53 protein-coding genes and 3 tRNA genes (1 of these 56 running past the window's edge) are annotated in these 56,588 nt (G+C 62.2%); 36 read left to right on the top strand and 20 right to left on the bottom strand.

Features of this window, described 5'->3' with window-relative positions; genetic code table 11:
- From G365_RS0114520 to G365_RS0114510, 3 genes are all read left to right on the top strand, one after another.
- On the top strand, positions 1–1,224 hold the 3' portion of the coding sequence (locus tag G365_RS0114520) for an ABCB family ABC transporter ATP-binding protein/permease (protein ID WP_019646255.1). Its footprint begins 654 nt before the window's first position; 1,224 of the gene's 1,878 nt are visible here — the last part of the coding sequence; its start codon lies beyond the left edge, outside the window; its stop codon occupies positions 1,222–1,224.
- Between the two features lie 174 nt (positions 1,225–1,398).
- Positions 1,399–1,797: a hypothetical protein gene (locus G365_RS21735; protein ID WP_019646254.1), complete on the top strand. Its 399-nt coding sequence runs from the start codon at positions 1,399–1,401 to the stop codon at positions 1,795–1,797.
- A 264-nt stretch (positions 1,798–2,061) separates the two neighbouring features.
- Complete coding sequence (locus G365_RS0114510; RefSeq protein ID WP_019646253.1) at positions 2,062–2,901, top strand: protein phosphatase CheZ; 840 nt, start codon at positions 2,062–2,064, stop codon at positions 2,899–2,901.
- Between the two features lie 69 nt (positions 2,902–2,970).
- On the opposite strand, the gene G365_RS21730 is transcribed toward G365_RS0114510, so the two are convergent.
- Positions 2,971–4,737 (bottom strand): stimulus-sensing domain-containing protein, encoded by a 1,767-nt coding sequence (locus G365_RS21730; protein WP_019646252.1) that lies wholly within the window; start codon positions 4,735–4,737, stop codon positions 2,971–2,973.
- Between the two features lie 25 nt (positions 4,738–4,762).
- Positions 4,763–5,470: a response regulator transcription factor gene (locus G365_RS0114500; protein ID WP_019646251.1), complete on the bottom strand. Its 708-nt coding sequence runs from the start codon at positions 5,468–5,470 to the stop codon at positions 4,763–4,765.
- 273 nt (positions 5,471–5,743) lie between these two features.
- On the opposite strand from G365_RS0114500, the gene G365_RS0114495 reads away from it, so the two are divergent.
- From G365_RS0114495 to G365_RS0114460, 8 genes are all read left to right on the top strand, one after another.
- Positions 5,744–6,256 (top strand): hypothetical protein, encoded by a 513-nt coding sequence (locus G365_RS0114495; protein WP_019646250.1) that lies wholly within the window; start codon positions 5,744–5,746, stop codon positions 6,254–6,256.
- Positions 6,257–6,419: 163 nt separating this feature from the next.
- Positions 6,420–7,076, top strand: coding sequence for a DsbA family protein (locus tag G365_RS0114490; RefSeq protein ID WP_245554763.1), 657 nt, complete (start codon positions 6,420–6,422; stop codon positions 7,074–7,076).
- 24 nt (positions 7,077–7,100) lie between these two features.
- Positions 7,101–10,598 (top strand): chromosome segregation protein SMC, encoded by a 3,498-nt coding sequence (gene smc / locus G365_RS0114485; protein ID WP_019646248.1) that lies wholly within the window; start codon positions 7,101–7,103, stop codon positions 10,596–10,598.
- Between the two features lie 205 nt (positions 10,599–10,803).
- The gene (locus G365_RS0114480; protein WP_019646247.1) at positions 10,804–11,181 is read left to right on the top strand and encodes an AtpZ/AtpI family protein; all 378 of its coding nucleotides are present in this window, start codon (positions 10,804–10,806) and stop codon (positions 11,179–11,181) included.
- Positions 11,182–11,388: 207 nt separating this feature from the next.
- Positions 11,389–12,123 (top strand): F0F1 ATP synthase subunit A, encoded by a 735-nt coding sequence (locus tag G365_RS0114475; RefSeq protein ID WP_019646246.1) that lies wholly within the window; start codon positions 11,389–11,391, stop codon positions 12,121–12,123.
- An 85-nt stretch (positions 12,124–12,208) separates the two neighbouring features.
- Positions 12,209–12,436: an ATP synthase subunit C family protein gene (locus tag G365_RS0114470; RefSeq protein WP_019646245.1), complete on the top strand. Its 228-nt coding sequence runs from the start codon at positions 12,209–12,211 to the stop codon at positions 12,434–12,436.
- A gap of 253 nt (positions 12,437–12,689) precedes the next feature.
- Positions 12,690–13,181, top strand: coding sequence for a F0F1 ATP synthase subunit B family protein (locus tag G365_RS0114465; protein ID WP_019646244.1), 492 nt, complete (start codon positions 12,690–12,692; stop codon positions 13,179–13,181).
- On the top strand, positions 13,181–13,714 hold the full coding sequence (locus tag G365_RS0114460) for a F0F1 ATP synthase subunit B family protein (protein WP_019646243.1): 534 nt from the start codon (positions 13,181–13,183) through the stop codon (positions 13,712–13,714). Before G365_RS0114465 ends, G365_RS0114460 begins: the two co-directional genes overlap by 1 nt.
- 110 nt (positions 13,715–13,824) lie before the next feature.
- Here G365_RS0114460 and G365_RS0114455 read toward each other — a convergent pair whose 3' ends face one another.
- A complete protein-coding gene (locus G365_RS0114455; protein ID WP_245554762.1) occupies positions 13,825–14,280 on the bottom strand; it encodes a methylglyoxal synthase in 456 nt (151 codons plus the stop codon).
- A 381-nt stretch (positions 14,281–14,661) separates the two neighbouring features.
- On the opposite strand from G365_RS0114455, the gene G365_RS0114450 reads away from it, so the two are divergent.
- The gene (locus tag G365_RS0114450; RefSeq protein WP_019646241.1) at positions 14,662–16,344 is read left to right on the top strand and encodes a methyl-accepting chemotaxis protein; all 1,683 of its coding nucleotides are present in this window, start codon (positions 14,662–14,664) and stop codon (positions 16,342–16,344) included.
- A 34-nt stretch (positions 16,345–16,378) separates the two neighbouring features.
- On the opposite strand, the gene G365_RS0114445 is transcribed toward G365_RS0114450, so the two are convergent.
- Together G365_RS0114445 and G365_RS0114440 are read right to left on the bottom strand one after the other, a co-directional pair.
- A complete protein-coding gene (locus G365_RS0114445; protein ID WP_019646240.1) occupies positions 16,379–17,572 on the bottom strand; it encodes a DUF418 domain-containing protein in 1,194 nt (397 codons plus the stop codon).
- Positions 17,573–17,705: 133 nt separating this feature from the next.
- Complete coding sequence (locus tag G365_RS0114440; RefSeq protein ID WP_155976298.1) at positions 17,706–18,569, bottom strand: hypothetical protein; 864 nt, start codon at positions 18,567–18,569, stop codon at positions 17,706–17,708.
- A gap of 207 nt (positions 18,570–18,776) precedes the next feature.
- Between G365_RS0114440 and G365_RS21725 the strand changes: the two genes are divergently transcribed.
- The gene (locus G365_RS21725) at positions 18,777–19,856 is read left to right on the top strand and encodes an aspartate-semialdehyde dehydrogenase (protein ID WP_019646238.1); all 1,080 of its coding nucleotides are present in this window, start codon (positions 18,777–18,779) and stop codon (positions 19,854–19,856) included.
- A gap of 445 nt (positions 19,857–20,301) precedes the next feature.
- Here the strand turns inward: G365_RS21725 and G365_RS0114430 are convergent, their stop codons facing one another.
- From G365_RS0114430 to G365_RS0114415, 4 genes are all read right to left on the bottom strand, one after another.
- A complete protein-coding gene (locus G365_RS0114430) occupies positions 20,302–20,652 on the bottom strand; it encodes a tRNA-binding protein (protein WP_019646237.1) in 351 nt (116 codons plus the stop codon).
- Between the two features lie 242 nt (positions 20,653–20,894).
- Positions 20,895–21,416 (bottom strand): phasin family protein, encoded by a 522-nt coding sequence (locus tag G365_RS21720; protein WP_019646236.1) that lies wholly within the window; start codon positions 21,414–21,416, stop codon positions 20,895–20,897.
- 352 nt (positions 21,417–21,768) lie between these two features.
- A complete protein-coding gene (locus G365_RS0114420; protein WP_019646235.1) occupies positions 21,769–23,058 on the bottom strand; it encodes an RsmB/NOP family class I SAM-dependent RNA methyltransferase in 1,290 nt (429 codons plus the stop codon).
- A gap of 58 nt (positions 23,059–23,116) precedes the next feature.
- Positions 23,117–23,407 (bottom strand): hypothetical protein, encoded by a 291-nt coding sequence (locus tag G365_RS0114415; protein ID WP_019646234.1) that lies wholly within the window; start codon positions 23,405–23,407, stop codon positions 23,117–23,119.
- A gap of 395 nt (positions 23,408–23,802) precedes the next feature.
- Here G365_RS0114415 and murJ point away from each other — a divergent pair, with 395 nt between their 5' ends.
- The 7 genes from murJ to G365_RS21715 all read left to right on the top strand — a co-directional run bounded on the left by murJ (position 23,803) and on the right by G365_RS21715 (position 31,213).
- Positions 23,803–25,401, top strand: a complete 1,599-nt coding sequence (gene murJ / locus G365_RS0114410) for a murein biosynthesis integral membrane protein MurJ (protein ID WP_019646233.1) — start codon at positions 23,803–23,805, stop codon at positions 25,399–25,401.
- Positions 25,402–25,539: 138 nt separating this feature from the next.
- Positions 25,540–26,541: a tryptophan--tRNA ligase gene (gene trpS, locus G365_RS0114405; protein ID WP_019646232.1), complete on the top strand. Its 1,002-nt coding sequence runs from the start codon at positions 25,540–25,542 to the stop codon at positions 26,539–26,541.
- Positions 26,542–26,674: 133 nt separating this feature from the next.
- The gene (locus tag G365_RS0114400) at positions 26,675–27,598 is read left to right on the top strand and encodes a sulfite exporter TauE/SafE family protein (protein ID WP_019646231.1); all 924 of its coding nucleotides are present in this window, start codon (positions 26,675–26,677) and stop codon (positions 27,596–27,598) included.
- The gene (locus G365_RS0114395) at positions 27,598–28,383 is read left to right on the top strand and encodes a TIGR02186 family protein (protein ID WP_019646230.1); all 786 of its coding nucleotides are present in this window, start codon (positions 27,598–27,600) and stop codon (positions 28,381–28,383) included. The genes G365_RS0114400 and G365_RS0114395 overlap by 1 nt, the downstream gene beginning before the upstream one ends.
- A 35-nt stretch (positions 28,384–28,418) precedes the next feature.
- Positions 28,419–28,913, top strand: a complete 495-nt coding sequence (locus G365_RS0114390; protein ID WP_019646229.1) for a universal stress protein — start codon at positions 28,419–28,421, stop codon at positions 28,911–28,913.
- A gap of 103 nt (positions 28,914–29,016) precedes the next feature.
- Positions 29,017–29,565: a NifU family protein gene (locus tag G365_RS0114385; protein ID WP_019646228.1), complete on the top strand. Its 549-nt coding sequence runs from the start codon at positions 29,017–29,019 to the stop codon at positions 29,563–29,565.
- Between the two features lie 544 nt (positions 29,566–30,109).
- Positions 30,110–31,213 (top strand): glucosaminidase domain-containing protein, encoded by a 1,104-nt coding sequence (locus G365_RS21715; protein WP_019646227.1) that lies wholly within the window; start codon positions 30,110–30,112, stop codon positions 31,211–31,213.
- 63 nt (positions 31,214–31,276) lie between these two features.
- Here G365_RS21715 and G365_RS0114375 read toward each other — a convergent pair whose 3' ends face one another.
- Complete coding sequence (locus tag G365_RS0114375; RefSeq protein ID WP_456091270.1) at positions 31,277–31,606, bottom strand: YbjQ family protein; 330 nt, start codon at positions 31,604–31,606, stop codon at positions 31,277–31,279.
- 171 nt (positions 31,607–31,777) lie between these two features.
- Between G365_RS0114375 and G365_RS0114370 the strand changes: the two genes are divergently transcribed.
- Positions 31,778–32,626 carry a DMT family transporter gene (locus G365_RS0114370; protein ID WP_019646225.1) on the top strand — a complete coding sequence of 283 codons (849 nt, stop codon included), beginning with the start codon at positions 31,778–31,780 and terminating at the stop codon, positions 32,624–32,626.
- 15 nt (positions 32,627–32,641) lie between these two features.
- On the opposite strand, the gene nth is transcribed toward G365_RS0114370, so the two are convergent.
- Positions 32,642–33,319 (bottom strand): endonuclease III, encoded by a 678-nt coding sequence (gene nth, locus G365_RS0114365; RefSeq protein WP_019646224.1) that lies wholly within the window; start codon positions 33,317–33,319, stop codon positions 32,642–32,644.
- 141 nt (positions 33,320–33,460) lie between these two features.
- On the opposite strand from nth, the gene G365_RS0114360 reads away from it, so the two are divergent.
- Positions 33,461–34,351 (top strand): methylated-DNA--[protein]-cysteine S-methyltransferase, encoded by an 891-nt coding sequence (locus tag G365_RS0114360; protein WP_051089904.1) that lies wholly within the window; start codon positions 33,461–33,463, stop codon positions 34,349–34,351.
- 65 nt (positions 34,352–34,416) lie between these two features.
- Positions 34,417–35,766 (top strand): adenylate/guanylate cyclase domain-containing protein, encoded by a 1,350-nt coding sequence (locus G365_RS0114355; RefSeq protein WP_019646222.1) that lies wholly within the window; start codon positions 34,417–34,419, stop codon positions 35,764–35,766.
- A 5-nt stretch (positions 35,767–35,771) separates the two neighbouring features.
- Here G365_RS0114355 and dapB read toward each other — a convergent pair whose 3' ends face one another.
- Both dapB and G365_RS0114345 read right to left on the bottom strand, forming a co-directional pair.
- Positions 35,772–36,572: a 4-hydroxy-tetrahydrodipicolinate reductase gene (dapB, locus tag G365_RS0114350; RefSeq protein WP_019646221.1), complete on the bottom strand. Its 801-nt coding sequence runs from the start codon at positions 36,570–36,572 to the stop codon at positions 35,772–35,774.
- Positions 36,573–36,680: 108 nt separating this feature from the next.
- On the bottom strand, positions 36,681–37,700 hold the full coding sequence (locus tag G365_RS0114345) for a complex I NDUFA9 subunit family protein (RefSeq protein WP_019646220.1): 1,020 nt from the start codon (positions 37,698–37,700) through the stop codon (positions 36,681–36,683).
- Between the two features lie 414 nt (positions 37,701–38,114).
- Here G365_RS0114345 and G365_RS0114340 point away from each other — a divergent pair.
- From G365_RS0114340 to G365_RS0114295, 10 genes are all read left to right on the top strand, one after another.
- Positions 38,115–38,201 (top strand) — tRNA-Leu (locus G365_RS0114340).
- 65 nt (positions 38,202–38,266) lie between these two features.
- Positions 38,267–38,353, top strand: a tRNA-Leu gene (locus G365_RS0114335).
- A 250-nt stretch (positions 38,354–38,603) separates the two neighbouring features.
- Positions 38,604–39,221: a ribonuclease D gene (locus G365_RS0114330; protein WP_019646219.1), complete on the top strand. Its 618-nt coding sequence runs from the start codon at positions 38,604–38,606 to the stop codon at positions 39,219–39,221.
- Between the two features lie 131 nt (positions 39,222–39,352).
- Entirely contained in the window at positions 39,353–40,357 is a 1,005-nt protein-coding gene (locus tag G365_RS0114325) for a KpsF/GutQ family sugar-phosphate isomerase (RefSeq protein ID WP_051089903.1), read from the top strand.
- A complete protein-coding gene (gene lptC, locus G365_RS21710) occupies positions 40,354–41,022 on the top strand; it encodes an LPS export ABC transporter periplasmic protein LptC (protein WP_019646217.1) in 669 nt (222 codons plus the stop codon). Before G365_RS0114325 ends, lptC begins: the two co-directional genes overlap by 4 nt.
- Positions 41,023–41,075: 53 nt before the next feature.
- Entirely contained in the window at positions 41,076–41,924 is an 849-nt protein-coding gene (locus G365_RS21705) for an LptA/OstA family protein (RefSeq protein ID WP_019646216.1), read from the top strand.
- Between the two features lie 129 nt (positions 41,925–42,053).
- Positions 42,054–42,809, top strand: coding sequence for an LPS export ABC transporter ATP-binding protein (gene lptB / locus G365_RS0114310; protein ID WP_019646215.1), 756 nt, complete (start codon positions 42,054–42,056; stop codon positions 42,807–42,809).
- A gap of 46 nt (positions 42,810–42,855) precedes the next feature.
- Positions 42,856–44,391, top strand: a complete 1,536-nt coding sequence (gene rpoN / locus G365_RS0114305; RefSeq protein WP_026345373.1) for an RNA polymerase factor sigma-54 — start codon at positions 42,856–42,858, stop codon at positions 44,389–44,391.
- Between the two features lie 254 nt (positions 44,392–44,645).
- Complete coding sequence (gene ptsN / locus G365_RS0114300; protein WP_019646213.1) at positions 44,646–45,107, top strand: PTS IIA-like nitrogen regulatory protein PtsN; 462 nt, start codon at positions 44,646–44,648, stop codon at positions 45,105–45,107.
- 172 nt (positions 45,108–45,279) lie between these two features.
- Complete coding sequence (locus G365_RS0114295) at positions 45,280–45,732, top strand: PaaI family thioesterase (protein ID WP_019646212.1); 453 nt, start codon at positions 45,280–45,282, stop codon at positions 45,730–45,732.
- A gap of 78 nt (positions 45,733–45,810) precedes the next feature.
- On the opposite strand, the gene G365_RS23095 is transcribed toward G365_RS0114295, so the two are convergent.
- On the bottom strand, positions 45,811–48,195 hold the full coding sequence (locus G365_RS23095; RefSeq protein ID WP_019646211.1) for a methyl-accepting chemotaxis protein: 2,385 nt from the start codon (positions 48,193–48,195) through the stop codon (positions 45,811–45,813).
- 311 nt (positions 48,196–48,506) lie between these two features.
- Complete coding sequence (locus G365_RS0114285; RefSeq protein ID WP_019646210.1) at positions 48,507–49,448, bottom strand: DMT family transporter; 942 nt, start codon at positions 49,446–49,448, stop codon at positions 48,507–48,509.
- Between the two features lie 151 nt (positions 49,449–49,599).
- Here G365_RS0114285 and gcvA point away from each other — a divergent pair, with 151 nt between their 5' ends.
- A complete protein-coding gene (gene gcvA / locus G365_RS0114280) occupies positions 49,600–50,496 on the top strand; it encodes a transcriptional regulator GcvA (protein WP_019646209.1) in 897 nt (298 codons plus the stop codon).
- Positions 50,497–50,531: 35 nt separating this feature from the next.
- On the opposite strand, the gene G365_RS21695 is transcribed toward gcvA, so the two are convergent.
- The 5 genes from G365_RS21695 to aroA all read right to left on the bottom strand — a co-directional run bounded on the left by G365_RS21695 (position 50,532) and on the right by aroA (position 55,645).
- Positions 50,532–50,921: a lipopolysaccharide assembly protein LapA domain-containing protein gene (locus G365_RS21695; RefSeq protein ID WP_019646208.1), complete on the bottom strand. Its 390-nt coding sequence runs from the start codon at positions 50,919–50,921 to the stop codon at positions 50,532–50,534.
- A gap of 9 nt (positions 50,922–50,930) precedes the next feature.
- Complete coding sequence (ihfB, locus tag G365_RS0114270; protein ID WP_019646207.1) at positions 50,931–51,218, bottom strand: integration host factor subunit beta; 288 nt, start codon at positions 51,216–51,218, stop codon at positions 50,931–50,933.
- A gap of 546 nt (positions 51,219–51,764) precedes the next feature.
- Positions 51,765–53,456 carry a 30S ribosomal protein S1 gene (rpsA, locus tag G365_RS0114265; protein WP_019646206.1) on the bottom strand — a complete coding sequence of 564 codons (1,692 nt, stop codon included), beginning with the start codon at positions 53,454–53,456 and terminating at the stop codon, positions 51,765–51,767.
- 167 nt (positions 53,457–53,623) lie between these two features.
- Positions 53,624–54,286 carry a (d)CMP kinase gene (gene cmk / locus G365_RS0114260; protein ID WP_019646205.1) on the bottom strand — a complete coding sequence of 221 codons (663 nt, stop codon included), beginning with the start codon at positions 54,284–54,286 and terminating at the stop codon, positions 53,624–53,626.
- Between the two features lie 3 nt (positions 54,287–54,289).
- The gene (gene aroA / locus G365_RS0114255) at positions 54,290–55,645 is read right to left on the bottom strand and encodes a 3-phosphoshikimate 1-carboxyvinyltransferase (RefSeq protein WP_019646204.1); all 1,356 of its coding nucleotides are present in this window, start codon (positions 55,643–55,645) and stop codon (positions 54,290–54,292) included.
- A 246-nt stretch (positions 55,646–55,891) separates the two neighbouring features.
- Here aroA and G365_RS0114250 point away from each other — a divergent pair, with 246 nt between their 5' ends.
- Complete coding sequence (locus G365_RS0114250) at positions 55,892–56,227, top strand: TIGR02300 family protein (protein ID WP_019646203.1); 336 nt, start codon at positions 55,892–55,894, stop codon at positions 56,225–56,227.
- Positions 56,228–56,494: 267 nt separating this feature from the next.
- Positions 56,495–56,570 (top strand) — tRNA-Ala (locus G365_RS0114245).
- Positions 56,571–56,588: the final 18 nt, after the last annotated feature.

Raw genomic sequence — 56,588 nt, 5'->3', positions numbered from 1 at the left:
ACGGATGCCGAGGCCAGCACTAAGGCAATCGACAGTCTGCTGAATTATGAGACCGTTAAGTATTTTGGCAATGAAGGGCATGAGGCCCGCCGCTACGACACTGCCCTGCAGGGGTACGAACAGGCTGCCCTGCGGTCAAAAGCCTCGCTGGTGTTCCTGAATCTCGGTCAGGGGGCGATTATCGCTCTGGGGCTGGTGATCATTATGGCGCTGGCGGCGGTCGAGGTGCGTGATGGTGCCATGACGGTCGGCGATTTTGTCATGGTTAACGGCTATCTGATCCAGCTGGCGGCTCCGCTGGGGTTCCTTGGGGTGGTGTACCGCGAGATCAAGCAGGCGGTTACTGATATGCAGGCGATGTTTGCCCTGCTGGATCAGGCGCCGGAAGTCTCTGACCGCCCGGAGGCCCGACCGCTGGCGGTGTCTGGGGGATCCATCCGATTCGAGGGCGTGGGATTCTTTTACGCGCCGGACCGTCCGATTCTGACGGATATCAGTTTCGAGGTTCCGGCCGGAACCCGGACCGCGATTGTCGGGGCATCCGGGGCCGGGAAGTCAACCCTGACCCGGCTGCTGTTCCGGTTTTACGATGTGACCGCAGGGCGGATCCTGATTGACGGTCAGGATATCCGGGATGTGACGCAGGACAGCCTGCGGGCAGCGATTGGGGTGGTGCCTCAGGATACGGTGCTGTTCAATGACACGATCGCCTACAACATTGCCTATGGCCGCCCCGGTGCAACCCGGGATGAGGTGGAGCACGCAGCCCGTCTGGCGGCATTGCACGCCTTTGTGACGGCGCTGCCACAGGGATATGATACGGTGGTCGGCGAACGGGGGCTTAAGCTCTCGGGGGGAGAAAAACAGCGTGTTGCCATTGCCCGGACCCTGCTGAAGGCCCCGCCGCTGCTGATTCTGGATGAGGCGACCAGTGCGCTGGACACCCGGACCGAGCAGGGAATTCAGGGCGCATTGATGCAGGTGGCCCAGAACCGGACGACGTTGGTGATCGCGCACCGTCTTTCAACCGTGGTGGATGCCGACTCCATTCTGGTCCTTGATCAGGGGCGGATCGCCGAGCGGGGACGCCATGCTGATCTTTTGGCCGCGGGCGGACTGTATGCCGCCATGTGGCAGCGGCAGCATGAAGGGAGTGCTGCGCCTGACGCAGAAATTGACGGCGGGGGAGAACACTCTTCGGTGGTGCGTTCTGCCGTTCCGTAATAAAACCGCTGTGAAAGTGGCTGATGTTAACGTCCTTTCAATTCCCTGTGATACACTCTTTCTCAGTTGCAGGAGGAGGGGAACGGTCGCAATCATAGGGCAGAAGACCTATGGGGCGCAGGGCCTGTTGAGGCTGGCTTTTCCTTTTGTTATGAGGAGTTAAGATCCGTGGGTATGCTCAAAGACGCATTCGGGCGGCTTTTCGGGGCGTCTGCGGATACCGACGGAGAGAAGGCCGCCGCAGGACGGGGGAAGGCTACAACCGCAGCAAAAAAGGCTCCGGTGCCCAGCCCGAAGAAAAAGAAAGCGGCGAAGGTGAGTAAGGCCGGGGCACAGACCGGGGCGGTTCCTTCTGCGGGATCTGCCGCCCGGGATAAAGCGCTGGCGCAGGTCAGGGCTGCCCAGGGGACGGTGGTGACAGCGGACCGGGCTGAACTGATCCGGCAGGCGATGCAGATCCGCAAGGCCAAGCAGCAGATTTTGGCCGATCTGTCAGATGATCAGCGGGCAAAGCTCGCGGCACTGGCGATACGTGGTCTTTTGAATGAAGGACGGGACGAACCGAGAAATTGATCCCATGCCACTCCCGGGGTCGGGATGGCGCAGACCGACGGTCTGGGGTGAGGTGCCTGTCTGGTCGTAAAGTTTTCTGGGGCATGTCCGGATCTTAGGATGCGGGACCGGCATGTTGGTTATGGCAGGATTACGTCAGTCAGCCCACAGGGCCGGACGTCACGGAGGCCCGTGACACACTGGTCAGGCTTTCTTCCGGGGGGGAGAAGGCCGGGCTGACGCAGGTGAAAAGGCTGGCCCTGGTCAGCCGGGTGAATGGGAAAGATGGGCAAGACACCGCAGACTGAAGTCTATCTGCTGAAGCAGGAACTGTTCGGGCTGTTCCAGCATATTCAGCGTATGCGTGCGGAAATCGCTTCGATCCGTCGTCCGGGGGTTATGGGCGAAGAAGATCATTTCACGCAGATGAGTGATGAGTTGGATGCCATTGTGCATGCAACGGAAGAGGCGACCGACACCATCATGTCCTCGGTTGAGGAAATGGAAGGGATGCTGTCCGAGGTGCGGTCAATGGTTGCCGATCATCCGGAAGCGGTGGCGGTGATTGACCGGGTCCCGGGCCTGACCGGCGCGATTTTCGAGGCCTGTTCCTTTCAGGACATTACCGGCCAGCGTATTAACAAGGTTGTGAAATCTCTGCAGTTCATTGAGCAGCGCGTTAATTCTCTGATCAATATGTGGGGCCCGGAAACACTGGCGGAAACCCAGCCTCTGGGCCGGAACTCCAAGGATGAGTATCAGAAGTACCTGAATGGTCCGCAGCTGGCCGGGCGGGGTGTGTCCCAGTCTGACGTTGATGCCATTCTGGGGACCGGTGGTGGATCTGACGGTGGACAGGCTGCGATTGACGCCCTGTTTGACAGTCCGGCCCCGATGCCAGCCCCTGCGGCTCCGGCTCCGGCTCCGGCTCCGGCTCCTAAACCTGCGGCGCCTGCGGCTGCCTCGGCTCCTGCTCCTGCTAAACCTGCTGCGCCGAAGCCTCCGGCTGCGGCAAAACCGGCTCCGGCCCCTGCTCCGAAGCCTGCCCCGAAACCGGCAGCTGCCCCCCCCGCAGAAGATGCACCGGGACTTGGGCAGGACGACATCGACAAGCTGTTTGGCTGAGAGAGCAGTTCTGACGGATCAGCAACAGGGGATGGGAAACCGTCCCCTGTTGCATTTTCTGCACGGTGATTATCCGGCCACGCGGCCGGTCGCTTTCCCGGGGGCTGTCAGGCGGGCGGCAGGCAGGGTAACCGTAAAGCAGGCCCCGAGAACGATCCCGTCAGGGGTGCAGCGGTTCCGGGCGCTGATGGTGCCGCCATGGTTTTCGATGATCTGGCGGGAGATCGAGAGACCCAGTCCGGAGTGGGACCCAAATTTTTCGGTGCTGGGCCGCTCGCTGTAGAACCGCTCGAAGATCGCCTCTTCCTTGCCGGGGGGCAGACCGGGGCCGCAATCCTCGACACTTAGGATAACCGACTCGGCACTCTTACGGGCTTTCACCGTAATCGAACCCGGCTCGGGACTGAAGGAGATGGCATTCCCGATCAGATTTCGCAGCACCTGCACCAGACGGTCGGGCATCCCCCGGACCTGCAGGGAGGTTGCCGCGTCTGGCAGGTCCAGCACCAGCGGCCCCTGTGGGGGTGTGGTCTGGCTTTCGCCATCGTGGGCCTGTTCCGGTGCGGCAGAGGTATAAATATCAGCAAGGGTTTCCAGCAGGGGGCGCAGATCAATGTCGGCTGCTTCAGACCGCGACAGCTCGGCATCCAGACGCGAGGCGTCGGAAATATCAGAGATCAGGCGATCGAGGCGCCCGACGTCATCCTGTACAATTGCCAGCAGGCGCTGCTGTTTTTCCGGGTCTTTCAGGCGGGCAACCGTTTCCACCGCGCTGCGAATCGACGTCAGCGGATTTTTGATCTCATGGGCGACATCGGCGGCAAAGCGTTCAATCGCATCCATCCGTTGCCACAGGGCCTGTGTCATATCGCGCAGACTGGTGGACAGGGCACCGATTTCATCATTGCGGTAGGACAGATCGGGGATGGCTGTCTGTTGGCCCTGCCGCTGCCGGACCCGGATGGCAGCCAGTGCCAGCAGGCTGACCGGACGGGCGATTGCGCGGGCAAGATAAATCGACAGCAGGGTTGTGACGGCCAGCGTGCCGATGAACAGCCGCACGATGGTCATCCGCACTTCGAACAGGCTTTCAGCGACGCTTTCGTCGGTGCGGGATACCATGATGGCCCCGACAACCTGCTTATAGAAGCTGACGGGTACCGCCGCCGTCAGGATGCGCAGATCGCCGTTCAGGCGGCGCAGCGCCGTGGCGGGAAGGCCGACGTCAAGGGCCAGTGCGACCTCTTCATAATCCCCGGCAGCCTGATCCAGCCGTTCATGATACTGCGGCAGGGGGATATGGTGCAGCCGTCGGGCGGCCCAGACATAGGCCTCACGCAGGTCGTGCATCATCGACGGGGTGCTGGGTGGGGCCAGATCCTCGACCTGCACCGCACCGCCGGGGCCGGTCAGGCGGCGGCTGTCGGCAACCAGAAGGCCGTTGGTGTCAAACAGCCGAACCCGGATTCCGGCCAGTTCTGACAGGCGGCGGACCATGCTCTGGGCCGGTTCTGCCTTCAGGGTATGATGGGGGATCGGCAGATTGGAATTCTGCAGTTCTGCCAGATCTGCCGAGACCGCGCCTTCCCCGACGGCGGCGGCGATCAGTTCCCCCTGTACCCGCAGGGCTTCGGTCTCTGTCGACAGCAGGGCCTGTTCGTATTCATCCAGATACAGCAGGCCCACCAGCAGCAGCAGCGGCGCAATCAGGTTGACGGCCAGAATGCGGCGGGTCAGCGGTGACAGCAGCGGCTGCCTGCCGGGGCGCCGTGCCTGTCGCCGGGCACTGGCCACAGTCTGTGGCCCATCGGTGCCGGAGTTGTGTGCGGATCCCATTCCCCTGTTCCCCGGTCAGTCGCTCTCAGGCGTCCTTGTAGCGGTATCCCAGACCGTAGAGGGTTTCGATGGCATTGAATTCGGAGTCGGTGTCGCGCAGCTTCTTCCGCAGGCGCTTGATGTGGCTGTCGATGGTGCGGTCATCGACATAAATGTGTTCCCCGTATGCGATATCGATCAGCTGGTCGCGGCTTTTGACATGACCGGGGCGCTGGGCCAGCCCCTGCAAGATCAGAAATTCGGTGACGGTCAGGTCAACGGTGCGGCCTTTCCACTGCACATGATGGCGGGCGGGGTCGAGGACCAGATCCCCGCGCACCAGTGCGGTGTCAGACAGGGCCGAGGGCGGGGTGGTGTCGGCCTTGCGGGCTTCCAGCCGCCGCAGCAGGGTCCGGATCCGTTCCAGCAGCAGACGTTGCGAGAATGGCTTGCGGATGTAGTCGTCCGCACCCATCCGCAGCCCCAGCACTTCATCGACCTCATCATCTTTAGAGGTCAGGAAGATCACCGGCAAATCAGAGGTTTTCCGCAGGTGCTGCAGCAGCTCCATGCCATCCATTCGCGGCATCTTGATATCAAGGATCGCCATGTCCGGCGGTTCCTGCGTCAGGCCGCGCAGGGCCTCTGACCCGTCATGGTAACAGCGTACGGAATAGCCTTCGCTTTCCAGCAGCAGGGACACCGAAGCGATGATGTTGCGGTCGTCGTCGACCAACGCAATGGTATGACTCACCGGAAAGCTCCAGAAGACAGGGTACGGGAAAAACGGTTCACGGTGCTGGCAGCAGGGATAAAAGGCCCTGTAGGAAGAGAGTTTACCTTAGACTAACCTTCTTTGTGGCAAAAGTGGGGTGCAGTCAGTCTGGCTTCGGCCAGTTTTCTCAAGCCCCTGTCACCCGCGGCGGGAACAGCCCCGGTCAAAGCGTGCGCCACAGGCGACAAAAGCGGTTTACCGGTGTGGATGCGGCGGGCACAATGGGGCGTATCGCGTTGTTGGGGGACAGCCTTGCCTGAGAGTTTTGAAACCTACGTCCGGCGGTTCACGGATTTTTACGTGTCGCTGACCGAGGTTTATCCCGATGAGTTTGCTCCGGGGGCCCGCCAGCGGATCGGATCCACCTTCAAGGTTCCCGGTGCGGGGGGGCTGGACGCGCAGACGTTCTACATGCGTCATGTTCTGGAGCTGATCTTCCCCGATCCGGCGGTGATCGGAGACCTGATCACGCTGGCGCGCTATGCCTTCCGGGGTAAGCCTGCCCCAGCGGATGCCATTGAACGGGTGAAAGCCGCCAATGTGCGGGAAACGCTGTATGCCGCCACCGAGGCGGCCAGCACCCTGACCGGCGGGATCGGATACTGGGATGACGGCACCGATCTGTTCGCCAATATCCTGACCAATACGGATTGTGCCCTGCAGATGGCAGGTCTTTATGACCACGCCCGCCTGCGTGGCGAACGGGGGGCCGCTAAGACAGCGACCACCATGGATCAGTCGTCGATCGACGCCCTGTTCGGATAACCGTCATCGCTTCGGCCTTGCCCGCAGTGGCGGCGGCGGGGTATGTAGCGCTTTGGACTGCCCGTATTCAGCCGATATTCAGTCGGTACACGGTAAGGGCGGAGAGGGCCGTCGCCCGCAGGGGCGGGGGGCGGCGAGCGCAATTACAGGAGACTGTCGCGTGTTGACTCTGCGTCGTTTGATTGCCGGTATTGCTTTGTCGGCAGCCGCCACCGTTGTGACCGCCGGTGTTGCGGTTGGCACTGTCAGCCTTGCGGCTGCTCCGGCCCTTGCGGCTGAAAAAGACATTACCCTGCCGTCGGGTTATCCGGAGCGGGTGCTGGGCAAGGCTGATGCCCCGGTGACGATCTATGAATATTCGTCCCTGACCTGCCCGCACTGCGCCGCTTTCCATAAGGAAGTGCTGCCGAAGATCAAGGAAACCTACATCGACACCGGTAAGGTCAAGCTGGTGATGCGTGATTTTCCGCTTGATCAGGTGGCCCTTGGCGGGGCGCTGATGGCCCGCTGTGCGCCGGAGCCGATGTATTTCCGTCTGCTGGAAGTGCTGTTCAGCAATCAGCAGACCTGGGCACGGGCTAGCAACCCGCTGGAGTCGCTGAAGCAGTATGGCCGTCTGGCCGGAATGTCGGACCAGACCCTGACGGCCTGCTTCCAGAACGAAAACCTGTTCAAGCAGATTCAGGATGTGCAGGCCTCTGCCCAGCAGACCTTCAAGATCCAGTCCACCCCCTCTTTCGTGGTGGATGGGCAGCTGTATGCCGGAAGCCGGGATTTCGCGGCTTTCTCGAAGATCATTGACGGCCTGCTGCCGAAGTAAGCCGGTACCGGACCGCGCCGCCCCGTGATTCACTTTGCTAAACTGCGTCTTGCCGGGTTCAAGAGCTTTGTCGATCCGGCAGAGCTGTTGATTGAACCCGGCATGACCGGCGTGGTCGGGCCGAACGGGTGTGGCAAGTCCAATCTGGTCGAAGCCCTGCGCTGGGCGATGGGGGAAACCTCCGCCAAGCAGATGCGCGGCGGGGAAATGGATGACGTCATCTTTGGCGGCACTTCGCACCGTCCGCCCCGCAATATGGCAGAAGTGACCATCTGCCTTGATAACAGTGCCCGGCAGGCGCCGGGCCTGTTTAACATTGCCGATGAACTGGAAATTACCCGCCGGATCGAACGGGGGGATGGCTCCGCCTATCGCCTGAACGGTAAGGAGGTACGGGCCCGCGACGTGCAGGTGCTGTTTGCCGATCTCGCCACCGGGGCCCGGTCGACGGCGATGGTATCGCAGGGGCGGGTTGGCACCCTGATCAATTCCAAGCCGTCACAGCGCCGTTCGCTTCTGGAAGAGGCCGCCGGGATCGGTGGTCTGTATACGCGTCGCCATGAAGCGGAAAACCGTCTGAAGGCGGCAGAAGCGAATCTGCAGCGCCTTGAGGATGTTCTGGCTGCGTTGGACAGCCAGCTGACTTCTCTGCGGCGGCAGGTCCGGCAGGCGCAGCGCTACCGCCTGTTGTCCGAGGGGATTCGCCGGGCTGAGGCCGCGCTGCTGTATCGCCGTTGGGCGCGGGCGGTGCAGGCCCTGCAGGATGCTGACAGCGACAGCCGTCGGGTTCTGGTCGATGTGGCGGCTCTGGAAGAGCGGGCCAGCGCGGCACAGCGGCAGGCTGAGGAGCTGGCGGAAACGCTGCCGCCGCTGCGCGAGGCCGCCGCCGCCGCCGGGGCCCGGCTGCAGCGCCTGCGTCTGGCTCATGAACAGCTGGGGGCGGAAGAGCGCCGTCTGCAGGATGCCCGGGGTCAGCTTGATCAGCGTCTCCGCCAGTTGAAAGAAGACCGTCTGCGGGAACAGGCACGGGCGGATGACACGGCGGCGACGGTAGAGCGTCTGCGGGCCGAACTGGATGATTTGCTTCTGGCGGCTGAGGGCGAGGGCGAAATTGAGGCCGCTGCGGCTGAACGGGTTGCTCTGCTGGCGGAAACCGTTGAGGACCTGGATGCCGAAGTGTCATCGCTGACCGCACAGGTTGCTTCGCGGGAAGCGGAGCGGGCCGCGCTGTCCCGGCAGATCGACGACGGACGGGTGCGGCTGGAGCGCCTGCGCCTGCGCCTTCAGGATCTGGAAGACGCCGAAGCAGCCCTCCTGAGGGATGATACCGAGACCGAGGCTTTGGCTGAAGCCGAGATGCGGCAGGAACAGGCCGCTGAAGCGGTCGAGCGGACGCGGGAGGATCTCGAGCAGGCAGAAGCGGCGCAGGAAAACGCCCGGCATGCCCTGACGCAGGCGCGTGACCGTCACCAGCAGGTCAGCGCCCGCCATGCCCGTCTGCAGGCTGAGGTGCAGGGGCTGATGGCCGTGCTCAGCGGCCCGGCCGGGAAAGGGCAAAGCCTGCCGCCGGTTCTCGATTCGATGCAGGTTGAGGCCGGGTATGAACAGGCGCTGGGGGCAGCGCTGGGCGAAGACCTGAGCGCCCCGGTCGAGGGTCCGGCGCCCCGGCAGTGGCTGGATGCCGGGCGGGTGGTGACCGGTCTGCCGGATCTGCCGGAAGAGGCGGAGCCGTTGAGCGACTATGTGCAGGCGCCGGAAGAGCTGCGTCGCCGTCTCAGTCAGATCGGGGTGGTGTTTTCATCCGAGCGTGGGCAGGCCCTGCTTCCCGGTCTGAAGCCGGGTCAACGTCTGGTCTCGCCGGATGGGGATCTGTGGCGCTGGGATGGCTTTGTCCAGCGGGCCGGGGCACCGTCTGCGGCGGCGCTGCGCCTTCAGCACCGGAACCGGCTGCAGGAGCTGGAAGGGGAGCTGGCACTGGAGGCCTCTGATCTGGCCGGGGCTGAGCAGGCGGTGGCGGAGAGGCAGGACCGTGCGGCCGAAGCCGACACCCGTTTGCAGCGGGCGCGCGGGGCGGTGCGTGATGCCGACGCCGCCCTGACTGCGGCGCGGAAGCTTCACGCCGAACAGGTCCGCAGGGCCGCCGCTCTGGCCTCCCGCCGGGAGGCCCTGCACGGCCAGCGGCAGACGGCAGAGGCGGATCTTCAGGCCGCCCGGTCGGACCATGATGCTGTCCTGTTGGCGCTGGAATCTCTGGATGACCCCGCAGAGCTGCGGATTCGGGCGGAGGACGCCCGGGTGCGGTTGAGCGAGCAGCGGCAGTGGCTGGCCGAAGCGCAGGCGACGCTTGACCGGGCTCGGCGCGATGCGGCGGACCGTCAGCGCCGTACCGATGCGATTCGCCGTGATCTTGCCGACTGGGACCGCCGTGCCGTTGAGAGTGCAGCCCTGATGGCAGACTTTGACCGCCGTCAGAGCATATTGGACGAAGAGCGGCAGGATCTCGATGAGCAGCCGCTGATTCTTGAGGAACAGCGCTTTACCCTGATCGCGCAGGAGGAAGAGGCGGCAGAGGCGGCTCAGGACGCATCTGACCGTCTGGCTGAGGCAGAGCTGGCCGCCAGAGACAGCGACCGCGCAGCGCGGGAGGCGGCGACGGCAGCCACAACGGCCCGCGAGTCCCGGATTCGGGCGGAAGCCCTGCTGGAGCAGGGGCAGCAGCAGGTTGAGCAGGCCGCTGCGGCTTTGACAGAGCGACTCGGGGTCACACCGGCAGAGGCTCACGCACTTGCACAGGCTGCTCCGTCAGAAGGCGCTGAGGCCACCCCGCTGCCGGATACCCTGCCGGAGCTGGAAGCCCTGCTGGCCCGGTTGACCCGGGACCGTGAGGCGATGGGGCCGGTCAACCTGCGGGCGGAACAGGAAACCGCTGAGCTGGACACGCAGATGGCGTCTCTGGTGACTGAACGGGACGACCTGACCGCAGCGATTGCCCGGCTGCGACAGGGGATCAATGAACTCAACCGTGAAGGTCGGCAGCGGTTGCTGACGTCGTTTGAGCAGGTTGATGTGCATTTCCGTCGCCTGTTCACCCGCCTGTTCGGCGGTGGCCGCGCCCATCTTGCCCTGACGGAAAGTGATGATCCGCTGGAGGCCGGTCTGGAAATTTATGCGTCGCCGCCGGGGAAGCGCCTTCAGATTCTGTCGTTGCTGTCGGGCGGTGAGCAGGCAATGACCGCACTGGCGCTGCTGTTTGCAGTCTTTCTGGTCAATCCGGCACCGATCTGCGTCCTTGATGAAGTCGATGCCCCGCTGGATGATGCCAACGTTGACCGATTCTGTACGATGCTGGACGAACTGACCCGCAGCAATGTGTCGGGTACCCGTTTTCTGGTGGTGACTCACCACCGGATGACAATGGCGCGGATGGACCGTCTGTACGGTGTCACCATGCAGGAACGTGGTGTTTCTAAACTGGTTTCTGTCAACCTGCGTGAGGCCGAAGCCCTGCGTGAGGTAGGGTAAACTGCCCGAGCGGGTAGGTATTTCTTTGTCTGTCGATGCGTCTCTGGTTGTCTAGTTTATTGAAAAATAAAGGAAATATGTTGCTCGCGAGGTTGCGGGGACGGGCTTTTCGCGCTTGACAGTCAGGTGAGCAAAACGTATGGTGCGCCCGATTTTTCAGCGAGCCCGCTGAAGTCTGGCAGGGGATGAAAACGGCGTTTTTTCCATGGATAACGACCGCAAAAACTCCTCTGACCTCTCGGAGATCGATGCCCGCCTGCGCGCTGCCCGCAGTGCCGCGGGGATGGATCAGCCCGAAGTGGCACGCAACCGGCCGGAAAATATCTCCGGCCTGGGTCTGGCGACGCGCATCGGGATTGAGATGGTGACCACCACGCTGGTGGGGACTGCGTTGGGCTGGGCTGCCGATGATTGGTTGGGGACCCGTCCCTGGCTGATGATTGTGATGATGATTTTAGGCGCTGCGGCAGGGGTGATGAACGTCTACCGCGTGGTCAAGGGACTGGACGACAGTGTCGGACTCGGTCAGGCCGTTGAGCGCAAGCGTCGCCGGGAGCAAGGCTCCGGAGACGCAAAAGAATAACGCCGCACCGTACCGGGGAAACCGGGCAGGAAGGCGGGTCAAAACGGTCCGTCCGTGCCGCAGGAGACATCCTGACGATGCGGGCGGTCCTTGGTTAAGTGGTATGCCCTTCGGGGTGTGCCCGGAAGGGGCTCCGCAGCAGGCGGCGCCTGTGGCGGATGCCGCAGGCAAAGATCAGCGGCGGGGCATAACGGAAGAGGAAGAACGGTGGCCAGTCCAGTCGAGCAGTTCGCGGTAAAGCCGATCATTCCGGTGGCCCACGAGGGTGGCGCTCTGCCCTTCTATACTTTCACCAACTCGTCGGCGGCGATGGTCGCGGCGGTGCTCGTTGCCACGGTGTTCTTCTGGCTCGCCACCCGTAAGCGGGCGGTGGTGCCGGGCCGTTGGCAGGCTGTCGGTGAAGTTTTGTTCGATTTTATCGCGAACATGATCCGCGATAACGTCGGCAAGGAAGGCATGAAGTATTTCCCCTTCGTGTTCACCCTGTTCGTGTTCGTTTTCATCGGCAACATGCTTGGCATGCTGCCGTATTCCTTCACCTTCACCAGCCATATCGCGGTGACTGCGGCAATGGCGGTGCTGATTTTCGTGGGTGTGACCATCATCGGCTTTGCCCGTCATGGTTTTCACTACCTGCACATGTTCTTCCCGCATGGGGCGCCGCTGGCGACGGCTCCGATCCTGATCCCGATCGAGCTGATCTCCTACCTGTCCCGTCCGTTCAGCCTGTCCGTCCGTCTGTTTGCGAACATGACCGTCGGTCACATCATGCTGAAGGTGCTGGCAGGGTTCGTGGTGTCCCTCGGCGTTGTCGGCGGTATCGTGCCGTTCGCCGTGGTGTCCGGCATCACCGTTCTGGAGTTCTTCATCGGGGCACTCCAGGCGTATGTGTTCACCATCCTGACCTGTATTTACCTGAACGACGCCATCAACATGCACTGATCCCCGGAATGCCGGGACGGTGAGGTGTCTGTTTCAACGTAATCGTTAGTTCTCAACGGTTCTTTTTCACCAGAGGAAGAGAAAAATGGAAGCTGCTGCTGCGAAGATGATTGGTGCTGGTCTGGCCGCCATCGGGATGATCGGTTCGGGTATCGGCGTGGGCAACATCTGGTCCTCCCTGATCGCCACCGTCGGCCGTAACCCGGCTGCGAAGAGCAGCGTCGAACTGTATGGCTGGATCGGCTTCGCCGTGACCGAAGCTATCGCCCTGTTCGCTCTGGTCGTCGCCCTGATCCTGCTGTTCGCGGCCTAATCGCCGTCGATCCGCTGACTTGACTGACCGCAGAGGATGCCTGTCAAACGGTATCCCTGCGGTCAGGTAAGTTCCTGAAAAGGGGGTAGGGAGACGCGTCTCCCTGCAACTGTTCCAGAACACAGCGATCCAGTCGGCTTTTTGCCAGACGGGACACGCCGCTTCCGGGGTCCTTCATCGGGGTATAACCTGATTGAACGCCCGGAACGTACGGTTCTGGCCCCGACGCGACTAGCCGTGGAGCCCGGAGCCCATGCCTCAGTTCGATCCTACAACTTTCGCGTCCCAGCTGTTCTGGCTGGCCGTGACCTTCGTGCTGCTGTTCATCGTGGTGTCGCGCTTCGCGATTCCGCGTCTGGGCGAAGTGCTCGAGCAGCGCCAGAAACTGATCGCGGACGATCTCGACCGCGCTCACCAGCTTAAGGCCGAGACCGAGGATGCGATCCGCTCCTACGAGAAGGCTCTGGCTGAAGCCCGTGCCAAGGCCCATGATGTTCTGCGCGTCGCGCAGGACGAAATGGCCAAGGCTGCTGACGAACGCAACAAGGCGGTGAATGCCGCCCTTGCCGAGCAGATCAAGCAGGGTGAAGCGCGTATCGGTAAGGCCCGTGACGAAGCTCTGGCTTCGGTGCGTGACATTGCCGGTGGTGCCGCTGTTGCCGCTGTTTCCCGTCTGGCCGGTCTGTCCCCGGATGAAGCCACCGTTCAGGCGGCCGTGTCCGGTGTGATGAAGGAGAGCGCGTGATGATCTCCGCCGCTTTTGCCTCTGCTGGCGAGGCTGCTCACCACGGCCCGTTTTATGCTCAGGCTGAGTTCTGGGTCGCTGCTGCCTTCGTGGTGGTTGTCGGTCTGGCGTTCCGCCCGGTGCTGCGTGCCATCGTTGCCGGTCTGGATACCCGTGCGGCCCAGATCAAAGCGAAGCTGGACGAAGCCCGCAAGCTGCGTGAAGACGCGCAGGCTCTGCTGGCTGATTACCAGCGCAAGCAGCGCGATGCCCTGCAGGAAGCTGCTGCCATTGTCGCCCACGCCGAGCAGGAAGCCGAGCGTCTGAAGCGGACCTCCGCCGAAGCGCTGGAAGAAGCCGTGAAGCGTCGCGAGCAGCAGGCCATTGAGCGTATTGCTCAGGCGGAACAGGCCGCTCTGGCCGAAGTCCGTAATCTGGCTGTTGATATCGCCATCAAGACTGCCGGCAAGCTGATTGCCGACAACATGGCGGCTGATAAGGCCGGGGCTCTGATCGACGATGCCATTAAGGTTGTCGGCCAGAAGCTGCACTGATGCGGGATTTTTCTCTGTCAGTCTGATGGGGAAGCGTCCAGTTAAGAAAAGGGCCTGACCCCCGTGGTCAGGCCCTTTTCTGTTTTATTTTCCTAAAGGATTGCCTGTTCTCAGGGGGCGGTCAGAGGCCGGTTGGCATAGGCTGCGTACAGCGGGGCCGGGTCGGCTGCCGGGGTGCGGGCTCCGGCCAGAAAGTCGGCATTACCGATCAGCAGTGTGGCCGTGGTCAAATTCACCGCCAAGGGCACTTCGTAGAGAATGCACAGCCGCAGCAGTGCCTTGATGTCAACGTCATGTGGCTGTGGGGTCATGGCATCAATCAGGAAGATTAACCCGTCAAGGCGGCCTTCGGCGATCATGGCCCCCAGTTGCTGATCACCGCCGAGGGGACCGCTGCGGACAGCGCTGATTGACAGCCCGGGGGCGGCTTCGCTCAGCAGCCGGGCCGTAGTGCCGGTTGCAATCAGGCAATGGGGGCGCAGCGCATCCTGATGCTCCCGTGTCCAGTCGGCGAGGGCCTGCTTGCAGCGGTCGTGGGCAACAAGGCCCAAGGTTAACTGTCTCACCGGTTTGGTCATACCAATGCAGCCTTTTCTGTCTGCTGTGTCTGACGGCTTGGCCGTTGGATGTTTGTGGCCGCTAACAATAGGGCAGGAGGCGCAGAAATCCGAGAAGGCTTTGATTGACAGAGTTTGGTGCTTTGCTGATCCTAATTTGGTCAGATCACTTTACCGTCACCTTCATCTCCGCTGGTGAGATGGGATGAAACTGGGTGTATAACAATAAAATCCAAGACGGATCAGGACAGACACGCCGCCGCAGACATGTGGAAAAGGGGGGCTACCCTCCCTCTCCACCTGTCTCCCGAAAGTGCCGCTCAACAGGCATGGCGTTGAAAAAAGAAAACCGCCCGGTGAGTCAGGCTGTGGCGATGGGAGGAGACGGCAATGCTGAGCAATGTGGGCATCAACATCAAAGTGACGGTGATTTTGCTGTGTATGGGACTGACCGCTCTGGCGGCGGCGGGGTACAGTGGCTTCCGGATGCTGGTGCTCGATGATCTGTACGCCGGTTTGCTGTCTGGGGATGCTGCGGCGCAGGTCCGTCTGGAGCGGGCGAATCAGGCTGTCGGAACGCTGGGGCGTCTCACTTATATGGTCATGGCGGAAGACCGCTATGAAGAGCTGAAGAAGCTGGCGGAAGCTCAGACCCGGAACCGGGAAACATTTGTCCAGTATCTGAAAGATGCGGTGGCGATCCACCCCCAGCTTGCCGAACCGGCAGCGGATCTTACTGCCCGGTATGATGCCCTGACCGGGATCGGTGTCCGGATTGCTGATGCCGTTGGCCTGAATGACATGTACACCGCGCAGGATGTCGTGAAGCGCGAGTTTGCCCCGGCCTTTTCCGAACTGGAGGCGGCGATTGCCCGGCAGGTTGATGATAGCGCCCGGAAGGTGGTCGAAACGTCGGGACAGGCCACGGAAACCGCCCGTGCAACCGTGACAATGATTGTCGGTCTGGTGGCCGCAGGGTCGGCATTGCTTCTGCTGCTGTCGTTGTTGGTGATCCGCCGTTCGGTGACCGGCCCTCTGCTGAGGTTGACCGATACCATGCAGCGTCTGGCTGGCGGCACCCTTTCGGTGCAGGTGGAAGGGACTGCCCGCCGCGATGAGATCGGGGCGATTGCCCGCAGCATCGAAATCTTCAAAACCAATGCCGAGACAGTCCGCCATCTGGAACGGGAGCAGCAGGAACAGAACCGCCGCGCTGAAGAAGAAAAGCGTGCGGCGCTGTCGGCTCTGGCCGATAGTTTTGAACAGCAGATCCAGTCTGTTGTTCAGGCCCTGTCTGCCTCTGCCCGGCAGATGGAAGGGCGGGCCCGGACGATGACCGAAGCGGCGCATCAGGCCTCGCATCAAGGGGCGCAGGCCACCGCTGCGGCGTCAGAGGCGTCAGGAAACGTGCAGACGATGGCTTCGGCTGCCGAAGAGCTGACGGCCTCGATACAGGAAATCGTCCGGCAGGTGGAGCAGGCCAGCAGCATTACCGGTGAAGCGGTTGCTGAGGCCGAAGAGACCGGTGCAGTGGTGGAAACCCTGTCGGCCGCTGTTGCCCGGATTGATGAAGTCATTGCTCTGATCGATTCGATTGCCAGCCAGACCAACCTTCTGGCGCTGAATGCGACGATTGAGGCCGCCCGGGCCCGTGATAACGGCAAGGGGTTCGCGGTGGTTGCCAACGAGGTGAAAACGCTGGCCGGACAGACCACCAAGGCGACAGGCGAGATTGCCGAACAGATTGTGGGGGTCCGCGACGCCAGCGCCCGCACATTGCGGGCGATGGGGCGGATCCGGGGTGTGATTGGGCGGATTGATGAGGTGGCCGCCGGTATTGCCAGTGCGGTGGAGCAACAGGGGGCGGCAACGCAGGAAATCGCCCGCAATGCCGGGGAAGCGGCGCAGGGTACGGATGCCGTCCGCAGTGGTATTTCCGACATTGTTGAAGCATCGGAAACCACCGAGTCTCTGGCAGGGGAGGTATTGTCGGCTTCCGGTGAAATCAGCCGTCAGTCAGAAGCCCTGCGGACAGAGGTTGATCTGTTCATCCGCCGGGTGCGGGGGGGCTGATCCACGGCTCCGGATCCTGATGAAGAACCCCGGTTCAAGAAACCCGGATCAGGCGGGGGGCCTGCCAGTGGGTGACTGCCCGCAGCAGGCATTCTGCCGGTCCCTGCTGAAAGAAGCGCAGCCAGAGGGCTGAAAAAGCCGTCTGTCCGCCATAGAAAAACGCCACCATCAGCAGGGTCATGCCGGGGGAGAGCTGACCGCTGAGGGCGGTACCGTATCCGGTAAAGACCACGGCGCAGAACAGCGACTGACTGAGGTAATTGGTCAGGGCCATCCGCCCGGCAGCAGTGATTCCGATCGCCGGAAGACTGTGGGGGAAGCGCCGGATGAGCAGAATGACCGTTGCCCCAAGGCTGGCTGTCAGCAGGGGGGCGGTCAGGTCGGCCAGACCGGTGATGATTGCCCCGGCGACGGCATCGACCGGGCCAGTCTGTGCGGTGGCGATAGCCAGTCCCCCGGCCAATCCCACCGGGCCGCCCAGCAGCAGAACACGCCAGAGGCACCGGTCCGTCAGATGGTTGCCCTGCAAAAGGCCCCTGTTACCGGCAACCAGCCCCAGCAGAAACATCGCCAGGGCATGGGGGCCTTGATACATCAGCAGAAATAGCCAGACGGTCTCAGTCCATTCCCGCGTATTGAACCGGATTGTGGCGAGCAGACCATTCTGATAGCTGGCCAGAGTTGCTGCCGCGACGATATCAACCTGCTCAGGGGTCGTCTGACTGCTTTGGGTCCCCCATTCGGACAGGCCGAGTCCGGTCACGGCGATAGACATCAGCAGGATCAGCCCGACACTGATGGTCAGGCAGCGCCGGGGCGGCAGGTGACGCAGGGGGATCAGCAGCAGGCCGGTCAACGCATAGATGGTCAGGATATCGCCGGGGTACAGCAGGCAGGCATGGGCCACTCCAAGGCAGAACAGCATGGCGAGACGCCGCAGAAATGGCGGCAGGGGCGGGCGCTGAACCCGTGCTGCCGATGCCAGTTGCAGGGTGAAGCTGTATCCGAACAGAAAGGAGAACAGCAGATAGAATTTCGACTCGAACAGCGAGGCGATCAGAAACCGGATTACGGTGTCAGTGGAGGATGAAAAGGCCGGGTCATCAAGGCCACTGCCATAATAGGGGCTGGCAAAAGCCGCACTGTTGACCACCAGAATTCCGAACAGGGCAAAGCCCCGCAGGGCGTCAACGGCGGTGACGCGGGAAGAAGACGATGCTGGGATCATGACGGGGGTCCGGCTGGGAAGTCTTGTCCCTTACCTTAAGAAGACTGCCGGAACAGGCAAAGAGGTGCCGGATCTTTAGCGCGGTCTTCACCGACAGTCTCAGCCGTCGATACAGTTTTGGTCCGCCCTGAAATCAGGATCGGGCCCGTGGACGCAGGGCAAAGACATTCTGTTGGACCGGCTCCGGCGTCAAGACGGGGGCCGACTCGGGATTGGCCGCGGACTCTTCGGCAGAGGTCAGGCCTGCCAACCGACCAGAGCCCTCCGGAACACGGAAGTACTGAGTGAACAGCGGTTCCCCCAGAATTTCCATGGCCTGTTCCTCGGCCTGTTCAAACGACCCAAGGGATTCAAGCGTCGCCGCATGGGTTTCCACGGCGATTTCAGCCGTCAGCAGGCGTTCCCGGCGTGGGTCGTTGGACAGGCGTTCCCGTTCCTCGCGCAGCATGAACAGGTACAGACGGAACATCCGGAACGTCTTATCGCGCACATCCTGCAGGCGGCGTTCGGCCTCTTCGGCGCGGAGGCGTTCTGCCAGAAGCTGTTGCTGTAGGCTGGCGCTTTCCGAAGACAGGCGTTCGCGCTCCATCTCGACACCGGCGGCCTGATCGAACAGGGCGTGGAATTCCTGCCGCAGGGCGCGCAGCTCGGCCCGCAGCTGGGCGATTGTCCGCTGTGCCTCATGGTTCTGCGGGTCATTACCACGGGCAGCCATATAGCGGCGATAGCTGATGACGTGGGGGGCGATGGCCTCATGCTGCAGGGGCAGAGACGCCGAAATACCGCAGATATCCCGCAGGCGCGGGCCAAGATCGGGCTGGCGCAACAGGCCCCGCAGAGTCCGCGGGATCACCAGTGGCAGGGCGTTTTCCGGCAGATTACGGCAAATCTGGGCCCAGCGGTTCAGGACTTCCGGGTCGCGCGGATCATCCAGCCGGTGGCCGTGGTGGATTGCCTCAATCAGGCGTTCCAGAAAGACTTCCGAGACGTCACTCACGCCGTCCACTCCGTTGACATCTCCTGCGCGGTCCGGTTTCAGGCCGCAGGCAGATAAGATTACTATAACTCCCGGTGTATTGCCGCATCGTTAAAGTGCCGGAAGGGAAACAGCCGGGGCTGATGGCCGCAGACAGTCCTTGCACCGCCCGCCCGCGCACCCTACCTTCCCGCATTCGTGTTTATTCCCGTTGTATGAGGAACCGTGATGACTGCTTTCCCCGCCGATTGCCGGATCGCCCTGGTTGGCGCCGCCAGCCACCTTGGGCAGGAGCTTCTGTCGGTTCTGGCTGAACGGGCTGTGCCGGTTGCCAGCGTCGTTGCCCTTGGCCCGGCCGGAACGGTCGGCCGTGAGTTCTCCTACGGTGAGGACGACGATATCAGCACCCAGAATGTTGATACCTTCGACTTCTCGTCTGTCTCACTGGTCATTCTGGCTGATACCGCTGCCGTGGCGGCTAAGGTCGGTCCGCGCGCTGTCAAGGCCGGGGCCCGGGTGATTGATGCCAGCGGTCATTACAGTGCTGAGCCGGGCGTGCCGATGGTTGTCGCCGGGGTTAATCCCGATGATCTGGATGCGGTGGACCGCAAGCGCGTGGTGTCCGCCCCGACCGCATCGGCGGTGCAGGCCGTTCTGGCGCTGGCGCCGCTGTATGACAGCTTTCAGGCCAGCCGGGCGGTGATCACCGCTTTCCATTCCACGGCGGACGCTGGCCGCGAAGGGATGGATGAGCTGTTCCGCCAGACCCGGGGCATCTATGTCAATGAACCCCCGGCCAGCAATAAGGAAATCTTCGCCAAGCAGATCGCCTTTAACGTCATTCCGCAGGTCGGTGGATTTACCGAAGGCGGGGCGACCGATGGCGAGCTGGCAGTGGCGCTGGCAGTGCGGAAGGTGCTGGACCCGGATCTGCGGGTGCATGTCAGTGCTGCCCGTGTGGCGGCGTTTGTCGGCCTTGGTCACTATGTGGCCGTGGAGTGCGACCGCCCGGTAACGGACAAGGAAGCCCGGGAGGTCCTGCGGGCTGCCCCCGGTCTGTCTGTGGTCGATCACCGTGTTGATGAAGGCATGGTGACGATGGCGGAAACTTCGGGGGAGGAGCGGGTGTTCCTGTCCCGCCTGCGCACCGATCTGTCGGTGGACAGCGGGGTGTCGTTCTGGAGTGTCAGCGACGGTACCCGCCTGCAGGCCCTGAACATCTGGCAGATTGCTGTCCTGCTGAGCGGTGGGACGGTCAGCTGGGATGCACCGCCGGTGCAGGATGATGATGGGGAAGACGAGGAATAAGGCGGACTCGCAATCCGCCAAACCGCTCTTCCCGGACGAAACCGGGATTTGCAAAATGCAATGCGATTTGCAAAGACTGTAGGCATAGGCATTTGTCTTCGGAAGAGCGGTTCTGTAAAATAGATTACTTTACAATGTATTGTTGCTGATTGTGCCGTTCTGGCATCGGGGGGCGGAAGTTGGCACACCTCCTGCAATACTGATTGGCAGAGAGGCGCGCAATCCTCTCTGACCAGAAGCTAAACGCCCTTCGGGGTGGGCATCATCCGGTAATCCATTCCGCGCTCAGGATATCCGGGGAATATGATGTTGTGCTTCTGCTGGTGGCCGCCGGACTATCCCTCCCCCGCCCGGTCCGGCGGCCACTGCATTCTCTTCTGCTGATAAAAAAAGCCCGGCCAGATGACCGGGCTTTGTTATTTATCGGATTTTTCTGTCTAGAGGGTCAGTGCATCCGTCCCCCGACGGGGACCGGTTGATCGGGGCTGAGCAGGACGACGCCGCCACCGGCATCAGTGACCCCCAGCACCAGACACTCACTGACGAACTTACCGATCTGTTTGGCCGGAAAGTTGACGACCCCCATGACCTGCTTCCCGATCAGTGTTTCCGGGGTGTAGTGAGCCGTGACCTGCGCCGAGGTGCGCTTTTCCCCGATTTCCGGGCCAAAGTCGATCCACATCTTGATCGCTGGCTTGCGGGCTTCGGGATAGGGTTCCGCCCGGGTGACGGTGCCGACCCGGATATCCACTTTCAGAAAATCATCGAAGGTGATCGGACTGGTGCTGTCGCTCATCAGGGCTGGGTCCTGTTCCGGTGAAATAACGGGAAACAGGGAAGCAGACCTGCCCGGATCCGGCAAGAGACGGCTGTGTGCCGGTGGGGGAGGGTGCCGCAAAAATGCCTGCAGGCCGACTCCGGAGAAATCGGCCTGCAGAGGACATTTCAGGGATCTTTTTCTGAAAAACTTTCAGGGCAAGATCTCAGGGGCTCAGAGTATCAAGCGCAGAAGCGGGGGGCACTCTGGCATGGAACTCTTTAGACAGTGGCAGCCTTTTTGGCAGCCGGGGCCGCCTTCGGCGCAGCAGCCGGGGCCGCTTTCGGGGCTTCAGCCGACGCGGCGGCAGCCTTCGGGGCGGCTTCCAGCTGACCCTTCAGTTCTTCCAGAGACTGGCTGAAGCGCGAGCTGAGCAGGTCAAACACTTCGTTGTTCGACTTGATCAGCAGTTCGGCCAGTTCTTTAACGTTGGACAGGTTCTTTTCGAAGGTGTCCTTGACCAGCGCGGTCTGCTGGGCAATGCGGTCGTTGACCGAGGACAGATCGCTGACCGGGGCCGCGGAGACGCTGCTGACGTCTTCCAGGCCCTGACGCAGGATTTCGGCCTGACGGCGGGCGATGGTCTGAAAGCTTTCGTAGGCCAGCTTGTTGGCGGCGGTCATCGCCTCAATGTTCTTCTTGTGGGTGGACACCAGAGCGTCAACGTCAACGCCCGGAGTCTTGAAGTCAGCCAGATATTTGGTCAGGTCAAAGTCCAGCAGGGTATCAAGCTTGGTGGTCATGGCGCGGGTGTCCTCTCGCGGATGGAAAAGAGAATCCATACTCTTTTGGCTATCGCGCTCTGGGGGCATGTGTGCCCGTCTGTCAAAGCGCGTCAGCCTGCTGCTCGGGGTCTTCAGCCGACCGGTCACCACCATGTGTTGCTGGCGGAGACGGGGCCGGAAACCGCCCGGAAGCGAAGAAATAAAGACGCGCAAAGACGGTCAGTCACCGACAGCACTGGCGGCGACGATACGGACAATGACAAGGGGTGTCAAAAGAAAATGTTGCGCCGCACAAAACGCAGGACGGGTACATTTTCTGTCATAATGCGCGGGGATTGAAAAAAGCCAACAATCCCCGCAGGGTAATCAATCAGATCCGGCGCAGGCGGGCGATGAAGAAGCCATCCATACCGCCCCGCTCTTCCAGATGGCAGGGCAGGGTCCGGACTTCCCCTTCTGCGGTCAGGGCCATTTCCAGCCCTGGCAGCTCGTCAGCCCGAATCGGGTCACGTTCCCACGGCAGCCCTGCAGCCAGTGCGGCGGCGATCTGGTCTTCGCCTTCGGCTTTCTGCAATGAGCAGGTGCAATAGACCAGCATGCCGCCCGGCTTGACCATCTCAGCGGCAGCGGCCAGCAGGGCTGCCTGTGTTTCTGCCAATGCGGCGACATCGTCGGGCCGCTTGTGACGGGCAACGTCGGGATGGCGGCGGATCGTGCCGGTGGCGGAGCAGGGGGCATCCAGCAGAACGGCATCCAGAAGGGCTTCCGGGCGCCATTCTGTGGCGTCGGCATCGACCAGCGTGGCGGTCAGCCCGGTGCGGGCCAGATTTTCGCTGACGCGGCGCAGACGGCGGGCGGATCGGTCCACGGCTGTCACGGTTGCCCCGGCCGCGGCCAGCTGCAAGGTTTTGCCGCCGGGGGCCGCACACAGGTCGGCAACGGCTTTTCCGGTCAGATCCCCCATCAGGCGGACCGGCAGCGCGGCGGCCAGATCCTGTACCCACCAGTGACCGTCAGTGAAGCCGGGCAGATCGTACACGGCTCCACCGGCCAGACGGCGCAGGCTGCCGCAGGGCAGCGGTTCAGCGGCCAGCGGGCCGGCCCAGTCAGCACTGGTCGCCGGGTCGCGCAGGGTGATATCCAGCGGGGCTTCAGCCAGATGGGCCAGCCCGATACGGTGGGCGGTTTCCTCGCCGTAGCGGGCACTCCAGTCCAGCCACAGCCATTTCGGGGTATTGAAGCGGGCGGCGTCGATGCGGTCGCTGACAGCCGCGCCGTCGCGGCTGATTTTACGCAGCACCGCATTGGCCAGCCCGGCATAGGGGGCCAGTTTGCCCCGCTTGACCAGCTCAACAGAGGTATCGACCACAGCATGGCCGGGGGTGTCGAGGAACAGGATCTGCGCCGCCCCCAGACGCATGATGTCACGCACCGACGCCAGTTTGGCCGGCATCGGCTTGTCGAGGAAATGGTTCAGCACCATATCGATCTGCCCCAGCCGCCGCAGGGTGGTGGCGACCAGCATGCGGACGAAGCCGCGGTCCCGCGGGTCGAGCGGGCGGGTCAGCAGGTCTGCCTGTTCCTCCAGCGGGCGTCCTTCACGCAGGACGACGGTGAACAGCGACAGGGCGATGGTGCGGTTGAGCGGCAGATCAGTCATAACCGCAGTACCAGCACCAACCCGCCGTCGCCGTCAAGCCCTTTTGCGTGCGTGCCCCTTAAAGCCAGAAGCCGGAGGACCCGTCCGCCACGCCTTTGCTGGAGTAGGCCACCCACAGTACCCCGACGGTGGTGGCAAAGCGCTGCTCCAGCAAGGCGGCGCGGTTCGCGTCGATGCCGGTCACCTGCAGATCGACATGCAGTTCATCATCGGCGGTGGTGGCATGCACCCGGGTGGGGACCACCCCGATCTTGGCAAGATGACCCAGCAGGCGCGGCAGAACGCCGGGCTCGGATTCGGTGGCGACAGAATAGCAGGCGGTGAAGCTGTCGGCGGTGACGTGGGACATGGAAAAGACTCCGCAACGGATTCCGGCGCGCCGCAACACACTGGGGGTGACAGCCGGGGTATAGGCAGCCGGTGCCACGGGCACCGTCAGATGTCGGAGAATGTCGGGTCCGCAGAGGGACGGACAAACGCGTTTAACCTGGCCCTCAGTGAGGAACCAGGTTTGTAATTCGCGCAATGACCGCAACCAGAGCCGGGCGCAGGGCTGGGGTGGTGACGGTGCCGCGTGCCATGGGGCGATGCGTTGTCATGTCACAGACGTTAGCAAAGCCGGTACGGTGGTGCAAGCCGGGATCAGGCGCAGTGGCGGCTGAGGGAAGAAAGCATGTGACCTTGTCGGGCAGGCGGCGTAAAAAGACGGCCTTCCCTGATCTGTCCGCGGTCGCGAGAGGCCCCATGTCCCTGCTGCGTTCCTTCACCACCGTCGGCGGCTATACCCTGCTGTCACGTCTGACCGGATTTGCCCGGGATATGCTGATCGCCAGTATGCTGGGGGCGGGAATGGTAGCCGATGCCTATTTCGTCGCCTTTAAGTTCCCCAATCTGTTCCGGCGGCTGTTTGCGGAAGGGGCCTTCTCGGCAGCTTTCGTGCCGATGTTTTCCGCGACGCTGGAAAAGGACGGCGAAGAGGCGGCGAAAGAGTTTGCCAACCGCTGCTATGCCTTTCTGGCTTTGGTGGTGGCTTTGTTCTCGGCGGTGCTGATGATCGGGATGCCGTGGGCAATGTATGTGTTTGCCCCCGGTTTCACCGATGTGCCGGGTAAGCATGAACTGGCGACCGAACTGTCGCGCATCTGTTTCCCCTATCTGTTTTTCATTTCGTTGTGCTCGCTGGTGGCGGGGGTATTGAATTCCCTCGGCCGTTTTGCGGCAGCAGCGGGGACACCGATTCTGCTTAATCTGGTGTCGATGGCGGCTCTGGCGGGCCTCAGCCGGTATACCGAAACGCCGGGCCATGCGCTGGCCTGGGGTACGGCTGCTGCCGGTGTGGCCCAGTTCGTCTGGCTGATGGCGGCGGCGAAGCGGGCGGGGTTTCTGCCCCGGCTGATCCGCCCGCGTCTGGATGATCAGGTGAAAACCCTGCTGAAGCGGATTGTGCCAGTGGCGTTCGGGGCCGGGATGTATCAGATCAGCCTGCTGATCGACACCATGCTGGCATCAATGGTCTCCGATGGGGCGGTGAGTTATCTGTATTTTGCTGACCGGGTGAACCAGCTGCCGCTGGGGGTGGTCGGGATTGCCGTCGGGACAGCCCTGCTGCCGATTCTGTCGCGTCAGATCGCCGCAGGCGATGTGAAGGGGGCCTCTGACAGTCAGAACCGTTCCCTTGAGTTTTCATTGTTGCTGACCCTGCCCGCCATGGCCGGTCTGATCGTGCTGGCGGAGCCGATTATCCGGGTGCTGTTCCAGCGCGGCGCTTTTTCCGCCGAGGATGCACAGGCCACGGCTGCCGCCCTGATGGCGTTTTCTGTCGGATTGCCGTCCTATGTGCTGGTCAAGGTGTTTACCCCCGGATTCTTCGCCCGGGAGGACACCCGGACCCCGGTGCGGATCGCGCTGGTCTGTCTGGTGTTCAATGTGGTGCTGAATGTGGCGCTGATGCAGGTGCTGGCCCATGTCGGGATCGCGCTGGCCACGGCGCTGGCCAGTGTGCTGAATGCTACCCTGCTGGCCACAACCCTGATCCGCCGCGGGCATTACCGCTGGGATGAACGGCTGAAATCCCGCCTGCCGCGCATTCTTGGGGCGACGCTGGCGATGACGGCGGTGTTGCTGGCCGGGCGCTGGCTGGCGGAAGGCCGGGTGCCGGATACATCGGTGGCGCAGGCCCTGTTGCTGACCGGTCTGGTGTTGGCCGGGGGGATTGTATTTGCCGGGATGGCCGTGCTGACCGGTGCGGTGCGCCGCAGTGATCTGGCCCAGTTCAAAGGGCTGCGCCGCCGGCCAGCCGGGGCGAAAGCCGGCTCTGATCCCTCTGCGGGCGGTGAAGGCTGATCGCGGAGCCCCCCGGCCGGAAAAAGCGGGGGGCTGCAATGCCACGGCGGTTGATCCGGCCCGCCGGTTGGGGTATGCCGCAAGGGTTCCGGGCCCGTGTCCACAGCGCGGCCCTCCCCTTGGCATCAGAGTGATGACATGACGCGTATTTTCTCGGGCGCTCAGCCCACCGGTAACCTGCATCTCGGCAACTATCTCGGCGCTATCCGCAACTGGGTGCGGCTGCAGAAAGAGCACGACGACTGCATTTTCTGCGTTGTTGATCAGCATGCGATCACCGTCTGGCAGGATCCGCAGGACCTGACCCGCGCCACCCGCGAGCTGACCGCCGCCTATATCGCTGCCGGGATTGATCCGGTGAAGAGCATTCTCTTCAACCAGTCGATGGTTCCGGCCCATGCCCAGCTGGCCTGGGTGTTCAACTGCGTTGCGCGGATCGGCTGGCTGAACCGCATGACCCAGTTTAAGGACAAGGCGGGCAAGAACCGGGAAAACGCGTCTGTCGGCCTGTATGTCTACCCCAACCTGATGGCGGCGGACATTCTGGTCTACAAGGCGACCCACGTGCCGGTCGGCGAAGACCAGAAGCAGCATCTGGAACTGACCCGTGACATCGCGATCAAGTTCAATAACGATTTCGGCGCCGAGATCTTTCCGGTGCCGGAACCGCTGATTCTGGGGGAAGCCACCCGGGTGATGAGCCTGCGGGATGGGTCGAAGAAGATGTCGAAGTCTGATCCGTCGGATTATTCGCGTCTGAACATGACCGACGATGCCGACACCATTGCTCAGAAGCTGCGTAAGGCAAAGACGGATCCCGAGCCGCTGCCGGAAACGGTGGACGGGCTGGCGGGCCGTCCGGAAGCTGACAATCTGGTCACTATTTTTGCTGCGATGTCGGACCGCACCCGCGCCGATGTACTGGCGGAAGTGGGGGGGATCCAGTTCTCTGATTTCAAGCAGCGCCTGACCGACCTGATGGTTTCCGTCCTTGGGCCGATCAACGCCGAGATGAAGCGGCTGCTGGCTGATCCGGGGGAAATCGACCGTGTTCTGCGCGATGGTGCGCGGCGGGCCAATGCGGTTGCCGAGCCGATTCTGGAAGAAGTGCATCGCGCGGTTGGCTTCTACCGTCCGTAAAGGGGCGGTTTGGTCCGGATAACCGGCGGTTATCAAAAGGGATTCCGGCTTTTGTGCAGGCCGGAATCCCTTTACTGTATCTGAAGATATGTCGGGCACCGGACCCGGCCATGGCAAGAAAGGATCCGGGGGCATGCAGATCTACCTGCCGATTGCCGAAATGTCGGTCAACCTGTTCCTTCTGCTGGCGATGGGCGGCGGGGTCGGCTTTCTGTCCGGCCTGTTCGGTGTGGGCGGCGGCTTTCTGCTGACGCCCCTGATGATTTTCATCGGTATTCCCCCTGCGGTGTCGGTGGCAACCGTTGCCAACCAGTTTCTTGCTTCGTCGGTATCCGGAGTGCTGGCGCACTGGCGACGCGGCAACGTGGACGTCAAGATGGGGCTGGTGTTGATGGTCGGCGGTCTTGCCGGATCTGGCCTTGGGGTCTGGGTGTTCAAGGTGCTGCGCAGCCTCGGGCAGATCGATCTAGCGATTTCCATCTGTTATGTGCTGTTTCTGGGCACGGTCGGCGGACTGATGCTGGCGGAAAGTCTGGCGGCCATGCGCCGGTCCCGCCGTCCGCTTCCGCCGTCCCGGGCTGGGCAGGGGCATCATGAAAGCTGGGTCCATCGCCTGCCGTTCAAGATGCGCTTCCGCAAGTCACGTCTGTACATCAGCGCCCTGCTGCCGCTGGCGGTGGGGCTGGCGGTGGGGATTCTGGCGGCGATCATGGGCGTCGGCGGCGGCTTTATCATGGTTCCGGCCATGATCTATCTGCTGGGGATGCCGACGCAGGTGGTGGTCGGGACGTCCCTGTTCCAGATCATCTTTGTTACGGCCAATACAACCTTCCTGCAGTCCACCTTCAACCAGACCGTCGATGTGGTGCTGGCCCTGCTGCTGCTGCCCGGTGCGGTGATCGGGGCGCAGTACGGGGCCCGGTTCGGATCCCGCCTGAAGGCTGAACAGTTGCGGGTGCTGCTGGCCCTGCTGGTGCTGGGGGTCTGTCTGAAGCTGGCCTTTGATCTGGTCACGCGGCCGGACGATCTGTACCTGCTGGCCGGGGGGATGAAGTGATGCGGCGGAAAGGGCGTTTCTTTTCCCTGACGGCTCTGCTGCCTGCTGTTCTGGTCGGTCTGCTGGTCCTGCCGCTGACGGCTGATGCTGCCAATACGCCGCGGGAACAGCCGCTGGTGGCTGACCTGTCAAAACATCTGGTCGCGATCACCACCGGCTTTTCGGGGACCGACGTGCTGCTGTTCGGCGCGACGGATGGCCCCGGTGACATCATTTTAGTGGTGCGGGGGCCGGTCACCCAGCAGATCGTGCGGCGCAAGGGCAAGGTCGGCGGCCTGATGTGGGTCAATCAGGATTATGTGACGGTGGAGAATGCGCCCTCGTTCTATTCTGTCGCCTCCACCCGCCCGCTGGAGGATCTGGTCGGACCGGCGACGCTGGACCGCCACCAGATCGGTATGACGCATCTGGATCTGGAGCTGTCAGACCTGACGCTGGGGGAAACGGAGGAGGAGTTCCGGTCCGCCCTGTTTCGCCTGAAAGAAGAACAGGGGCTGTATTCTTACGCGCCCGGCACCGTTACTCAGCTTGCCAACCGGCTGTTCCGGTCTGAGCTGCATTTTCCGTCCAATGTGCCGACCGGGACCTATCTGGTTGAGGTCTATCTGGTCCGTGATAACGACGTGGTGAATGCTGAGATCACTCCCTTGATTATCGGGAAGGCTGGATTTGGGGCGGATCTGTACCTTTTTGCCCACGAGCATTCGGCATGGTATGGCGTTGGGGCGATCCTGCTGGCGGTTGTCGCCGGCTGGGCCGCCGGGGCGCTGTTCCGCCGCAGTTAAGGCCGTCTGCGGTCTGCCTTGTAAGGATTGAGAGCATGATGACAGAGACGTCCGCCGCAGCTGATGCCTGCCTCCGCACCTTTCTGGTGGTGGTGGATGAAACCGAGGAAATGCGCTCTGCCCTGCGCTATGCCTGCCAGCGGGCCCGGCATACCAACGGGCAGGTGGCTTTGCTGCATGTGGTGCCGCCACCGGAGTTCCAGCATTTTGCCGGGGTCGGGCGGCGGATGCAGGAAGAGGCCCGGCAGGCGGCGGAAGAGCGCCTGACCGCGCTGGCGGGGGAGGTCTATGACATCTCCGGCCATACGGCGGCCCTGTATGTCCGCGATGGTAAGGCGGCGGACGAACTGATGCTGCTTCTGGATGAGGAGCCGTCGATCACTGTGCTGGTGCTGGCCGCCGGCGCCGGTCCGGATGGCCCCGGTCCGCTGATTTCGGCGCTGACCGGCCGGTTATCTGGCCGTCTGCGAGTGCCGCTGACGATTGTGCCGGGCGGCCTGAGCGACGCCGAGATTGACGCGGTCAGTTGAGTTCTTGCATCGGGACCGATTTAGTCCCATTTACCGGGTATACCGTTTCAGAGTCCGCCTGCCGCCCCTGCCGTCAGGCCAAAGACGCAGAGAGAGAGCTGTCATGTTCATCCAGACCGAACCGACCCCCAACCCGGCCAGCCTGAAGTTCATCCCCGGTCGCACCGTGATCAGCGGCGGGACCGTTGATTACCGGTCAGCGGAAGAGGCCGGTGCGTCGCCGCTTGCTCTGCGCCTGTTTGATGTGGCCGGTGTGGCCGGTGTGTTTCTGGGGGCGGATTTCGTGACCGTCACCAAGACCGATGACCGCGACTGGGCCGTGCTGAAGCCGATGATCCTTGGCGCGATCATGGAACATTACACCTCCGGCGATGTCGCGGTCAGCGCAGCGGATGAGGAAGAGTCCTTTGATCCGGCTGATGCCGAGATCGTCGCTCAGATCAAGGAAATCATCGAGGCGCGGGTCCGTCCGGTGGTGGCCCGTGACGGTGGCGATATTGTTTTTAAAGGGTTCCGTGACGGTGTCGTCTATCTGAACATGCGCGGGTCCTGCTCCGGCTGCCCCAGCTCGACGATGACGCTGAAACATGGAATTGAAAATATGATGCGCCATTTCATTCCGGAAGTGCAGGCTGTGGAAGCGGTGCAGTAAGGCGCGATTCGAGATCTTTAAGAAGTGTTAATCCTGATCAAATTCTATTGATTCGATCTTCAGAACAGTCTGTTTCAGGGCCGGGGACCTACGGGTTTCCCGGCCTAATATTTGTGGCCTATCGGCAACACCTCTGCCGGAAACAACGAAAAATCAGAATGCTGATTTTAGGAATTTCAAGGAATTAATTCCGGGATCGCGTTTCAGTGGTGCTTGACGGTCCGGGAAAGGGTTGACCGATTGGTCTGCCGCTTATAAGTACGCTCTTGTCGATGTGCCTTGCCGCTCTTTACGCGGGCCATCGGATAGGGGGATCGTAAGGACCCCCGCCAGCCGGGATTGACTGTCATTGTTTCGCCATATCTGCGACTGACAGTGCCCCGACGGAGCCCTGCCCGATGCCAAAGGGCTCCACCAGTTCACGACGGCCAGAACGGACGACGGGTTGAGTGGTTCACCCTCGTGTAAGGCCATTGGGTCGGCGGCTTCAGCGCAATGGAGCATGACAGGACATACGCCGCAGACCCCTGGTGAGGAGATAGAGATGCATCAGGAGCCCCCTTTCCGGCGCCATGTCCGCGTGTTTGATGTTGCCTCGCTTGGTATCGTCTGCGCGTGTGTGTCCGGTCTGTACGCTGCTGCTTTCACTGAAATGCTGGCCCCGCGCCAGTCTGCTGCTGCCAGCGGGGTTGTTCCCGCAATGGCTGAGGCCGCCGTGCCGTCTGCCCCGATCGCCCGTATGCTTGGGCTGGTCCGGGATCCGGCCCGCCAGCAGATTGAGCGGGTCGCCCTGCCTGCCACCGGGCCGCAGGCCCTGACCCCGTCCCAGCGCCTTGATGCGCGGGCGACGGACCGTCTGTATGACCGCCTGTCCTATGGTCTGGATCTGGTCCGCGATACGGGTGCCCCGGTGCCGCGGGTTTATCTGAATAACCTGCCGCGCGACCTGAAGCAGGTCGGCGATGCGGATCAGCGCAAGGATCTGTTCCTGCGGATCCTGCTGCCGGTGGTGCTGAAGGTCAATGAAGAGATCCTGCTCGACCGCGAACGGCTGACGGACATCATCCGTCTGTCCAAGGCGGGGCACCGCCTGCCGGAAACAGACCAGCGCTGGCTGGAGGTGAAAGCCCGTGAGTATGGCCTGAAGCGGGCCGACCTGCGGCAGCTGGAACGGCGGATGGATGTGGTTCCGCCCTCTCTGGTGCTGGCGCAGGCGGCGGAAGAAAGTGGCTGGGGGACCTCACAGGTGGCCCGGCATCACAATTCGCTGTTCGGCCATTCGGCGTGGGATGGTGATCGGTCTTCAATCAAGGCAGTCAACCGGGCGGATGGCACCATGGTGCGCCTGCGGTCCTTCCCGACCATCGGCGATGCCGTGCGGGCTTACGTCATCAACCTGAACACCCATCAGGCCTATAACGACTTCCGGGCGGCGCGGGCGCAGCTGCGGAAAAAGGGGCAGGAACCGGATGGTCTGTCCCTGTCGGGAACCCTGCTGGCCTATTCCGAACGCGGGCAGGCCTATGTCGAGACCCTGAATACCCTGATCCGTGGCAATGGGCTGTCGGCACTTGACCGGGCCCAGCTGTCCGACAAACCGATCGAGGTTGCGGCGCTGTCACCGGCGCAGGCGTTGCCCATTCCCTGAAGGCAGGCACAGGCCCCGCTGCGGAGATCCCGGCGGGGCCTTGTGTTGTCCGGGCGGAGGTGTTTACCCCAGCGAAACGGCAGTGCCGCTGGCCAGCACCACCAGCATGGTCTTTTTATCGCCGCCGATCACCTGATGGCCGAGGGTGACGCCGACCACGGCATCAGCGCCAAGCTGGCGGGCCTGCTCCGCCAGTTCTGCCATCGCTTCGGCCCTGGCATCGCGCAGGATCTGCTCATAGGTGCCTGACCGGCCGCCGACGATGTCCCGGACCGAGGCGAAGAAATCGCTGAACAGGTTGGTCCCCATCACCGCCTCGGCGGAGATCACCCCAAGATACTGGCGGACCGGACGGCCTTCGATGGTCGGGGTGGTGGTCATCAGCATAGACATATTGTGCTCCTGTCTGTGAGCTTTCATTGTCCTGTCTGCGGACGGAAAGTCCAGCGGTGCCTTGTCCTGCGCGGGTTTGCCGGATTGCCCGGAGGGACGGTGCGGGATGTGGTTTGTCATGAAACCGTAACAACGTGTAGACAGGGGGATCACGGTCCAAGGTGCCCTGTCATGTCCCTGTCGGTTTTCTGTGTGGTTCTGTTTGCCGCAGCCCTGCACGCAGTGTGGAACAGTCTGCTGAAAGGCGGCGGGGACAAGATGCTGTCTGCGGTTCTGGTGACCGGCGGGGCGGCACTGATCGGGGCCTGTGCCGTACCCTTCCTGCCGCTACCGCATCCGGCCAGCTGGCCATGGCTGGCGGTGTCGGTCGGTCTGCAGACCGTTTATTTCACCCTGCTGGCCCATACCTATCGTCTGGCCGATATGGGGCGGACCTATCCGTTGATGCGGGGGACCGCCCCGATGCTGGTGGCCGGGGCCGGGGGGATCTGGGGGCAGGATACCCTGTCCGTCACCGGATGGGTGGGGATCGGTGTGCTGTGCTCCGGCGTGGTGTCGCTGGCCTTACAGCGGACGGCGGCCACGGCAGGGGAGCGCCCGGGGGCCGGTCTGGCTCTGGCGTTCCTCAATGCGCTGGTGATTGCTGGCTATACGCTGGTGGATGGAACCGGAGTCCGGCTCTCGGGGGCCCCGGCATCCTATACCCTGTGGCTGTCGCTGCTGACCGGTGTGCCGATGGTTGGCTGGGCCCTGCTGGCCCGGCGACAGGCGCTGTGGCGGTATCTGCGGGCCAATCCGTTGCTGCCGGTGATCGGCGGTGGCGGAACGCTGGTTTCTTACGGTCTGGCCCTGTGGGCAATGACCCTTGCGCCGGTGGCGGTGGTCGCTGCCTTGCGGGAAACCTCGATCGTTTTTGCCCTGTTGCTTGCCGCCCTGCTGCTTAAGGAACGGACCTCCTTCCGGCGGCTGACGGCAGGGGGGCTGATCTGCGCCGGGGCAATGCTGCTGCGGCTGGCCTGACGGCCTGCCCGCATCTTAAAGCGGCTTATCCGGAAATTTGCAGACATCCCGCACCACGCACACCGGGCAGCGCGGCTTGCGGGCAATGCACACATAGCGGCCGTGCAGAATCAGCCAGTGGTGGGCGTGCAGCCGGTACGGGGCAGGCACCAGCTTTTCCAGTTTGGTTTCGACCGCCAGCGGGGTTTTCCCCGGGGCAAGGCCGCTGCGGTTGGACACCCGGAACAGGTGTGTGTCGACGGCAATCGTCGGATGGCCGAAAGCGATGTTCAGCACCACGTTGGCGGTTTTGCGACCGACCCCGGGCAGTTTCTCCAGCTCTTCCCGCTGCTGCGGGACGTCACTGCCATACTGGTCGATCAACAGCTGTGACAGGGCGATCACATTTTTGGCCTTGGTGTTGAACAGGCCGATCGTCTTGATCGCCTCCCGGACGCCGTCTTCCCCCAGCGCAACCATCTTCTCCGGGGTATCGGCAACCTTGAACAGCGGCCCGGTGGCCCGGTTGACGCCCTTATCGGTGGCCTGCGCCGACAGCACCACCGCCACTAGCAGGGTGAAGGGGTTGACATAGTCCAGCTCACCCTTGGGTTCGGGGTTCTGGGCGTGCAGGGCCGCAAAGAACTGCTCGATTTCTGCCTTGGTCAGGGCTGACTGGCGGGGGGCGCGTTTACGGGGGGCGGCAGTGATCATGGTGTCTGTCGGGCCTCAGGGGGGATGGGGCGGTCCCCACCATAACGGTCGCTGATCCGGCACGGAAGCAAGAAGCGGGTGGCCCGGGGGGCCGTGGGTCGCGATACTGTGGGCTGTTGTTTTCTTCCGCTGGGGGTGCTGATGACCGCCGCTGTTCCTCTGTCCGCCTCCGGGGCTGATCTGTGGCAGGACTGTCGTGACTATCAGCGGATTGCTGAGGCGATCCGCTGGCTGGAGGACCGCCGTTTCGATCAGCCTTCTCTGGAAGAGGCTGCTGCAGCCATCGGGCTGTCGCCGTTTCATTTCCAGCGGCTGTTCACGCGCTGGGCCGGGGTCAGCCCCAAGCGCTTTGTCAGCTGGCTGACGCTGGATCATGCCCGCCAGCTGTTGCAGCAGGACATGCCGGTGCTGGAAACCGCACTGGAGGTGGGGCTGTCGGGGCCGGGACGTCTGCATGACCTGTGCGTGACCCTGACTGCGGCGACGCCGGGGGATCTGGCATCAGGCGGTGCAGGAATGACCATTCGGGCCGCTGAAATTCCGACTCCGTTTGGCCCGGCGCTGGCGGCGGTGACGGAGCGCGGGCTGTGCGCGCTGGAGTTTCTGGCAGAAGAGGGCGCTGCCGGGCAGATCTGGCAGCAGTTGCGGCAGGATTGGCCCGCTGCGGAGATCCTCCGCGATGAGGCCGCTGTGCGGGACCTGCCACAGCGGCTGTTTCCCCGCAGCGGGGATCAGCCCCCGTCGGGGCCTCTGGCTGTTTTTGTTAAAGGGTCACCGTTTCAGGTCGCGGTCTGGGCTGCGCTCTTGCGGATTCCGCCGGGGGCACGGGCTTCTTACGGGGCGGTAGCAGCGGCGGTCGGGCATCCCGGTGCTGCCCGTGCGGTGGGGACGGCATTGGCGTCGAACCGGATTGGGTATGTGATCCCCTGCCATCGCGTGCTGCAATCCAGCGGCGCTTTCCGGTCTTATCGCTGGGGGCGGGAACGCCGCCATGCGATTCTGGGGTGGGAGACCGCGCGTCTCTCTGTCTAAACAGCATTTGCCTGTGTGCCCGCAGGGGGTAGTCTGCTCCGGTAAAACAGGCAGGGTGGACCATAATGCTGCGGGCATACAGAGAACCGGTGCGGACGGATGACAGTGGCGGCAGCGGTGAGCAGCCGTTTCCGTTGCAGCGTCAGTTCCGGCGGCACATCCTGCCGCTGTTGCTGGCGGCTGTCGGGGTGCTGGCCGGCCTGGCTGCATGGACCACACTGCGCCTCACGTCGGATCTCTATCTGCAGGCAGCACAGCAGTATGCCCAGATGGTGGTCGGGCGGGTTCAGCAGGAAGATCCGCAGCTGTGGGAGACCGTGATCACTCATGATCCGCGCACCGGGGTTCTCAACCCGGAGGCCGTGTCCCGCCTGCGGACGGTCCTGATCGCCTTTCTGGGGGAGGAGCGGCTGGCCCGCCTTAAGCTGTTCGACCGCCATGGGCAGGTTCTGTTCAGTTTTGATCCGGAAGATGTCGGGACTTTTGAGTTGAACGATATCCTGCGGGAGGTAACTGCCACAGGCAGCCCCCGGATCTCGTTTGATGGTGAGGACGGCAAGACCGACGTCTACGACTCCTATGTCGCGATTACCGACGAGACCGGCGCGACGCAGGTGGTGATGGAGCTGTTTGAGGCGGCGGATTATGTCAATCCGCTTCTGATCCGTACCGTTGCTGCGGCGGCGGTCCCGCCTGCGCTGCTGTTGCTGGGGCTGGTGATTCTTCTGTCGCGGCTGGTGGCACAGGCCCAGCGTGAGATCGACAGCCGTACCGGCGCACTGACAGCCCTGAAGCGGCGGCTGGAAACGCTGGTGTCATCGCATGCGCTGGGTGCCGTGGAAAAGGCGGCTGATAACGCGGTAGTCTCCCGGGTGATGGATGCGGCGCTGTTTTATTCTGATGTCGTCGATTTTACCGGATACTCAGAAAGTCAGCCACCGCAGGAGGTGGTCGGATTCCTCAATGATCTGATGACGGTACAGGTCGAAGAGATCCAGCGCTTCGGCGGTGATGTCGACAAGATGATCGGTGATGCGGTGCTGGCAGTTTTTGAAGGGACTGACCGCGCAGAGCGGGCGATTGCCTGTGCCCAGTCGGTGCTGACGATTCTGCGTGCCCGGTCTGATCTGCCCCGGGCTATCCGCATCGGTATTCACGACGGTTATGTCATTGCCGGGGCGATCGGCCCGGCACAGCGGCGGGATTTTACCGTCATCGGCGACAGCGTGAATGTTGCGGCCCGGCTGTGTGGACTGGGGGACGCCGGGGAGCTGGTCACCGACAGCCCGACCGTGGCCCGGGCAGGTCATCCCGCCGGGTTCAGCCCGCCCGAGGAACAGATGGTGCGGGGCCGGAGTGAGCCGGTGCGGGTGCGCCGCTGGCGGGGGGACGCCAGCGGCACGGTGACGGGCTGACAGCCTCAGGACAGGCCGAGAACATCCATCATTGAATACAGGCCGGGGGTGCGGCCTTCAGTCCAGCAGGCGGCCCGGACTGCCCCTTTGGCGAAAACGCCCCGGTTGCTGGCTTTATGGGTCAGTTCCACCCGCTCGCCATCGGCAGCGAAGATCACCGTGTGGTCGCCGACCACATCGCCGCCGCGCAGGGTGGCGAAACCAATTTTTCCGGCTTCCCGGGCACCCGTGACACCGTCGCGCACGGTTTCCTTGACGGCGTCAAGATCAACGCCCCGTCCTCTGGCAGCGGCACGGCCCAGACCAAGGGCGGTGCCGGAGGGTGCATCCACTTTGTGACGGTGATGCATCTCAACGATTTCAATGTCGTAGTCGATGCCCAGCGTGGCGGCGACCTTCTGGGTCAGGGCAAACAGCAGGTTGACGCCGACACTCATGTTCGGGGCCATCATGATGACGGTGGAGGCGGACGCGGCGGTGATGGCGGCGGTCTGTTCCGCTGACAGGCCGGTGGTGCCGACCACCAGCGCGGTACCGGTTTCGGCGGCCAGTCGGGCATGGGTGACGGTCGCTGCGGGAGAGGTGAAGTCGATCACCGCGTCGGCGGCCTTAAAAACTGCGGCGACATCATCGGTCACCGTCAGGCCGGAGGCTGGGAGACCGGCCAGCAGTGCCGGGTCAGAGCCGAGGAACGGCGACCCTGCCGGTTCCGTTCCACCGGCAAACACGCAGCCTTCGGTGGCGTGGATTTCCTGAACCAGCATCCGGCCCATCCGGCCGGCACATCCCATGACAGCGATCTTCATTGTCGCAGGCTCCTGAACAAAGCGGGGTGTGAAACAAACAGGCCCCGCCCGGGTGGGGCGGAGCCTGCAAGCGGATGATCCGTTCCGGCGCGCTGGCACCAGCCCGGATCAGGTGTGTTTTTTGCCCATGCGGCGGATCTGGCGGTGCAGCGGACGGAACCGCTCCAGATATGCCGGCAGATGGGCCGAGGTGTGTTCCGGCACAATCCCGAAGGCTTCCAGACCCGGCAGGGTGCCGGTGACGACGTTGTCGCGTTCCATCTGGCGCACCATGTCCGGGGTCAGCGGCGGAACCGGCAGGAACTGCAGGAACGCGGCCTTGATTTTGGCCACGATCATCGGGACCGGCACGACGCAGCGGTTGCGGCGGGTCTCGAAAGAGACCTGCTGCAGCACTTCCCGCATTGAATAGACCTGCGGGCCGCCCAGCTCATAAATCTTACCGCGCAGGCTGGCGTCAGAGAGGGTGGCAACCATGGCGGTGGTGACGTCACCGACATAGACCGGCTGCAGCTTCATACCGCCGCGGCCATAGAAGTCCACTTCCGGCAGACCGTTTGCACCCTTGCGCAGGGCCGGGGCATCGGTGGTGAAGTACGGCAGCACCGGGAAGGCGCGGGCCATGGCGCCGAACAGGTTGTAGAAGCCGTCTTCAGTCCCGAAGATCACCGACGGGCGGAAAATGGTGGCACCGGGGAAGGCGGCGCGGACCTGCTCTTCGCCTTCGGCCTTGCTGCGGGCATAGGCGGACGGGCTGTCCTTGGCGGCACCCAGCGCGCTCATCTGGATGAACTGGCTGGCTCCGGCCTCGCGGGCAGCGCGGGCAATGGCGGCGGCTGCGTCGGTATGGATCGCTTTGAAGGTCCGGCGGCCCCGTTCGTACAGAATGCCGACCAGATTGACCACGACCTCAGCCCCGGCGACCGCGCGGCGGATGGACTCTTCGTTGGTGACGTTGGCGGTGACGCAGGAAACCTGCCCCAGCTCCCCCAGCGGCTTCAGAAACTTGGCCCCTTCGGCATCACGCACGGCAACGCGCACGCGCCAGCCCTGATCGGCCAGTTTTTTGACCAGATGGCGACCGACGAAGCCGGACCCGCCAAAGACCGTGACAAGACGTTCGGCCATAGTTCCTAACACTCCCTCTGCTCTGTTCCCGTGCCCGCTGCGGCGCTGTTGTTCCGGGCGTCTGGATCAGCCGCCGGGCATCCGCGCATTCAGGCATGCGTAACCGTCCGGCTTTTTCATGTCCGGGCATGGAATGGCGCAACCTGTCACATCCGGGGGGATGACGCAACTGCCTGCGCGCACCAATGATAGCCCGGCGCACGGATTGGCACAGCCCGGCTGCGGGAGAAAGGAAGTCGCAGGTGAAAAAAGTGAAAGATTTTCAAAAAAGATGTTGACGGGTGGGGCGGAAGTCTCTAAAAACCGCCTCCACCAAGACACGGCGTTCCGGAAACGACGCTGGCGCAGACAGGTCAAAGCAGTTGCAGAGATCTGAAGTGACAGAAAAAATTCCGGTGCAGGTGTTGGCCCCTTGCCCAGGTGGCGGAATTGGTAGACGCGCAGGTTTCAGGTACCTGTGGCCGAAAGGTCGTGGAAGTTCGAGTCTTCTCCTGGGCACCAATCTCTCAGATTGAGAGGTTGTTTTATAAAGGGAGCAACCCTTTGGGTGGCGGTGTTGGCCCCTTGCCCAGGTGGCGGAATTGGTAGACGCGCAGGTTTCAGGTACCTGTGGCCGAAAGGTCGTGGAAGTTCGAGTCTTCTCCTGGGCACCATCTCTTCCGGCGCAAGCCGGTGCGAGAAGTCCGTTTGATCAGAGATCGTTCCTTTTCTGGGCGGTTGCTGATCAAGCGGATTTTTTGCTTTTGGGCCTGTGGGTACCTGTTCATCGGGCTGTGGATTCCTGTCTATCGCAAGGCATCCGGCGCTGTTTTTCGGTTTTGTCGGCGTTGGGTTCGGGCCATACTCCGCCCCGGAATTGCATCGGGGTCTGCGGTGACCCCGGATTATGTGGAGCCTTGCCGGATGACCGTTCATTATCACAAGGGCGATCTGCCCGCCGACGTCACCTTCACCGGGGCGGTTGCCGTTGACAGTGAGACCATGGGTCTGTCGCTGGTGCGTGACCGGCTGTGTGTCGTGCAGCTGTCAGGCGGTGATGGCGTAGCGCATGTGGTGCAGGTGGGCGGTGCGTTTGGCTATGACTGCCCGAATCTCAAGAAAGTGCTGGCTGACCCTGATCTTCTGAAGATCTTTCATTTTGCCCGCTTTGACGTGGCGATGGTGGCCAAGTACCTCGGGGTGACCTGCACCCCGATTTACTGCACCAAAATTGCCTCTAAGCTGACCCGGACCAACACCGACCGTCATGGTCTGAAGTATCTGTGTTCTGATCTGCTGGGCGTTGAGCTGAGCAAGGAGCAACAGACGTCTGATTGGGGAACCAGCGGCGATCTGACCCCGCAGCAGCTGACCTATGCTGCATCGGACGTGCTGTATCTGCACGCGCTGAAGGAGCGGTTGGACGGGCTGCTTGCGCGTGAGGGGCGGACCGAAATCGCCGAAGCCTGCTTCCGCTTCCTGCCGACCCGGGCCGCGCTTGATCTTCTCGATTGGGAAGACATTGATATCTTCGCTCATTGATGTGACGGGCTGAAAAAAAGGCAGCGGGGTTTTCCTTGATCCTGCGGCCTTCCCGGCGCATATCGTTCTGGCAGCCATGGATGGGCTGTACTGTTGCCCGGACCCGTCAGGGGCTGTCGGTGCGGCAGGTGATGACAGGAAAGAGAACCGTGACGTCTTCTGATGCCCTTGTGCAAACCCCGGCTGACCGTGACCTGACCTCTGCCCGCCGCACCCTGTCGGTCGCGATTGAGGGGCTGTCGGCTCTGCGCGACAGTCTGAATGGCGATTTTACCCGGGCGGTGGCGGTTCTGGCGGCCATTTCCGGTCGGGTGATCGTGACGGGGATGGGCAAAAGCGGCCATGTCGGCTGCAAGATCGCCGCAACGCTGGCCTCGACCGGGACGCCGTCTTTCTTTGTGCATCCGGCTGAAGCGAGTCATGGCGATCTTGGCATGATCACCCGCGATGATGCGGTGATCGCACTGTCTAATTCCGGTGAAACGCCGGAGCTGGCGGATATCATCGCGTATTGTCGCCGTTTTTCGATTCCGCTGATCGCCATCACCAGCCGGGCTGGCAGCACGCTGGCACAGGCGGCAGATTGCGCGCTGATTCTTCCGGCCTTTACCGAAGCCTGCCCCAATGGTCTGGCCCCGACCACATCAACCACGCTGACGCTGGCGCTGGGGGATGCCCTGGCGGTTGCCCTGCTGGAGCGGATCGGCTTTTCGGCGCAGGACTTCAAGGTGTTTCATCCCGGCGGGAAGCTGGGGAAGAAGCTGCAGCGGGTGTCGGATCTGATGCATGGAACGGAGTCGCTGCCGCTCTGTCAGCCGGACACGCCGATGTCTGAAGCGCTGATGATCATGACCGGAAAAAGTTTTGGCTGTACCGGTGTTGTTGACGCGGCTGGTCTGCTGGTTGGGGTTATCACCGATGGTGATCTGCGCCGTCATATGAATGATGATCTGGTCCGCAGCCGGGCCGCTGATATCATGACCCGCGCCCCCAAGCATGTGCCACCGGCCATGGTGGCGGCAGAGGCCCTGCGTCTGATGAATGAGGGCAAGGTCACCGGCCTGTTTGTGGTCGATGACGGACGTCCTGTCGGCTTCCTGCATGTCCATGATCTGCTGCGGGCTGGCGTTGCATGACCCGGCGCAGCGGGGGGTTCTCGTATTCGCATCTGGTGTCGGCGCTGAAAGTTGCCCTGCCGACGCTGGCCGTGGTGCTGTTGTCGTTGGTGGTGGTCTGGCCGCAGTTGACGGCCGGGCCCGATAAATCTTCGCCGCTGACCTTTGCCCGTCTGGAGGCCCCGCAGCAGCAGACGCAGACCATGCAGGATGCCCGCTATCACGGCATTGATAAGTCATCTCAGCCGTATACGGTGACAGCTGAGCTGGCAAAGGAGACCGCGCCGGGGTCGCAGATCATTCAGCTGACCCGTCCGCGCGCCGATATCACCCTCAAGTCAAAGGCATGGGTGCTGCTGGAGGCAGACGAGGGGCACTATAATCAGGTTTCTCAGGTGCTTGACCTCGCCGGTAGCGTCAACGTGTTTCATGATGCGGGTTACGAAATGCATACAGCCCGTCTGTCGATGGATCTGGCGAAGGGGGAAGCCATCGGGACCGAGCCCGTCGCCGGGAAAGGGCCGCGTGGCGAAATTAACGGTCAGGGCCTGCATATCACCGACAACGGGCAGACCGTCGCCGTGACCGGAAAAAGCCGTCTGCTGATTTATTCCTCCTCTTCCTCCTCCGCGAAAAAGACTGCACCGGCCCCGGCTGTACCGGCAAAGAAAGCGGCAGGAAAATGAGGATGGGTTTCTGTACACTGGTGCTGACTGTTTTGGGGAAAAGGGGAGAACCTATGCGCCGCATCACCACCGCTGCCGCTGGCCTGTGGGTTTTTCTGGCGGCTACACAGCTTTCGGCCGTGGCGCAGGCCCAAGGGCTTGACCTCGGCGCGGGGGGCGGTGGCCCGATTGAGGTCTTGGCCGATGACGGTATTGAGTGGCAGCAGCCGAAAAAGCAGTTCATCGCCCGTGGCAATGCTCAGGCAATCCGGGGCGGGGTAACGGTGCGGGCACCGGTTCTGATCGCCCACTATCGGGATACGGACGGCAGCGCGACGGATATTGAAGTGCTGGAAGCCACCGGCGGTGTGACGATCACATCGGCGACGGAGCAGGCGACCGGGCGGCGGGCAATTTACACTGTTGCCACCGGAATGCTGGTGCTCTACGGCGATGGGGCTCCGGTATCTCTGGTTACCAAGACAGAGACGGTGGTGGCCAAGGATCGGATTGAATATGACACCAAGGCTCAGAAAGCGGTCGCCTATGGCGGCGCCAGCGTCAAGAAAGCCGATAAGACCCTGACCGCTGAAACCCTGATTGCCTATATGGAAGAGGTGAACGGCAAGACCGACCTCCGTTTGGTGGAAGGGGTCGGGGAGGTTGTGATTGTGACGGCCAAGGAAACGGCACGGGGTTCGCAAGGCAATTATGATGCCAAAACGGGTATCGCGACCCTGACCGGATCGGTTACAATCAATCGGGATCAGAATGTGCTGACCGGAAACAAGGCGGTCGTGAACATGAACTCCGGGCTGTCTACCCTTTATGGTGGCGGCGGGGATGGTTCGCGGGCCCGGGCTTTTCTGGTGCCGCAGGATAAAAACAAGCCTGCGGGCGGTGCGGCGCCGAAAACGCCGTAAGTCACACGCGCGCAGTGTGTGGCAGACGGAAGAAAGCCACCCCCCGGAAGATGGGGGAATAGAGACAAAGACCGGCGCAGTTCCCTTTCCGTCGAGGGAAACGGTCAGGGTTGGGGATGAAAACGGATCGTGACCACGGGTGTCGGAACTGCCGCCGAGGAAGAAACCGGGCTGTTTATCCGCAATATCGGCAAGCGGTATAAGCGGCGTCCCGTGTTACGGGATGTTTCTCTGTATGTTCGGCGCGGCGAGGCCGTCGGGCTTCTCGGGCCGAACGGTGCCGGGAAAACCACGTGCTTTTATTGCGTGACCGGCCTGATTACCCCCGACTCCGGTATGATTGAACTGGATGGGCAGAACATAACGGCTCTGCCGATGTACCGGCGGGCGCGGCTGGGGATTGGCTATCTGCCGCAGGAAGCCTCCATTTTCCGCGGTATGTCGGTTGAAGATAACATCCGCACCATTCTTGAGGTCTGCGAAAGCGACCCGGAGCGTCGGGAAGCGATGCTCGAGGAGTTGCTGTCAGAGTTCTCTGTTTCCCATCTGCGCCGGGCCTCGGCCCTGTCGCTGTCGGGGGGGGAGCGCCGCCGTGTCGAAATCGCCCGGGCGTTGGCGTCCAGTCCGCACTTCATCCTGCTTGACGAGCCTCTGGCGGGGATTGACCCGATCGCTGTCGGCGAAATCCGTGATCTGGTCGCACATCTGAAAGACCGTGGTCTGGGTGTGCTGATCACTGACCACAATGTCCGTGAAACGCTCGATATTATCGACCGCGCCTACATCCTGTACGAAGGCACTGTGATGAAGGAAGGGACCCCCGCTGATATCGTGTCGGACGAAGGCGTGCGCCGGGTTTACCTTGGCGATCGCTTCAGTCTGTAAGCACCGCTGTCAGTGATCGCTCACAGGCAGCGGGGGGAGAACAGATATGGCACTGCAACCTAGGCTTGATTTACGGCAGGCGCAGACGCTGGTGATGACACCGCAGCTGCAGCAGGCCATTAAGCTGTTGCAGCTGTCTAATATGGAGCTGACAGCCTTCGTTGAACAGGAACTGGAACGTAACCCGATGCTGGAGCGTGATGAGCGCCCGGCTGAGAGTTTCGAGGACCGGGTCCCTGCAGAACAGCGCCGGGATGCTGAGGCAGGGGTGGTGGTTGATGCCGGGGCCGGTGGTGTGGCTGAAACCCCGCTGGATATCGACATTGATAATTCTTATGACGAAGGCAGCCCTTACGAGGGGCCATCGTATGACCCCGATACCAGTCTGGGCAGCTGGGATGGTGCCGGGTCCGGCGGGCGCAGTGATTTCGGCGGTGATGAGCGCAGCATTGACGAAACCCTGAGTCAATCGGTCAGCCTGCGGGATCATCTGGTCAGTCAGCTCGATCTGGATATCAGCGCACCGTCTGACCGGATGGTGGGTATGGCCCTGATCGATTCGCTGGACGATGCCGGTTGGCTGGCTGCGGATCTGGCGGAAATTGCCGATGGTCTGGGCACCACCATTGCGCATGTTGAGGCCGTTCTGGCCCGGGTGCAGCGGTTTGATCCCGCCGGTCTGTTTGCCCGGTCTCTGAAAGAATGCCTGGCTCTTCAGCTTGTGGACCGGAACCGGTTGGATCCGGCAATGCAGTGCATGCTTGATCATCTTGATCTGCTGGCCCGCCGCGATTATGCCGGGTTGATGCGTCTGTGCCGGGTTGATGCTGAAGATCTGCAGGACATGATCGCTGAAATCCGGGCGCTGGATCCCAAACCCGCGGTCCGATTCGGTGGCGGAGCGGCGGAGCCGGTGGTTCCCGATGTGCTGGTTCGCTCGGGGCCCGGCAATGACAGTCTGGATGGTGCGTGGATTATTGAGCTCAATCCCGACACACTGCCCCGTGTTCTGCTGAACAACCGCTATTATGCCCGGGTCAGCAAGGCTGCCTCGCGGGAAGATAAAAGCTTTATTACGGAAACGTTCCAGACAGCCAGCTGGCTGGTCAAGGCGCTGGATCAGCGGGCGAACACGATTCTAAAGGTTTCAACCGAAATTATCCGTCAGCAGAACCGCTTTCTGGAAATCGGTGTCGGTGGACTGAGGCCGCTGATCCTGCGGGATATCGCCGAGGCGGTGGATCTGCATGAAAGTACGGTCAGCCGGGTGACCAGTAACAAATATATCTCAACGCCCCGGGGGGTGTTTGAGCTGAAGTACTTCTTTACGCAGGCGATTAACGCTGCCGATGGGGGGAATGCCCACTCGGCGGAGGCTGTCCGTTACCGGATTAAAGCTTTGATTGATGCTGAAAGCCCGTCAGCGGTCCTGTCAGACGACACACTGGTCGACATCCTGCGGAAGGAGGGGATTGATATCGCCCGCCGCACGGTGGCCAAGTATCGGGAAGGGATGAAAATTCCGTCCTCGGTGCAGCGGCGGCGCGAAAAATCGGTAAAGAGTTTGCTGAAAACGCGGTAAAATTAAATCAGGTCTGACTGTATCCGGTTGACCGCTATCCCCTTCCCCCGTATGGTCCGGCCCTTTGTGACGGGGCCTGCCCGGGGTGAGCTGTGGAGAAACACCGGGCCCGCCGCTGAAAGGTGAAAACCCGCTGACAGGGTCCTTGTCTGTTTCCGGCGCTTTTTCCTGAGTAGGGAATGCGGCGCCGTATTTTTATGAATACCGGTCCCCGGAGTTCCGGTGACCAAAAAAGAAGCCAAAGAGGGCTTGGAATGGATATCACCACGCTCGTCAGCCCAGAAAATGTCATCCCGAATCTGAAAGCGACGTCGAAGAAGCAGGCTCTGCAGGAGCTGGCCCGGCACGCCTCGCAGGTTTCGGGTCTGAATGAACGGGCTGTCTTTGATGTTCTGCTGGACCGTGAACGTCTGGGGACTACCGGTGTCGGGAACGGGATTGCCATTCCTCATGGCAAGCTGGCAGCCCTGCCGCGTCTGTTCGGCATTTTTGCGCGTCTGGAGCGCCCCATTGACTTCGAGGCGATTGACGAGCAGCCGGTCGACCTGATTTTCCTGCTGATGGCTCCGGAAACGGCTGGGGCGGATCACCTGAAGGCACTGGCACGGGTGTCCCGCCTGCTGCGGGACCGGACAATGTGTGAGAAGCTGCGGGCGACCACGACAGCCGATGCCCTGTACGCTCTGCTGGCGGCAAGCGAGGCACAGGCTGCCTGAACGAAAGCGTTTCTGAAACGGTATGTGACAAACGCCGGACCGCAAGGGCCGGCGTTTTTGATGTCCTCTGCCTGTTACCGCCTGCCGGAGTCCGGGGCGTATTTTTGGGTTTGAACCTGCCGGTATTCCCACTTACCGTTAACGTAAACGGTAAGACTATAGGGAGGGTCTGATGGCTGGTTTTGACGTTTCTAATCCTGACTGGAAGACGGCTGTTGAGGCCAGTTTTGCCCGGCAGGGATTCATGTCTCTGATTGGGGCCGTTCTGGAAGAGGCTCCGGCCGGTTCCTGTCGGATCCGTTTGCCATTCCGCCCGGACCTGTGTCAGCAGCACGGATTCTTCCATGGAGGCCTGATCGGGACTCTGGCAGACAACGCCGGTGGCTTCGCCGCTGCCTCGCTGGTTGCGGCAGGGGTAGAGGTGCTGACGGTCGAGTATAAGCTGAACATCATCGCTCCCGGTGAAGGGGATGCGCTGGTGGCGGTGGGGACCGTGATCAAAAACGGTCGGAGTCTGATCATCACCCGTGTCGATGTCTTTTCTGAGCGTGCCGGGGAGCAGACTTTGTGTGCGATTGCCCAGCAGACCATCATGCCGTTGGCTGCTGTGCGGGTGGCCCGCTGACGTCTGCGCTTCCAGTTGTAAAAAACACCCCCAGCGGAAAGATCCGCCGGGGGTGATCTACACAGGAGGAGGGGGCTGTTACAGTGCCCGCATCTGGCCGAGGAAGGTCTCCACCGCGCGGTCCAGTTCTCTGGCTTCCCGTCGCAGGATTGTCGATGTCCCATGGACGGCATCGGCTGACAGGGCGGTTTCCCCGGCATCGCGGGCAACATCGGCGATATTGGCACTGACGATCCGGGTGCCGGAGGCGGCTTCCTTCACGTTTCGGCTGATTTCGCGGGTGGTTACTCCCTGTTCCTCCACCGCTGCGGCGATGGTCTGGCTGATATGGTCGATGTGACCGATGATCGAGCTGATCTCTTCTGTCACTGACACCACCAGCCCGGTCGCCTTTTGCACATCGCTGATCTGGCGGGCGATTTCATCCGTCGCTTTGGCGGTCTGGCTGGCCAGTGCCTTCACTTCGTTGGCGACCACTGCGAAGCCTTTGCCCAGCTCACCGGCGCGGGCGGCCTCGACTGTGGCATTCAGGGCCAGCAGGTTGGTCTGATTGGCGATATTGGTGATCAGCTCCACCACTTCGCCGATGTTGCGGGCGGCTGTGTTCAGGCTTTGGATCGTGCTCCGGGCCTGCCCGGCCTCTGTCACCGCCTGCTGGGTCATGGTGGCTGCCTGTGCCACGCTGTGGGCGATTTCGTCAATGGATGAGCTGAGCTGTTCACCGGCCTGCGCCACAGCGCTGACATTGCTGCCCGCTTCTTCTGCGGTGCTGGCGACCACGGCACTGCGCGACCGCATATTCTCTGCGGTTTCGGTCATCGCCGCCGCCGCCGACTGCACCTGTTCAGCCGCTTCCGTCACCGAGCTGGCGATATGGCGGACTTTGCTTTCAAATTCGTCCGCCAGCGAGACGCTGCGGGTCACATCGTACCAGTTGACCATCACCCCGATCAGGGTGCCAGCGTCAGAGCGGATGGCGTTGGCATGAAGATCAAGCATGGCCGGGCCAATGGCCAGACGTTGGCGCTGCGGGGCCTCTGTGGAGGCCGCGACCATCTCTTTCAGGGTGGTGCCGATGTCGCGGAAGGCCCCCAGAGACTGGCCGGTCAGGGCGCTGGCCGGGCAGTCCAGATGGGCTTCTAACGGGGTCAGGAACGTTTCGGCAGCGGTGTTTACATAGGCGATATCACCCTGCGAGGTGCACAGCATCACACTGCTGGGCTGGGTTTCCACCATCTGCTTCAGCCGGAAGGCGTCACTGACCGAAGAGCGGAGGCCAACCAGTGCTGCTGCCATCTGGCCGATTTCATCGCGGCTGCCCGGTGCGGGCAGGGCAATATCGGTTTCGCCCTTGGCAAGGGCAACAAGGGCCTTGGTCACGGCGACAATCGGGCGCGAAATGGTACCGGCCAGCAGCCAGGCCCCGATCAGGCCAAGAGTGATAGCGATCAGGCCGGTAATGACCCCTGCCTGCTTCATGGCGAAAATGCTGGCTTCTGCTTCTGCTCGCGGAACCTCAGTCACCATCGCCCAGGCTTCACCGCTTAAGGAGAAGCGGACCGGAACCACCTGAAACATGGTGTCGCTGAATCCGTCCGGCCACGCCAGATTCAGGCTCTGCCCGGCTTTGGCGGCTTCCAGAATGCTTGCAGGCATCTGGTCCGGGGTTGCCGGTTTGCCCAGCCGGTCGTGATCCCAATGGCTGATATAGGTCCCTGCGCTGTCGAGCAGGAAGGCCCGGCCAGATGTAAAAATACGGACCGCCTCAAGACGCTCCTGAATCTGGGACAGGGTGATATCAATGCCGACAACAACCGGAGGGCGATCCCCGAGTTTCACCGGAGCCGTCACCGAGGTCATCATGATATTGACGTAGGGGTCCACGTAGGGGGCGATGACGGCCCGCCGCCCTGACTTGGCCGGTATAGCGTAAAAGTCGCTGTCCCAGTCGTTGGTTGCGGTCGGCTCTGTAAAGGCCGCTTTGGCATCCCCATCCTTGCGGGTGTAGAAGGGGACAAAGGCGCCTTCCAGATCATAGCCGGGCTTGCTGGCATACTCCGCATCGCGGTCATCGAGGGAGCCGACGGGAGCCAGAATCCATGTTGCGAACAGGCCCGGTTCATCGGCCAGAACGCGCAGGCTGTGGTGCATGATCTGGGCCCGGTCAATGCTGCCCAGCTCCGCCTGAAAGGTGATGAAATTGGCCAGCTGAATGGCCCGTTGCATGGCGCCGTCGACAAAGGTGCTGACCCGGCTGGCTTCCTGATTGCTGGCATCCGCAACGGCCTGGGCGGCATTCTGACGCAGGGATGCCGATGCTTCGAGGACCAGTGAGACCCCGGTGGCGATGCAGGCGGTTACCATCAGAATTCCGATCAGGACCGTCAGGCGGTTCTTCAGGCCGGATTTCATACGCTCCATCCGCGGGCGGGAAACGCCTGCGTTGGTCCCAGTGTCGCTCATGGCAGCACCCCCGTTTATGCCGTCCGTCCGCGAACTTCGCAGAACGGTTCCTGTTCCTGCCTCCGGTTTCAGGTGCGTCGTTGTGATCCTGCCAAGATCTATGTCGCCTGCCCGGATAGCTTTTATGCCCGATGATGCCCGGTTCTGTCTGCTCTGTGCCGCATTGAGACTGGGGCATGCCATCTCCCAGAGTTGATAATACCCCATAGATGGGTTTCTTGGAAAGACGCAGATTTGTCATGGAACAGGACGGAAGAGGCCGGAAAGTCTGTGCGGGCCTTGTGGTGTGCGGGGGGGGGGGAGAAGCGATGTCAGCGGGCCGGAGTTTTGCGATACAGAACCAGAATGTTGCCAATCAGAACAAGTCCAAGCCCCAGTATGGCCGATGGCGCCCAGTGATACCCCTCAAAGACGGTCGAGAGAGCCAGCGCAATGATCGGATAGAGAACGGAGGCATAGGAGGCCCGGGTCGGGCCAATCCGTCCGGCCAGTGTCAGATAAGCACCAAAGGCCAGAATTGAGGCGACCAGAGCCAGATAGAGCAGGCCCCCCACATAGGCGACTGTCGGTGCAAAAGAAAACGGCGTACCGCTGATAATGGCCAGAGCCACCGTCAGTATGGCGCCATAAGTCATGGCAAAAGCATTGGTTTGCAGCACGGGCAGTCCGGCTTTCTGGTTGCGTGCGGACAGGGTCATGCTAAGGGCAACGCAAACCGTCCCGCCCAGCGACAGCAGAAGGCCGCGGGTTCCGGCGTCGGAGAGCGAAAAATGGCTGATCTCTGGCCAGAAGACAGCGCCAACCCCGATCAGGCCAAGGCAGATACCAAGGACAAGGCGGGGCTCCAGTCTTTGGCCAAGAAACAGAAGACCGAGAATCAGATTGAGCAGAATGACCGTGGAGGAGGCGACGGCCAGCAGGCCGCTGGTTAAGTATAAGGCAGCGTAATAAAAGAAAATGTAATTGAATGTGAACATCAGGGCCCCTTGGGCAGCCATCCGCAGGTGCTGGGCCCTGCTGAACCGTAAGGGCAGCCCGCGCAGCAGACACCATCCGAACAGAACGGCTGCGGCCAGACCGAAGCGGTAGGCGACAGAAGGGAGTACCTCTACCCCGGATCCGACCTGTAGCTTCAGGGCAATCCAGCTGGTGCCCCAGATGGCAACCACCCCGGCATAGAGGCCAAGGTTGCGGGAGTCTGAGACGCTGGCTGTCGGGGCAGAAGAAGACGCCGGAGAGCTGACCTGAGACATAAAACGGGTGTCCTGACCGGTATTTTGGGTCTGCAAACTATCCGGGCTTCTCAGGGCTCTGACAAACCACATATTATGGGGCAAATCATTAGGGAAACTTATGCTGGATATGGGATCTACCCATGCTGGCCTCCCATAGGGAACTGTGTCCATGGCTGATCTGCCGCCACTGAATGCCTTAAGAACCTTTGAGGTTGCTGCCCGTCATCTGTCCTTTACCCGGGCGGCAGAGGAGCTGCACATTACGCAGGCTGCCGTCAGCCAGCAGATGAAGGGGCTGGAAGAGGCGCTAGGGGTTCCGCTGTTCCGCCGTCTGAACCGTCGGCTGTGGCTGACGGACGCGGGGCAGGAATATGCCTGTAGTGTGCGGGAGGCGCTGCAGATCGTGCGGGACGCGACAGTGCGGTTGCGTCCGGAGGCCAGCCACCATGATCTGACCCTGTCGTTGCCGCCTTCGCTGGCCCATAAATGGCTGATGCCCCGGCTGGGACGGTTTATTGACCGCCATCCGGCGCTGACACTGCGTCTTCATACCACCTATGAGGTGATGCGTCTGGGGATTGGGCCGACGGCCGTGCATTGCGCCATCCGTCAGGGGCGTGGGCCCTATCCCGGTCTGTTCGCGGAGCTGCTGCTACGGGAAAATCTGACGCCGGTCTGTGCCCCGGGATTGGCGGCCCAGCTGGCTACGCCGGAGGATCTGCGCCGGGTGCCGGTCATCCGTGACGAAGGGGTATCCTGGGCTGACTGGCTTGCCGCTGCAGGTTTGCCGCAGCGGGCTATCGGGGCCGGGCCGACGTTCCTCGACAGCAGTATGGCGGTACAGGCAGCTATTGATGGCCGGGGTGTCACGCTGGGCCGCAGTGTGATGATTGCCGACGATCTGGCTGCCGGACGGCTGGTGGAGCCGTTCCGGCATTTAGGTCTGCAGACACCTTATCTGAATGCCGTCTGGTTCCTCTGCCCGCAGGGGCAGGAGGTGACACCGGCGATTCAGGCCTTGCTGGGATGGCTGAAGGAAGAGGTCAGCACGGCTGTGACGCCCTGATCCGCTCTCTGACCCCGGGCAGGATGCGGCCCCGGTCAGGAGATCATCCCCGGCAGCAGGGTTGCCTGTTCTGCCGGAAGCCGGGAGGAGGGGGTGTCTGTCCCAGATTCGGCGGATGCGGCAGTCTGCTGTTGCAGGCGCAGCCGGGCCACGTCTCGCTCCAGTTCCCGTACACGGCGGCGGGAAGCCCGTGCCCGGGCGCGCAGACCGGCGCTGCCGATCCAGCTTAGGCTGACCCCGGCAAGCAGACCGACGGCAACCCCGCCAAGAACCTGAAGATACAGGGGGAGTTGCAGGGTCCATGGCAGCGGCCACAGCCCAACATCAACCGGTTGCCGGTTTGCTACGGCAAACAGGGTGACGGCCAGGCCGAAGGGAACCCCGATCAGCCAGAACAACAGGCGGCGCAGAAGGCGGCTGATCATACCGGCGACTTATTCATCATCGGTGTTGAGCATGTCGCGCAGCTGCTTGCCGGTCTTGAAATACGGCACAGCCTTTTCAGACACATCGACGGATTCCCCGGTGCGCGGATTACGGCCAAGACGGGCCTCCCGCCGTTTGACCGAGAAAGCGCCGAAGCCGCGCAGCTCCACCCGGTCACCCCGGGCCAGTGCAGACGCGATTTCGTCAAAAATAGTCGAAACGATCCGTTCGATGTCCCGCTGATAAAGATGCGGATTGCGTTCAGCCAGACGCGCAATCAGTTCCGATTTTGTCATTCAGCGATCCCCCCTGAAGGCAGGTTACGGGGTTGCGGATAAAACAGGCCGGTCAGGATGTCTGCCAACGGGTCCCGGGGACGGGCCTGTTCTGCTAAAGCCGTATGGGGCCATGGCCTTATTTAAACCGGGCACAAGGCACCGGGGGCCATCAGGACCATCCACACAGGACAGGATATAGGTGCTCTGCCATCAGATAATCCGGTACGGACGGAGCAGAAGCCGCACGGGAGACCCAGACAGGCAGGGCAGTGTTCAGGCGGTCAGCGTGTCAGACGGGCAGCAGTCAAAAACAGACAACAGTCGCAAACAGGTCAAAACGCTTCAGCACAACTGTGTATGGGGCCCGGAGATTCAGCACAGATCCGGTGGCACCACGCTAACCCCGACACACTTAGCCCAAAGGGTGCCAAAGCAACGGCGGACCGTCAAGTATAAGTGCTTTGTTTCAAAGGTTTTTAGACAAAGAAAAGTGCCCCCCGTCAGAGACGGGGGGCACCTTCTGTCACAAACCGGCGGGAAATCCCACCGGGAAGACCGTCAGGCTTATTCGCCCTTGGCTTCCTGAGCCTGCTTCAGGGCAGCGCCGAGGATGTCGCCCAGCGAAGCACCGGAGTCGGCAGTGCCGTACTCAGCCATCGCCTGCTTTTCTTCCTCGATTTCGCGAGCCTTGATCGACAGGCCGATCTTGCGGGTCTTGCTGTCGATCGACACGACCTTGGCGTCGATCTTGTCGCCCACCGAGAAGCGTTCCGGACGCTGGTCGTTACGCTCGCGGGACAGGTCGGACTTGCGGATGAAGGAGACGGTGCCGTCGACTTCAACTTCAATGCCGTTATCCTGCACAGCGGTGACCACGGCGGTCACGACGGTGCCCTTCTTCATGCCCGAAGCGGCAGCGGCGAACGGATCGTCACCCAGCTGCTTGATACCGAGGGAGATACGTTCCTTCTCGATATCCACGTCCAGAACCTTCGCCTTGACGACGTCGCCACGGCTGTAGGCCTTGACGGCTTCTTCGGCGGATTCGGACCAGGACAGGTCGGACAGGTGCACCATGCCGTCGATGTCGCCCGGCAGACCGATGAACAGACCGAATTCGGTGATGTTCTTGATCTCGCCTTCGACTTCGGTCCCGGCCGGGAACTGTTCGGCGAAGGTTTCCCACGGGTTGCCGGCGCACTGCTTCAGGCCCAGCGAAATACGACGCTTTTCCTGATCGACGTCCAGGATCATCACTTCCACTTCCTGAGAGGTGGAGACGATCTTGCCCGGGTGGATGTTCTTCTTGGTCCAGCTCATTTCGGAGACGTGGACCAGACCTTCGACACCGGCTTCCAGCTCGACGAACGCACCGTAGTCGGTGATGTTGGTCACGCGGCCGACGAACTTGGTGCCCTGCGGGTATTTGGCGGCAACGCCATCCCACGGGTCAGCTTCCAGCTGCTTCATGCCGAGCGAGATACGCTGGGTTTCAGCATTGAAGCGGATCACCTGCACCTTGACGGTCTGACCGATGGTCAGCGCTTCGGACGGGTGGTTGACACGCTTCCAGGAGATGTCGGTGACGTGCAGCAGGCCGTCAACGCCGCCCAGATCAACGAACGCACCGTAGTCGGTGATGTTCTTGACGACGCCGTCGAGGATCATGCCTTCCTTCAGGCCGGACATCAGCTTGGCGCGTTCTTCGGCGCGGCTTTCTTCCAGCACGGCACGACGGGACACCACGATGTTGCCGCGGGCGCGGTCCATCTTCAGGATCTGGAAGGTCTGGGACTGACCCATCAGCGGGCCGATGTCACGGACCGGACGGATATCAACCTGCGAGCCCGGCAGGAACGCCACGGCACCGGACAGATCGACGGTGAAGCCGCCCTTGACGCGACCGAAGATCACGCCGTCGACGCGCTGGGCGTCGTTGAAGCTCTTTTCCAGGTCGTTCCAGGCTTCCTCGCGGCGGGCCTTGTCACGGGACAGGACGATCAGGCCGTCCTTGTCTTCATAGCGCTCGACGAACACGTCGATCTGGTCACCGGCCTTCAGCTCGGTGTTATCGCCATGACGGGAGAATTCACGGGTAGAAATACGGCCTTCGGACTTGAGGCCGACATCGACCAGGGCGAAGTCGCCATCGATACGCAGGATGGTGCCACGCACCACGCTGCCTTCAATGGTGTATTCCTGGGCAAAGGCTTCGTTGAGGAGATCCTCGAAGCTGAAATCAGCGGCGGTAACCATGAGTGTTAAATTCCTTTCAAAGTTTTCAGTCTTTCCGGCCTGCCGGTTGGATCCGGCGGTCTTCCGCCCTGTCTGGTGCGGCACAGTGTGATCGGGCCCTGCTGATCCCCGGGGGATGAGGAGGGCGTCATTCAAAGCAAACAGGCGGAAGAGTCCCGCCCGATTTTTTACCGGGGGACATCTTTCCGCTGAAGATAAGCGAGCACCGCCGCAAACGCGGCGTCGGCATCCAAGGCAGACGTATCAAGCTCAAGAGCGTCTTCTGCCGGTCGCAACGGCGCAACATCCCGCTGGGAGTCCCGCGCGTCCCGTTCCTTCATGTCCGCAAGAACAGCAGACTCTATACTCTCAATTCCTTTGGCGCGCAACTCCGCCACACGGCGGCGGGCGCGTTCTTCCACGCTGGCGGTGACGAACAGCTTGTGGGTGGCATCGGGGCAAACCACGGTGCCAATATCCCGGCCATCCAGCACCGCGCCGGGGCAGCCGCCCGGTGGCGTCGCGGCAAACTGACGCTGAAACGCCAGCAGGGCAGTCCGCACACCGGGAATGGCAGCGACCTTAGAGGCCGCCTGCCCACCCGCCTCGCTGCGCAGATCCGGGTCTTTCTGCAGGGCGAACAGTTCGTCCGGGGTCAGATCCCGCGCCGCCTGTTCCGCAGCGGCGGCATCGTGCGGGTTCTGTCCGGCCCGCAGCACTTTCAGGCCGACTGCCCGATAGATGGAGCCGGTATCGAGGTAAGCATAGCCGAAATGGTCAGCCAGTCGCCGGGCCAGCGTGCCTTTTCCGGCGGCGGCGGGCCCGTCGATGGCGATCACCGTCGAGGTCATGAATCAGCCCTCCGTCCCGTCAAACTGTGCCCCGAGCCCGGTCATCAGGGCCGAGAACCCGGGGAAGCTGGTGCCGATGGCGGATTCGTCATCAATCCCCACCGCGTTCTGCGCTGCCATGCCCAGAACCAGAAAGCTCATGCCGATCCGGTGATCAAGATTGACGGCGATCTTCTGGCCCCCTTTCGGTGCGGCCCCGGTCCCGGTGACAATCAGGTCGTCACCATCCACCCGCACGGTCACGCCGCAGGCTGCCAGACCGTTGGCCATCAGGCTGAGGCGGTCGCTTTCCTTCACCCGCAGTTCAGCCAGCCCGTTCATCCGGGTTTCGCCGGTGGCGAAGGCGGCAACCACAGACAGGATCGGGTATTCGTCGATCATGCTGGGGGCGCGGTCCGCCGGGACGGAGACACCCTTCAGCGGGCCATGCTTCACCACCAGATCGGCGACAGGCTCACCGCCCTCGGTCCGTTCGTTGGTGACGGTCAGGTCGGCCCCCATCTCCTGCAGGGTGGTGAACAGTCCGGTGCGCAGCGGGTTCATGCCAACGCCGCGGACGGTGATGTGGCTGCCCGGCACAATCAGGGCTGCAGCCACCGGGAAGGCGGCGGAAGACGGATCTGATGGCACCACGATGTGGCGTCCGGTTAGTTCCGGCTGCCCGGTCAGGGTGACGACCCGGCTGCCGTCAGCACGGTCTTCGACCCGCACGTCGGCCCCAAAGGCCCGCAGCATCAGTTCGGTATGATCCCGGGTCGGCTCCGGCTCAATCACTGTGGTTTCGCCGGGCGTATTCAGACCGGCCAGCAGGATGGCGCTTTTCACCTGCGCCGAGGCGACCGGCAGGGTGTAGCTGATCGGGACCGGGGTCTCGGTGCCGGTTACGGCCATCGGCAGACGCCCGCCGGTCCGCCCGGTGAAGGTTGCCCCCATCTGGGCCAGCGGCGTGGTGACGCGGGCCATGGGGCGGCTGCGCAGCGAAGCATCGCCGGTCAGCACCGCCGTAAACGGATGGCTGGCCAGCAGGCCCATCAGCAGGCGGGCACCGGTGCCCGCATTGCCCATATCCAGCACATCGGCGGGTTCGGTCAGGCCGCCGACCCCGCGCCCGTGCAGGACCCAGGTGCCGTCGTCGCGGCGCTCCACGGTGGCGCCAAGCTGTTTCATGGCGGCTGCGGTGCGCAGCACGTCCTCGCCTTCCAGAAGGCCCTCGACCACCGTTTCGCCAATCGCCAGCGCCCCGAACATCAGGGCGCGGTGAGAGACGGATTTGTCGCCGGGGACACGGACGTCGCCGGACAGGGGCGGGCAGGCCTTCGACCACAGGGCTTTGGCAGTGGCGGAAGCAGGATGACTCATGTGAACTTTTCCGGGGAAAAAGGGGTGAGACGTGTACTGGCTGGATACCATATCGGTGCCGACAAGGGTAGGTGCCGTTGCGGAACAACGGGCGGAAAGTGAAGGCCTTCCGCCCGCCGGATCCCCCGGATCGGGACCTGCAGGGTGAGATAACAGGCCGGATGATGATTTTTGCTTTTGACAGGCGCGGGAAACGATGGCAAATGCGCCTCTCAGGACCAAGTCACGATACTCGGAGGTTTTCGGGTGGCTAAACCGGAATGGGGAACCAAGCGCGTCTGCTCTGCCTGCGGGGCTCGCTTCTATGATCTGAACAAAGACCCGATCGTCTGCCCCAAGTGTGGTGCGGAAAACGAGAAGGACGCCGCGCCGAAGGTTCGTCGTGGCGGCAAGGGGTCCCGTAACGACGCTGCCAAGAAGACTGTTGTGGCGGCGCCGGTCGAGGACGAAGAAATTGAAGAGGACATCATCGGTGACGAGGATGAGGATGCGCTGATGGAAGACGCATCTGATCTCGGCGAGGATGATGATGATATGGCCGAGGTGATTGATCACCTCGAGCCGGGCGAGCAGGACGAGTAAATCTCTGTTCTGCCGTCCGCTCAGGCCGGATCGGTAAAAGGGCTGCTCCGTCTAGGGGTGGCCCTTTTTCTTTTCTGTGACGTCAGGTCGGTTCTGAGCCCTTGATTCCGTGGCGGAATGTCCCTGAGAGCCGCATGAATGCAGGGCGTTTGCGACGGGTGCAAAAAAAATGACATCAGAGTGCATTTTTCTCTTGTCGGATCAGGGGTAACCCCTTATAAACCCGCTCCACCGACGCAGTCACCCAGACGGCTGCTAACGAAAAACGGGGCTATAGCTCAGCTGGGAGAGCGCTACAATGGCATTGTAGAGGTCAGCGGTTCGATCCCGCTTAGCTCCACCATCAAAACCCTCGGGTAAC

It is taken from the genome of Novispirillum itersonii subsp. itersonii ATCC 12639 (assembly GCF_000381985.1).
Lineage (GTDB): Bacteria > Pseudomonadota > Alphaproteobacteria > Rhodospirillales > Rhodospirillaceae > Novispirillum > Novispirillum itersonii.
Note: the sequence above shows the minus strand (reverse complement) of the source record. Positions and strands in the feature narration are given on the sequence as shown.

What these genes read in the sequence shown, in the direction of transcription:
- G365_RS0114345 (WP_019646220.1), bottom strand. Translation starts at nt 37,700, where the DNA reads ATGGCCGAACGTCTTGTCACGGTCTTTGGCGGGTCCGGCTTCGTCGGT.
- G365_RS21730 (WP_019646252.1), bottom strand. Translation starts at nt 4,737, where the DNA reads ATGGGATCCGCACACAACTCCGGCACCGATGGGCCACAGACTGTGGCC.
- G365_RS0114470 (WP_019646245.1), top strand. Translation starts at nt 12,209, where the DNA reads ATGGAAGCTGCTGCTGCGAAGATGATTGGTGCTGGTCTGGCCGCCATC.
- G365_RS0114375 (WP_456091270.1), bottom strand. Translation starts at nt 31,606, where the DNA reads ATGTCTATGCTGATGACCACCACCCCGACCATCGAAGGCCGTCCGGTC.
- ptsN (WP_019646213.1), top strand. Translation starts at nt 44,646, where the DNA reads ATGGATATCACCACGCTCGTCAGCCCAGAAAATGTCATCCCGAATCTG.
- G365_RS0114480 (WP_019646247.1), top strand. Translation starts at nt 10,804, where the DNA reads ATGGATAACGACCGCAAAAACTCCTCTGACCTCTCGGAGATCGATGCC.
- murJ (WP_019646233.1), top strand. Translation starts at nt 23,803, where the DNA reads ATGTCCCTGCTGCGTTCCTTCACCACCGTCGGCGGCTATACCCTGCTG.
- G365_RS0114385 (WP_019646228.1), top strand. Translation starts at nt 29,017, where the DNA reads ATGTTCATCCAGACCGAACCGACCCCCAACCCGGCCAGCCTGAAGTTC.
- lptC (WP_019646217.1), top strand. Translation starts at nt 40,354, where the DNA reads ATGACCCGGCGCAGCGGGGGGTTCTCGTATTCGCATCTGGTGTCGGCG.
- G365_RS0114460 (WP_019646243.1), top strand. Translation starts at nt 13,181, where the DNA reads ATGATCTCCGCCGCTTTTGCCTCTGCTGGCGAGGCTGCTCACCACGGC.
- G365_RS0114450 (WP_019646241.1), top strand. Translation starts at nt 14,662, where the DNA reads ATGCTGAGCAATGTGGGCATCAACATCAAAGTGACGGTGATTTTGCTG.
- G365_RS0114415 (WP_019646234.1), bottom strand. Translation starts at nt 23,407, where the DNA reads ATGTCCCACGTCACCGCCGACAGCTTCACCGCCTGCTATTCTGTCGCC.
- G365_RS0114295 (WP_019646212.1), top strand. Translation starts at nt 45,280, where the DNA reads ATGGCTGGTTTTGACGTTTCTAATCCTGACTGGAAGACGGCTGTTGAG.
- trpS (WP_019646232.1), top strand. Translation starts at nt 25,540, where the DNA reads ATGACGCGTATTTTCTCGGGCGCTCAGCCCACCGGTAACCTGCATCTC.
- G365_RS0114400 (WP_019646231.1), top strand. Translation starts at nt 26,675, where the DNA reads ATGCAGATCTACCTGCCGATTGCCGAAATGTCGGTCAACCTGTTCCTT.
- rpoN (WP_026345373.1), top strand. Translation starts at nt 42,856, where the DNA reads ATGGCACTGCAACCTAGGCTTGATTTACGGCAGGCGCAGACGCTGGTG.
- G365_RS21705 (WP_019646216.1), top strand. Translation starts at nt 41,076, where the DNA reads ATGCGCCGCATCACCACCGCTGCCGCTGGCCTGTGGGTTTTTCTGGCG.
- G365_RS0114430 (WP_019646237.1), bottom strand. Translation starts at nt 20,652, where the DNA reads ATGAGCGACAGCACCAGTCCGATCACCTTCGATGATTTTCTGAAAGTG.
- G365_RS21725 (WP_019646238.1), top strand. Translation starts at nt 18,777, where the DNA reads ATGACTGCTTTCCCCGCCGATTGCCGGATCGCCCTGGTTGGCGCCGCC.
- G365_RS0114360 (WP_051089904.1), top strand. Translation starts at nt 33,461, where the DNA reads ATGACCGCCGCTGTTCCTCTGTCCGCCTCCGGGGCTGATCTGTGGCAG.
- G365_RS21695 (WP_019646208.1), bottom strand. Translation starts at nt 50,921, where the DNA reads ATGATCAGCCGCCTTCTGCGCCGCCTGTTGTTCTGGCTGATCGGGGTT.
- G365_RS0114325 (WP_051089903.1), top strand. Translation starts at nt 39,353, where the DNA reads ATGACAGGAAAGAGAACCGTGACGTCTTCTGATGCCCTTGTGCAAACC.
- cmk (WP_019646205.1), bottom strand. Translation starts at nt 54,286, where the DNA reads ATGACCTCGACGGTGATCGCCATCGACGGGCCCGCCGCCGCCGGAAAA.
- G365_RS0114395 (WP_019646230.1), top strand. Translation starts at nt 27,598, where the DNA reads ATGCGGCGGAAAGGGCGTTTCTTTTCCCTGACGGCTCTGCTGCCTGCT.
- G365_RS0114445 (WP_019646240.1), bottom strand. Translation starts at nt 17,572, where the DNA reads ATGATCCCAGCATCGTCTTCTTCCCGCGTCACCGCCGTTGACGCCCTG.
- G365_RS0114510 (WP_019646253.1), top strand. Translation starts at nt 2,062, where the DNA reads ATGGGCAAGACACCGCAGACTGAAGTCTATCTGCTGAAGCAGGAACTG.
- G365_RS0114355 (WP_019646222.1), top strand. Translation starts at nt 34,417, where the DNA reads ATGCTGCGGGCATACAGAGAACCGGTGCGGACGGATGACAGTGGCGGC.
- G365_RS0114285 (WP_019646210.1), bottom strand. Translation starts at nt 49,448, where the DNA reads ATGTCTCAGGTCAGCTCTCCGGCGTCTTCTTCTGCCCCGACAGCCAGC.
- ihfB (WP_019646207.1), bottom strand. Translation starts at nt 51,218, where the DNA reads ATGACAAAATCGGAACTGATTGCGCGTCTGGCTGAACGCAATCCGCAT.
- G365_RS23095 (WP_019646211.1), bottom strand. Translation starts at nt 48,195, where the DNA reads ATGAGCGACACTGGGACCAACGCAGGCGTTTCCCGCCCGCGGATGGAG.
- G365_RS0114420 (WP_019646235.1), bottom strand. Translation starts at nt 23,058, where the DNA reads ATGACTGATCTGCCGCTCAACCGCACCATCGCCCTGTCGCTGTTCACC.
- nth (WP_019646224.1), bottom strand. Translation starts at nt 33,319, where the DNA reads ATGATCACTGCCGCCCCCCGTAAACGCGCCCCCCGCCAGTCAGCCCTG.
- aroA (WP_019646204.1), bottom strand. Translation starts at nt 55,645, where the DNA reads ATGAGTCATCCTGCTTCCGCCACTGCCAAAGCCCTGTGGTCGAAGGCC.
- dapB (WP_019646221.1), bottom strand. Translation starts at nt 36,572, where the DNA reads ATGAAGATCGCTGTCATGGGATGTGCCGGCCGGATGGGCCGGATGCTG.
- G365_RS0114390 (WP_019646229.1), top strand. Translation starts at nt 28,419, where the DNA reads ATGATGACAGAGACGTCCGCCGCAGCTGATGCCTGCCTCCGCACCTTT.
- G365_RS21735 (WP_019646254.1), top strand. Translation starts at nt 1,399, where the DNA reads ATGCTCAAAGACGCATTCGGGCGGCTTTTCGGGGCGTCTGCGGATACC.
- G365_RS21715 (WP_019646227.1), top strand. Translation starts at nt 30,110, where the DNA reads ATGCATCAGGAGCCCCCTTTCCGGCGCCATGTCCGCGTGTTTGATGTT.
- G365_RS0114330 (WP_019646219.1), top strand. Translation starts at nt 38,604, where the DNA reads ATGACCGTTCATTATCACAAGGGCGATCTGCCCGCCGACGTCACCTTC.
- G365_RS0114370 (WP_019646225.1), top strand. Translation starts at nt 31,778, where the DNA reads ATGTCCCTGTCGGTTTTCTGTGTGGTTCTGTTTGCCGCAGCCCTGCAC.
- G365_RS21720 (WP_019646236.1), bottom strand. Translation starts at nt 21,416, where the DNA reads ATGACCACCAAGCTTGATACCCTGCTGGACTTTGACCTGACCAAATAT.
- G365_RS0114465 (WP_019646244.1), top strand. Translation starts at nt 12,690, where the DNA reads ATGCCTCAGTTCGATCCTACAACTTTCGCGTCCCAGCTGTTCTGGCTG.
- rpsA (WP_019646206.1), bottom strand. Translation starts at nt 53,456, where the DNA reads ATGGTTACCGCCGCTGATTTCAGCTTCGAGGATCTCCTCAACGAAGCC.
- gcvA (WP_019646209.1), top strand. Translation starts at nt 49,600, where the DNA reads ATGGCTGATCTGCCGCCACTGAATGCCTTAAGAACCTTTGAGGTTGCT.